This is a genomic window from Micromonospora sp. DT233, assembly GCF_049841815.1.
GTDB lineage: Bacteria > Actinomycetota > Actinomycetes > Mycobacteriales > Micromonosporaceae > Micromonospora.
Genome location: NZ_JBNCLB010000005.1, coordinates 1 through 56624, shown reverse-complemented (window position 1 = coordinate 56624; position 56624 = coordinate 1). Strand labels below are relative to the sequence as shown.

The window sequence follows — 56624 nt, the reverse complement described above, 5'->3', positions numbered from 1 at the left end:
GACTTCCTCTTCTTCGACGGCTGGATCGAGGGCGGCAACGTCGTCATCCGCCCCTACGGCAAGGGCGCCCTCTTCACCGAGCTCGGCCAGCAGCTCGGCCTGACCCCGGCCTGGACCGACAAGATCAACACCGCCTACGGCAGCGGCGGCGTCGACCCCTCGTACGGTCTCGCGCAGACCGACATCGAGGGGCTCACCGCCGTCGGGAGCGCGAGCCTGTTCTACTCCGACGACGCGACCCCGGACAGCTACGTCAAGGAGCTGCGCAAGAGCCCGATCTGGACCGCGCTGCCGGCCGTCAAGGAGGGCCGCGCGTACGCCTTCCCCGCAGGCGTCTGGGGCGCCGGCGGCCCGAAGTCGAACGAGGCAGCGATCGACGCGTACGTGAAGATCCTGACCGGGAAGTGAGCCACAGCCCTGCGCCGCGACCGCTGCCCGGCATCGGGTTCGGTCGCGGCGCGAGCGGGGCGGCCGTCCTGGCCGTCCTGTTCGCCGCCGTCGTCGTGACCGGGCTGTGGCACGTCACGCAGGGCACCTCCGGGGTGGGCTTCGCCGACCTGCTGCGCCACCTCTTCGGGGCGCGGGAGGCGGTCGGCGGCGTCCCGGTCAGCGACGTGCTCACCGGGTCCCGCCTGCCCCGTCTGCTCGCCGGGATCGCCGTCGGCGTGGCGCTCGGCGCGGCCGGGGCGCTGCTGCAGTCGGTCACCCGCAACGCGTTGGCCGCCCCGGACACGCTCGCCGTCACCGCCGGGTCCTACTTCGCGCTCTGCGCGGTCGCTGCGTTCGGGCTGGCGGTGCCGTTGTGGGCCTCCGGCGCCGTGGCCTTCGGCGGCGGTCTGCTCGCCGCGGGCCTCGTGCTCGGCCTCGTCGGCACCGCCTCGGGCACCGCCTCGACGCGGCTGATCCTGGCCGGCTCGGCGGTCGCGATGGCGCTCGACGCGGCCACCGCCACGCTGCTGATCCTGTTCAAGGAGAGCACCACCGGGCTCTACGCCTGGGGCAGCGGCTCGCTCGCCCAGCTCAACATCGACGCTGCCACGCGCGCCGCCCCGGTCATCGTCGTCGTCCTCGCCGTCGCCGTGCTGCTGGCCCGGCGGCTCGACGTGCTCGGCCTCGGCGACGACGCGGCCGCCTCGCTCGGGGTGCCGGTCCGCTCGACCCGGGTCGTCGCGGTGCTCTGCGCCGTGCTGCTGACGAGCATCTCGGTGACGCTCGCCGGCCCCATCGCCTTCGTCGGCCTCGCCGCGCCGGTCGTGGTACGCCTCGCGGCGCACCGCATCGGCGTGCTCAGCCGGCACGTCTTCCTGATCCCGGCCTGCGGGCTGGTCGGGGCGCTGCTGGTGCTGCTGGCCGATGACGTGCTCCGGGCGGTCCTCGGCGCCCGGGCGGCCGCCTCGATTCCCACCGGGATCCCGACCTCGCTCCTCGGTGCCGTCGTCATCGTGCTCCTCGCGCTGCGGCTGCGCGACGCGGGAGCGGCTCGGGGAGCGCCCCACGCGCGCGTCGCCCTCCGCTCGCGCCGCCGCTTCCACACCGTCGTGGCCGTCGCGGCCGGTCTGCTCGTCGCGGCGGTGCTGGTCGGCCTGCTGGCCGGCAGCCTGTGGCTGCGCCTCGGCGACATCGCGCTCTGGCTGCAGGGCTCCGCGCCGGACCTGATCGGCCGGGCACTCGACGACCGCGCCCCCCGGGTCGCGGCGGCCGTCACCGCCGGTGCGGCGCTCGCGCTGGCCGGAACCGTCGTGCAGGGCACCGTACGCAATCCGCTGGCCGAGCCGGGCGTGCTCGGCATCACCGCCGGCGCCGGCCTCGGCGCGGTGATCGTGGTGACCTCGGGCGGCTCCGGCGGACGTCCCGCGCTCATCGTCACCGCGGTGGCGATGGGGCTGGCCACCTTCGCGCTCATCGCCTCGCTGGCCTGGCGCGGCGGGCTGCTGCCCGACCGTTTCCTGCTCATCGGCATCGGCTGCGGCTACGCGCTCAGCGACGTCAGTACCTTCCTGCTCCTGCGCGCCGACCCGTGGGACACCCCGCGCATCCTCACCTGGCTCTCGGGCACCACCTACGGCCGGACCTTCGCCGACGTGCTGCCGGTCGCGTTGGTGCTGCTCCTCGCGACCCCCGTGGTGCTGGGGATGCGCCGCCAACTCGACCTGCTGGCGATCGACGAGGACACCCCGCGCATCTTCGGCGTCCGCCGCGACGGCGCGCGACTGGCCCTGCTGACGATCGCGGCGGTCGTGGCGGCGGTGAGCGTGGTCGCCGTCGGCGTGGTCGGCTTCGTCGGGCTCGTCGCCCCGCACATCGCCCGCAGCCTCGTCGGCGTCCGGCACGGGCGGCTCATCCCGGTCGCCATGCTCCTCGGCGGCCTACTCGTCTGCGTCGCCGACGCCCTCGGCCGTACGCTCATCGCCCCCGCGCAGATCCCCGCCGGGCTGATGATGGCCCTGGTCGGAGCGCCCTACTTCGTCTGGCTGCTGCGTCGCTCACGGCTCTGAGCGCCCGGCCTGCCGCACGAAGGCACGGATGAGCGCACCGACCAGTTCGGGACGCTCGGCGACGAGGTGGTGCGTGGTGCCCGGCACGATGCACAACTGCGCGCCGGGAATCGATGCGGCGATGAGCAGGCTGTGGCCGGGCGGGATCGTGTCGCGGTCGCCCGACATCACCAGCACCGGCACCGCGATCCGGGCCAGGTCTGCCGGGTCGATGTGCGGTTCGCTGCGCCAGAGGCGCACCAGCTTGGCGAGGACGACGTCCGCGTGCGCCGCCCCGTCCGGCGACAGTCGTTCGTACTGCCTCCGCTCGACGTCCGGCCTCGGCTGACGTACGAGCGTGTCGAGCACCGGGGCGGCCGAGCCCGTGAAAACCGACGGGTCGAGGTTCGCGCTGATGGCGGTCAGCGAACGCACCCGCGCCGGGTGGTCCAGGGCGAGCAGCAGCCCGATGATCGCGCCGTCGCTGTAGCCGACGACGTGCGCCGATTCGAGGCCGACGGCGTCGAGGTAGGCCAGGGTGTCGGCGACCCCACGCGCGTACCCGTACTCCCCGTCGATGTCGGCCGACCGGCCGTGCCCGGGACGCTCGAAGGCGTACACCCGGTGATCGGGCACGAGCGCGTCGGAGGGTGCCCGCATCGCTTCGAGGGAGCAGAAACCGCCGTGCAGCAGCAGGACGGGGTCGCCGGTGCCGGCGACCTCCGAATACAGGTCGACATCGCCGATCCGCAGGTAGCCCATCCGCTCCCGTCACCATTTTCCGAGTTCGTGAGTCCGGCACGTCCCGATGCCCGCGCGGTGCCGCGCGCAGCGCCGTGGCCAGCGGGGGTGGCCGACCAGCCGCGACGAACAACCTGGTCAGGGTACGCCTCGGCGCAGCGCACCACCGTTGGGTCGGGCCCGGCGACGATGCCGCCGCGTTAGGGTTTCCGGCATGACACAGCGACTCGTCAGCGTATGGCAGCCATTCTTCCTCGGTGCGGGGAGTCGGGGCGCGGCCATCGATGCCGCGACCGAGCTGGAGGAGCTCGGCTATTCACGAATCTGGTGCTCGGGCGGATTCACGGAGAACGTCGCCCCCCGCTTCCGGGAGATCCTGGACGGCACCGAGCGCATCGGGGTCGCGTCGGGGATCGTGAGCATCTGGCACTCCTCGCCCCCGGAGGCGGCGGCGTTCGCGCAGGACGCGGAGCGGGCCCATCCCGGCCGGTTCCTGCTCGGTATCGGCGCCAGCCACGCCGTGGTGGTGGAGGGCGGCGGCACGGCCTACCGCAGGCCGTACTCGAAGATGGTGGAGTACCTCGACGGCCTCGACGCGGCCGGGCTGGCGCCCGAGCGGCGGGTCCTGGCCGCGCTCGGCCCACGGATGCTGGAGCTCTCCCGCGACCGGTCGGCCGGGGCGCACCCGTACTTCGTGCCGGCCGAGCACACCGCGCAGGCGCGGGCGGCCATCGGGCCCGACCGGCTGCTCGCCCCCGAGGTCGCGGTGGTCCTCGACGAGGACGCCAGCACCGCGCGCGCCACGGCCCGGCAGTACGCCAGCGGCTACCTCGCGCTGCCGAACTACGCCAACAACCTGCGGCGCTTCGGCTGGACCGACGAGGACTTCGCCGGCGGCGGCAGCGACCGCCTCATCGACGCGCTGATCCCCTGGGGCCCGGTCGAGAAGGTCGCGGCCGGGTTGGAGCAGCACTACCAGGCCGGCGCGGACGAGATCGCGATCCAGGTGCTCAACGGCGGCGACGCCACGGCCTTCCCGGCCGATGCGTTCCGCGCCCTCGCCGCAGTCCTGATCTGATCGCCCTCGATGGCCCGTGCCCGCCGTGGCGCGGGCCATCGGCGTTCCCGGCCCGCCCCCGGCTCCGGTCCGCCGCATCCAACGAACTGATATCGGTCAATGCATTGACAGGCGGGCGGCCTCGATGGCACCGTTTGAAACGTTACAATCAGGGCGCACCCCCCGGAGTAGCCATGCGCAGATCGTCCGGTCGCCGGACCGCCTCCCTCGTGATCACCTGCGCGCTGGCGGCGGCGTTGCTCCCCGCCGTCGCGGCACCGGGCCAGCCCTCCCAGGCTGCTGCGGGCCGGCCCGCCCGGGTGGTGGCGGCACCGCCGCCCGGGGCGATCGAGGCGCTGAACCTCTCCCCCACCTCGCGCACGGTCCGCCCGACGGCGATCTACCGCAGCACCGGCACCGTCGCCAACCCGCAGAACGTCCTCTCCGGGCTCGCGACCCGGCTCTCCGGCACGAACTCGTCGCTCACCCTCGACTTCGGCAAGGAGGTCGGCGGCCTGGCCACGCTGACCTTCGGCGCCGCCAGCGACACCGGCCAGCAGCTCGGGCTGGCGTTCACCGAGTCCTCGCTCTTCGTCGGCAACGACAGCGACACCAGCGCCACCCACCAGGGTCGCGGGGACGGCGCCCTCACCGCCGCGGCGCCCGCCAACGGCACCTACACGATGCCGGCGCAGTACCTGCGCGGCGGCTTCCGCTATCTGACGGTCTTCCTGCGCACCGGCGGCTGGGTCGACCTCACCCGGGTCTCGCTGAACTTCACCCCCGCGCCCGGCAAGGCCAACCCGGCCGCCTACGCGAACTACTTCTACTCCAACGACAACCTGCTCAACCGGATCTGGTACGGCGGCGCGTACACCGTGCAGATGAGCACGATCGCGTCCAATCAGGGCCGGGCGTGGCCCGCCCCGGCGACACTGTGGAACAACGCCGCCGTGGCCGGCGTCGGCACCGCGATCCTCTCCGACGCCGCGAAGCGCGACCGCAACGTCTGGCCGGGCGACCTCGGCATCGCCACCCCCACCGCGTACGCGTCGACCAACGAGATGGAGTCCAGCCGCAACGCCCTGACCACCGTCTACGACATGCAGCAGCCCTCCGGCGAGCTGCCCTACTCGGGCCCGCCGTTCAACCTCTGGGGCTCGGACACGTACCACCTGTGGACCCTCAACGTGACGGCGACGTACTACAACTACACCGCCGACGAGGCCTGGCTCGACAGCGTGTGGCCGCGCTTCACCCGCGGGATGACCTACATCGTCAACAAGACCGACGGCACGGGACTGCTGAACGTCACCAACACCAACGACTGGGCCCGGGGCGGCCAGGGCGGGCTCAACCTCCAGGCCAACGCGTTGATGTACGCCACCCTCGTCGGCGCGACCCGGCTCGCCACCGCCCAGGGCGACGGCGCGCTGGCGACCGCGTACGCGAACCGGGCGCTGGCGCTGCGCGCGGCCGCGAACTCGCGGCTGTGGGATTCCGCCGTCGGGATGTACCGGGACAACCCCACCAGCAGCCTGCACCCGCAGGACGGCAACTCCATGGCGGTCTGGTACGGCCTCACCGACAGCGCGGCCAAGAACACCAGCATCGTGCAGCGCCTCGCGCGGCGCTGGAACGCCTACGGCGCGATGACGCCGGAGTGGGGCGACAACGTCCACCCGTTCCCCGGCTCGATGGAGGTGCACGCCCACTTCACCGCCAACGACGACGACACCGCGCTGGCGCAGATCCGGCGCACCTGGGGCCACATGCTCGACAGCCCGATCGGCACGAAGAGCACGATGTGGGAGGGGATCAGCGCCACCGGCGGGCTCGCCTACAGCCCGTCGTTCATGAGCCTGGCGCACGGCTGGTCGACCGGGCCGACGTCGGCGCTGACGTTCCACGTCCTCGGCACCGCGCCGGAGCCGACCCTCGGGCACTACCGGTTCGTCCCCCACCCCGGCGACCTCACCAGCGTCCAGGGGCGCATCACCATGCCACAGGGCGCGGTCGACGCCGCTTGGTCGCGCAACCCGTCCGCCGGCACCTTCAGCTCCCAGCTCACCAGCCCGGCGGGTACGACCGGCCGGGTCGGCATCCCGAAGCTGAGCGGCGACGTCACGGTCTGGGTCAACGGGGCCGTCGTCTGGAGCAACGGGACGTTCCAGCCGCGCCCCGGCATCGGCGGCGCCAGCCAGGACGCCCGGTACGTGTACCTGACCGGCGTCGCCCCGGGCAGCTACACGTTCACCGCCACCGGCCTGGGCAACCCGCCGCCGCCCGCCCCGGCCGGGGACGACCTCCCCGCCGGGTTCACCCGCTGCGCCGCCGAGACCGGGCAGTGCGCGTTCGGCGGCACCCGGGTGGTGGCCTACGGGGCCGGCACCTACGCCTACCGCACGGCCACCGACAGCACCGCCTGCACGAGCGCCGCGTTCGGCACCGACCCCGCCCCCAACCTGGTGAAGTCCTGCTACGTGGCACCCCTCGGCGGCCCCAGCGGCTACACCCGATGCGCCGCCGAGGACGACACCTGCGCCTTCACCGGCACCCGCAACGTGGCGTACGGGGCCAACGGCGCCTTCCGCCACCGGCTCGCCGTGGACGGCACCGCCTGCACCAACGAGGTCTTCGGCGACGCGCTCGACCAAACCCCGAAGGCGTGCTACCTGCCGCCGGGCGGCGGCCCCGTCGGCGGCTGGACGCAGTGCGCCGTGGAGGCCGGCACCTGCGCCGCGGCCAACGGCCAGCCCATCGCGTACGGCGCCAACGGCGCGTTCTTCCACCGCACGGCCACCGGGAACATCTCCTGCACGAACGCCACGTTCGGCGACCCGATCGACCGGACGGCGAAGGCCTGCTACTGGCGCACCACCGGCGGCCCGAGCGGCTACGGCACCGTCTGCGCCGCCGAGAACGGCACCTGTGCCTTTGCCGGCCAGCAGACCGTCGCGTACGGCGCCCGTGGGAAGTACGTCTACCGCAGCTTCACCGGCGGCACCCCGTGTTCCACGGCCGCCTTCGGCGGCGACCCGCTGCCCAACGTGCCGAAGTCCTGTTACCTCACCCCGTAGCGGTGCGCTGACCTTCCCACCGACGCCCCTCTCGCCAGCCCGGCCCGGGCCGACTCAGTCCTGAGCCAGGCCAGGACCGGGCCGCTCATCGCCCGCCTCGGCGGTGCCCGGGCCCAGCCGCCCAGCAAGCCCCGGAGGTGGTTCTCGGTGCTCGAACTGGCGTCCTCGATGGTGAGGTCGTCGATTCGGGATGTCGAAGTGGCGGTGCTCAGTCGGCGATGCCGACGTAGCCGAGAGCCTTCTCGACCCGCAGGCGCACCAGCAGCTCGCCGGGGACGGCGTTACGGGCGCCGAACTCCTCGCCCCGGCCGGCACCCATGTAGCGCTCACCGATCCGGGCCGCCCACCGCCTCATCTCCGCCAGGTCCTCGCTGATCGTGACGCGGCCGCGCAGGGTGACGAACGCGTACGGCGGGTTCTCGTCGTCCACGCACAGCACGGCGCGGTCGTCGCGGGCCAGGTTGCGCGCCTTCGCGGAGGTCTTGCCGGTGTTGAACAGCAGGTCGTCGCCGTCGAGCACGAACCAGATCGGGACCACGTGCGGTGACCCGTCGGGGCGGGTCGTCGCGAGTTTGCCGGTGCGGGTGCCCTCTGAGACGAACCGTTGCCACTGTCCATCGATCATCGCCTGCGCCATCGGGCAAGTATGGGGCGGCGGCGCGCGGCGATCACCGACATTTCCCGTGACCCGCCTGACAGAATCCGCGCCCGCACGGTGCCGCACGGCCTCCGGCCAGGTGGGTCACCACGGTTGGACCGGGCCCTGGTGCGGCAGCTCGGCCGCCAGGACCGGGCACTGCCCGACCCGCTCCGCATCCGCGACCAGTCCACGACATCGACGCCGGGCGGTGGGAACGCCACGGGTCGACGATAGGAGATCGCCGAAGCCGCCGGGGCCCTCTGCGGCCGGGGTCGTCGCCGGGCCGGAAGCCGACAGGCTAGTTTGCTCGGATGAGTCTCCTGGATGACGTCGCGCGGCGGGACAGTTGGCGATGCTGGGTGTGCGACGAGCCGGTCGACGCCGCCATGTCGGTGAACGACCCGCGTGGCCCCAGCGTCGACAGCCGCACCACCGACAAGAAGGCCAAGGTCACCGAGCGACTCGCGCACCGCGCCTGCAACACCCGCAAGGGTGCCGTCAAGGTCGTCATCGCCTGGCCGGACCGGCTGCACGTGGTGGAGCCCGCACCGCTGATCACCGTCGCCGAGCGCCTCGAACGCAAGGGCGGCCGCGAGCTGGTCGCCCGCTCTGCGAGCCGGAAGGACGCCCAGGAGGCCGCGGAGTGGCTGGTCGACCGCTTCTCCCGGCTGACACCCGGACTGCCGGTCACCGCCAGCGTCGACGCCGGCGGCGGACAGTACCTCGTCACCCTGGCCGCCGGCCGCCGCTGATCGGCGCCCCTGGCCGGCGGGCCTGCACCGACCAGGGCGGCTCGGGTCGTCTAAATCAGTAGGGGGTCGCCTGCTCAGAAGGGGGGAGCGTCCTCGCCCATCAGCGCCAGCACGACGCCTCCCTTCCCGCTCTTGAGACTCTGGACCACGACCTTGCCGGTGCTGCCGTCGGGCAGCTCCAACGTGAAGGTCTTCCCGACCGCGTTCTTGGGGCCGTTGCCGGCGCTGTTGGCGGGTCGGAAGTCACCGGCCCACGGCGGGGTCCCACCCTTGCGGGCGGGCTCGGCGAAGAGGGCGGCGGTGCCGGGGGTCCTGGTGCCGTCCGAGGAAAGGAGCACTGAGGCGCTGCGATAGGTAGCCATATGAGCCAAGGCTATCCCGAACCGCGCCCGTTCGCGCCACCACAACGGCCCCGTGTCGACGCCGGGGGTTTCGCCACCGGGCCGGCGGGGGTAGAGATCGCACCGCCCGTCAGCCAACCCCTGAGGAGACTGCCATGTCGGTGCAAGCGTTTCTCTATGTCATCGCGATCATCCTGCTCGTGCTCGCCGCGCTGCCCATCCGCACCCGTGGTGTCTCACTCGCGCTGCTCGGGGCAGCGTGCGCTCTGCTGGCCTATGCCTGGCCGGTGATCACCGACTAAGTCCCCGACCGTCCGTCGACCTCTTGCGGACTAGGTACGGGCCGCTCACCTCGGGTTCGTGGTGCGCGTGCCGCAGGGCGGGGGGGCGAATGGTCCCGACCCGCCGTGCGATCTCCGCGTTGGGCAGCCGTTGCAGCCCCTGCGTCACCCGGTCGTAGGCCACCTGGTGTGGGCTGGCGATGATGACCAGCAGACCTTCTTCGGCGAAGGGCAGGTCGCAGTGCCGCTTGACCTATGAACGGGTGTCGCCGACGTCGCCGGCTGCCCGGTGCAGCAGGTTGTACAACCCATTCAGGCCGGCCGGATCCACGTAGAAGCCGCCCATCTTCCCCCGTCGGACGTGGTTCGGCTTCGGTCAGGCCAGGGCCGCCGCCGCACGCCGTAACTGCTGGGCGCTGGCGTCGTGGCTGCGCCGCCGGGCCAGGTCGCCGTGATCGTCGACGGCCCGACGCTCGTGGTAGCACGCAAGCTGCTCCAGCAACGTCGTCACGGCCAGCCGGGTCTCGGCAGTGTCGCGAACCGGTGCCGCAGCGCCCACGACCACGTCGTCGTATTCCGAGTAGAGCCGCGCCCTGATGTCGAGCAACTCCAGGCCGAAACGGTCCCAGGCAAAATCGGTTCCCGCCAGGCACTGCCACGCCTCGATCGCCAACTGGACGGCTGCCGCCGCAGCGGTGTCGTCCGCAGCCTCCGTGAGACCGGCGCCGACCCTCCTCGTTGCCTCGATGTACTCCATGCCGTCAGCTTGATCGGTCGTCAGCAAGGCCGGTCACCCCGTTCGGTCGGTCGTGCAGCAGGTCGTTTCGCGGTCTCGGTCCGCCACGTCCACCGGATCGGATCTGTGCGGCCTACCCGGGGTCGCTGGCGGCGGCGAGCAGATCCGGCAGGGCGCACGTGGCCGGTGCCAGGGCCTCGGGCACCTCGGCCGCGCGGATCCGCATCAGCTCCCCCAGGAGGTGCGGTGCCGAGGTGGCGGGGCGATGACCCGGTCGGCGATGTCGGCGTCGCGGTCATCGGCCATCCGTCGGCTCCGAGGTGTGCGGCACGCAGCGCGCCGACGTGCAACAGGCGCGCTGCGTGCCGGCACGAACGCGCATCCACGAACCGGGACCGGGACGGCTCCCGACCGAAGACGCCTTCTACTCGCCCGCAGTCCCTCGGGCTGCTCCCGTCACGGGAACCCCGCGGGACATGACGCCCCCGTCCTCGCCATGTCCTGCGGGTCACCCAACAGACCACCTTGGCAGCGCCCCGTTCCACCTATGATCCGTAGCGTCCATGCCCGCTGCCAGGCGTGGTCGCAATGTTACGCACAGGACGAGGAGCGCTGTCAATGCTTGATTCCGAAGTCGGCGGTCGTGTAAATCTTGTATTCCATCGCGCAAGGAGTCCCCATGCCTGAGGCCGACGATCCACCTGGCGAAACCTTCGCCGAACGCCTCGACTGGCTCTTCCGCAACTCCGCTGACCCGGCGGGCAAGCCCTACAGCGTGCGGCATGTGGCGAACGAACTGACGCGACGCGGCTGCAAGATCTCCCACACCCACCTGAGCAACCTGCGGCAGGGCCGGGCGCCGGATCCGCGGCGTTCGGTCGTCGACGCCATCGCCGCCTTCTTCCAGCGGTCGCCGGCCTTCTTCACCGAGGTGACCGGGCAGCGAGATCAGGACGACCTCGTTCACGCGCTCGCCGATCCGCACATCAAGCAGGTCGCCATGCGACTGGTGGACGCCCGGTTGTCGCCCGAGGGCCACGCGGCCGTCGTAGCGATGATCGAGCAGGTGCAACGACTGGAAGCCGCCGCCCGGGGCCGACGGGGCAACGTCGAACGGCCCGCTCCCCGTGACTGACGTCCCGTCGCGAACCAGACCGGGGCCCCCGGTCACTGCGGGCTGCGTACGGCTGCACCGCTGGTGGGACGACGGTCAGGCGGCGGCGTGGGACGATCAGCAGCTCCACCGCTGCGATGAGATCCTCAGCAACCTGGTCATGCCCGCGCCCTTCGCGCTGCACGACTTCTGCGCGGAGCTGCAACGGCTTCGAGGGCGAACGCTGGTGGTGACGGCCGTCCGCACCCGATCCGCTGGCGCCCAGGCACTGTGGTGTAAGGGCGCCACGACCGATCACATCCTGGTCGGATCGGCCCTCCCCCGTCCGCACCGCGACCACCTCGCCCTGCACGGCATCGGCCACATGGTCTTCGAGCATGTCGGCGGTCCCGCGGTCGGTCACGCCCTCGGCGACGCCCTCTCCAAGTCTGTCGTGGCCCGCCTCCGGCTGGCTCGCAAGCGGGTCGTCTACACGCGCCGTGAGGAGCGCCAGGCCGAGGTCTTCGCCACCCGGGTGCAACAGCTGGCAGGCGTGTGGACGACCCGGAACACCCCCTCGGCACCGCACGCCCTGCTGCTGGAACGACTCTCATCGGTGCTGGAGCAGCGACCGCGTAGGGCAGAGCGGTGACCTCCGCGAGCGGGTCGCGAGTCTGCCGTTCGGGCATCACCCGGCTCCATCGCGAAGAAGAGACCATGCCGGAGCTGTGGAACGGGGAACTCGATGCGACGCCAAGCCGGTAGCACGCTGAACCACCTGCGACTACAGGCGGAGCAGCTCCTGGCCGCCCTCAAACTGCCCTCGACCTTCACCTTCACTCAGCTCCACGATCGCATCGAGCAACGTCGGGGGCGGCCGGTGCACCTGATCGCCCGGCACCTGCCGGCCCTTGCCCCGCACGGCCTCTGGGTGGCCGGGGAGTTCGCCGACTACGTGTTCTACGACGCCAACGCCAGCCAGGTGCGACAGAGCCTGATCATCGGGCACGAGTACGGGCACATGATGTTCGACGACGTCTCCACGCCAAGCGGTCTTGAGTCGCTCGCCGCCGTACTCATGCCGTCGACGGATCCGTCCGCCCCGCAGGTCGCGCTGGCCCGGGGCGCGTACGACGCGCCGATCGAACGCCGGGCGGAGATCTTCGGGACCGTCGCCGTGGAGCGCGCCGGATCCTGGTCCAGGATCCCCACGCCCACCCCGGCCGACCCCGAGGTGTCCGCGCGGCTGGTGGCGACGCTGGAAGGACGGGCCGCCGCGTGGTGAGCCTCGTTCGCGGCGCGATGGTCGTCGTGACGCTCATCTGCTGGGGCATGAGCCTCTACAAGCTGCGTGACCTGGCCCGGGACCGAGGGAACCGCCCCCTGCGCGCGCTCTGCCTGGCGCTGATCGCGATCACCCTCTCGCTGACCCTCCAGCCGGTCATGCCGCGGATCGACCAGTTCGTCGGTGTCCCGGATGTCGCCCGCCTGGCGTCCAACTGTCTTTCGCTGGTCTGCGTCACCGCAGCCCAGGCGTTCCTGCTCTACATGACCAACGGTGACGCCAGCACCCGACGGCGGGTCCGCCGCCAGCTGACCGCACTCGGCGTCACCGTCGCGGCCATGATCGTGCTCTTCCTCCGCACGCCCCCGGCGGTCAGCCTCTCCGATCCACGCGTCCGCACCGGCGAGTACTACGGCGAGCCCTTCCACGCGCCGTTCCTCTACGTCTACCTGGCGTACCTGGCCTGGTCACTGACGCAGGTGGTGGTCCTGGCGCACCGGTACGCCGGCATCGCCCACCGACCCCTGCTGCGCTTCGGGCTCCGGTTGATCACTGCCGGCTCGCTGGCCGGGCTGGCCTACGTGGGCGCCAAGCTGGTGGCCGTCGGGGTGGGACAGCTGGCGCCGGGCTCGGCCCTGATCACGGACGCGGTGGTGGTGGTCGCCTTCACCACCTCGATCCTGCTGGTCCTGATCGGGTCCACGATCCCGTCCTGGGGGCCTCACGTCGGCCTCGACCGCCTCTGGACGTGGGCAAGGGCGTGCGGCGACTACTACCGGCTTTATCCCCTGTGGGCACGGATCCACGACGTCCTACCGGAGATCGCACTGCTGCCGCGGCGCTCCGGAGTCCGGGGCGCCATGTCGATCGCCCGCAACGCCTCCCTGCGACGGGTCAGGATCACGGTGGAGATCCTGGACGGATATGCCAGCCTGCGACCCTGGATGTCGGCGGCGGTGGCTGCCCATGCACAACGCGCCGCCCGGCACCGTGGCCTGCGTGCGGAGCAGCAGGCAGCCGTGGTCGAAGCCGCCGTGGTCGGTGCGGCACTGCAGGCTCGACTCGACGGCACGGTCGCCGACGACGCATCCGTGGAGGCACCTGGGATACCGCTGGGGCCGCCCCGGGAGCCGGGCACCGGTGAACCCGGTGCCGCCGACCAAGTAACGTGGCTGGCCCAGGTCGCCCGGGCGATGACAACGCCACTGGTCGCCACGATCATAGCCGAGACCACAACCCGCGCCGGCTCCACCCGGCCGCAGCCCTCCGAAAGGTAGAAGCCCTCACCGTGCCAGCTGTCGTCGACGCGCCCGCCCGCAGCACCTCCCACCGGGTAGCGCGGATCACCACCGAGGTCTTCGCGCCGGCGGTCTTCGCGGCCGCCATGCCGCTGATCATCGCGCTGCGCAGCACGGCACCGGCCATCGCGGCCGGCATCGGCTGGGCCCTGCTGGCCATCTTCTTCTGCTCCGTCGTCCCGTACGGCATCATCTGGCTGGGCGTACGACGGGGACGGCTGACCGACCACCACATCGGCGTGCGGGAGCAACGTCGCATGCCCCTGGTGTACGGGCTGCTCTCCGTACTGGTCGGTCTGGCGCTGCTCATCCTCGTCGGCGCGCCCCGGGCCCTCGTGGCCATGGTCGTGGTGATGTTCGCCGTCCTGCTCATCGTCACCGCGATCAACCAGGCGTGGAAGCTCAGTGCCCACGCCGCGGTCGCCGCCGGCTCGGTCTCCGTGCTGGTCATCGTGTTCGGGCCCGCCCTGGTCCCGGCGGCGGCACTCGTCGCCCTGGTCGGCTGGTCACGGGTGCGGCTCGGTGACCACACCGTCAGCCAGGTGGTGGCGGGCGCGTGCGCCGGCCTGCTCATCGCCGCGCCCACGTACCTCCTGCTCTCCTGACCCGGGCGGAACCCGCGCCTCGCCCTCCCGCACGACCGCAGCCCGGTCGCCGGACGCGACCCGACGACGGCTGGGCACCGGCCTTGACCGCGCTGTGGCAGGAGCGCTGGCCCGAGTGCCCGCCGTTCGCCCACCGGCTGCGCGGCCGATACCCGGATCGGTGGGTACGGTTCCACAGCCTGCCAGGATCGAAGCGTCACCCCGAGAACGAGGGCGAGTACGGCGTTGTGCTCGACCGGCACCACACGGTGCTGTCAGCACTCGACCCCGGTGCTGTCCTTCTCGTTGTCACCAGCGAGTGGACCGAGGGCCCGGCGGTAACCCCTGCACAGTGGCCGAGGCGTTCAGAAGTCGCGCCGTCGGCACGACACTGGCAGACCCTGCTCGAAGACCCCGAGGATCCCACCTACATCCAGCTCTACGCCGAGGTGGTTCCCTGGCGACCGGGTGTGATCGACGTTCTGTTGCGGGCCGTTGCCGACGACGAGTTGGCGAACGTGATCCTCGCACCGGCTGATCTTCGATGGCTGTACCACCCGTACGACGGCGGGGCCGATGTCATCCTGCCGACGCGAGAGCAACGCGACGCGCTGAAGACACGACACCGGGGTTGGCTTTCGCAGCAGCCCTCCCGGCTCTAGCAGCCGCCAGACCGCTGTCCTTGACCGCCGGCCGTATAGCGGCCAAGGCCAGCCCGACAGTGCCTGGTCGAGGCACCACGAGGGTCTGACCGCGATGATCGAGCAGGTCCACCACATCAGAGCGACTTGGGGACCACACAGAGTCTCGATGCAATCTAGGGTCATTGCCGTGTGGACGTTATGTGCGGCCTACGGGAGCGGTGCGCGTGGCCGCGCTGCCCGGGTCGGGGCATCCGTGGTCATGGCCCTGCTCTGCGTCGCGGGGTGCGGGCAGCCGCCACCGCCGGGCGGCTACCCGTCCGCTTCCTCGACAGAGACGAAGGCGTTGGTCGACGACTGGGCCCTGATCCGGGACCGGTTGACCGCACAAGGCACCGCCCTGCTTTCAGGTGACGAATCCGGTTGGCTTGCGGCGGTGGATCCTGACAACGCGGACCTCGTGGGCCGCTATCGGCAGATGTTCCACACCTTGCGTGGCCTGCACGTCACCCGCTGGGAACCGATCTTCCGGGACCGTCCGGGCTTCGACCTCGCGGCAGCGAAGGACGTGGCCGTCGGTGTCCGCTACGCCTTTACCGGTGACGAACGCGGCGCTGCGACGGCGCCACCTGCAGGGGCGACGGAGGATCTGACGCTGTTGATGGACTTCGCCCGTCGCGGCCCCCAAGCCCAGTACCTGATCAGCGACCTGCGGATACCCGCAGAGGACATCGTGCCTCGCCCGCTGCCATGGGAAACAACTGCTTTCACCTTCGCCGACGGGCGGCGGGTCACCGTGGCGGCGCCACCCGGTCAGCAGGCCCGCCTGTCCGCCGCCGTTGCGGCAGGCGACCGGGCGGCCACGGCCACTGACCGGTACGCCACACTGGTGGGTCAGCAGCCGCCCGCCCGCTACATCGTCTACCTCGCGGGCCCCACGGAGTGGAAGGCTTGGCGCAGCGGAGCGGGAGGCAAGAACTACGCCGGATATGCCTACCCGGGAGGATCACTGCAGTACGAAGTGGTGGTCCGCACCGAGGCCGCAGGGAACCTCACGAAATTGCTGCGTCACGAGTTCGGCCACGTCGTTACCCTCAGTGGCAGTCAGCTCGCTCCGAGCGTGAAGAGCGATGACGCTTGGCTTATTGAAGGCGTCGCGGAGTACATCGCCGCAGGGGGCGGCCCGAAAGCCTCCGATCCGAAGGTGCTATGGGCGCGTCGATGGCACAAGGGTAAGCCCCGTATGCGGGTTCTCGACCGGGATCAGGCCAAGCCAAAGGCCAGCGCCAGTGCAGGGGAAGTGGCCTCCTTCTACGGCACCGGGCACCTGAGTGTCGATTGCATGGTCCGCCGCTACGGCCAGCGCCGCATGTTCGACTTTTTTACCGCCGTGGTACGGAAGGGAGAAGGGCTCTACGACGCGGCACCGAAGGTCTACCAAACCTCATGGGACACCGTGCAGCGTGACTGCGTCGATGACATCTACCGCGTCTTCGGCCGCTAACGCCATAGAACACCCCCGTGCTCGTCAACTTACCTGTCGCCGACCCGGTGGGGTTGACCCGGTTCATCCCGGAGGGCGTGCTACGCCACGTGCTACGCGACGGCGACGGTTGGGTCGATGGGACGGTCATGTCAATCCTGGCCTCCGAGTGGGCCACCCATCGGGGACGGCCTACGCTGCGATGACGGCGTAGCCGCACGCGGCCGCATCGGCGGATCTCTGAGAGATCGGTTCAAGGATCTTTGAGCGGGGTGGCGGCGATCACCGGCGCCGACAGCGGCGTCGATACCGTCGCGATCAGGGAGCTGTCGCCCTGGAACCAGACGTCGTAGCCGCCAACCTCGGGCTCATCGGTGCAGCGCGGCTCAGTAGCCGGCACCCGCCAACTCCCGAGTGCCCCGCAACACGCGTGAGGTTTCCTCATCGGCCGGATAGAACGACTCGATTGACAATTCCGACACGGTGACGTCGAGCGGTGTACCGAAGGTAGCGACGGTGGTGAAGAGGTTGAGCACGCCCTCGGGCCGGCGGACCCGCAGCGGCACCACGATGTTGCTGGCCGGCGGCAGGTCGTGCTCCGGGCGCGGATCGCGGCAGGGGTAGCCACGCAGCTCGTCCTCCAGCTCGGCCAGGGTCGGGTCGCCACTGAACTCCGCCTGCCTGCGCAGGCGGTGCAGCAGATGCGCCCGCCACTCACCGAGGTTGACGATGTGCGGAGCCAGCCCGTTCGGGTGCAAGCTGGCGCGCAGCACGTTGGCCGGCGGCGCAAGCAACGACGGGTCGACCAGGTCGGTCAGTATGGCCAGGCTCTGATTGGCGTCCACCAGCTGCCACGACCGGTCGACGACCACGGCCGGGTACGGCTCGTGCCCGCGCAGCACCTGGCGCACCGCCGACCGCACCGCGCCCAGTTCCGGCGCCTCGAATGCGCTCTCAGGGTAGACCGGTGCGAATCCCGCAGCCAGCAGCAGACGATTCCGGTCTCGCAGCATGAGATCGAGATGATCGGCGAGTTGGAGGACCATCTCCCGACTGGGAACGGATCGGCCAGTCTCGAGAAAACTCAGGTGCCGGGTGGAGATCTCGGCACGGTTGGACAGCTCGAGCTGACTCAGGCGGCGACGCCGACGCCAGTCCCGCAACAGCTCACCTACGCCTGACTTACTCACGGTAACGGCCATGAACCGATGCTGCGACATGGATTGCGCAGTGTCCATTACCGCAGAGGTATAGCTTTCACCGCACCGGCTGCTTCCGTCACCCGGTACAGATAGCTGACCGCGACCCTCGGCACCGGATCGGCGACCCCCTCGACCTGCACGGAAGCTGCAAAGACGGCCTCCACGTAGCCGCGTGGCCGGACCCGCGCGGCGGGCAGCTCGAACCGGGCGCGGACCCGGGCGCCCACCGGCACCGGCCGGGTGATCCGGATCCGGTCGACACCCTTGTTCAGCACGTGATCCGCCCCGCCCACCCGGAGGATCTCGTGGAGCATCCCGGGCACGAGCGAGATCACCAGGAATCCGTGGGCCACCGGCCGGCCGAACCGCCCGGACGCGGCCCGCTCCGGGTCGACGTGGATCCACTGCCGGTCCCGGTGAGGGCCCCGAGCCGGTCGACCGGGTCCTGGTCGATCGTGCGCCAGGAGCTGACGCCGAACTCGCTGCCGACCAGTGCGGGCAGCTCAGCGCGGTGGTCGAGCCGTCGCGTCAGCGCCCCGCCCCGCCGCGGCCGGGGCCGACACCCGGGCCTGCCGGATCCCACCGGCCCCCATCGCGCGCATCCCGCCGTCGACGTGGAGCACCTCGCCGGTCACCGCCGGTAGCCAGTCCGACCAGAGCGCGCAGATCGCCCGGCCGACCGGGTCGGCATCGGTGGTGTCCCCACTCCGGCCAGACCTGCCGGGCGTCGAAGTCGACGCCGACGACTGACCTGCCACCGACGGCGGTGAGCAGCGGGGCGCAGGACCGGGTCAGTGCCGCGAAGGCCGGCCCCGCGGGCTTTGGCCAGATCTGGACGTAACGATCCCGGCCGGTTCTTCCCCCGCGCGGTGGGCACTTCTCGACAATGGAGAACTCCGTGTCCCAGAACAGCACGACCGTGCCCCGAGCGGTGGTCTCCACAGATTCCATCGGCGCCCGACTGGACCGGTCGCCGATCGTCAGAACCCGACGGCGATCAACGCGTGGACGTTGACGGTGCGACCTGCTTCGCGGACCTTCATCGTCAGGGCGTCCATCCACATGAACGTGCAATGCGCCGCGCGAGGGGCCGGCTGCGGAACGCCTCGACCTGGACGTCCAGGTGCGCGGTCATTGCTCAGCCCGCCGGTGGTGAGTCAGCTTCCAGTCCGGGAAGTAGGAGCCCTGGCGCAGTTCGGAATCTGTAGGCCGATCGACCCGGACCGGGCGTCCCACTCCCTTTGCTGATAACCATTACGGGAGTTGGCCCGCTCGTCGCTGCGCTGCCGGTAACCCATGCCGCTGCTTCGGCGGACCTCGCTGCCGGCGCGAACGTTCTGATCATCGCTGCAACAGACCCGGCGACGTGCCCGCGATCTGCTCGCACAGCAGGTCAGCAGGGCTCACCCTCTCAGGTACGGCCATCGCGCATCACACTCCTTCGCCCGGACTGTGCCGTCTCGAAGGATCGCGCAGTGACCGTCTCTTATCTAGGCAATTAGCCCATCAGGGACAAGTCGTACACCACCCCTGTGGACGTAGCCTGTGACCCAGTGCTCAACAGTCACATGAACGATATAGGCGGTCACTCAACCGTTCCGGTGGACTGGTTTTGCCCCCTTGACGAGGAACTTCTGTCGCAGTCTAATTGGTGACCACGTAGGGAGGCCCGCTCGTGGGAGCGTTCCAGTTCGCCGTTCTGACGTGGCAGGGGTTCCTTCTGATCGCGGCTGCCGCCACAAAGGTGCGCGCACCGCGTCGGCTCGCAATGGCCGTTGCCCGCTATCGGGCTTGCGCCGTCTGCACTGCCACTGGCATGGAGCGTTCTCGGCGTCGAAGTCACCCTCCGTGCCGGCCCCAACAACAGTCAACACCCGACGTTCGTGCTTCGGCTCGTGTGGCAGTCGGGATCCCGAATAAAACCGTCGACATCAGCCTGGTAGAAGCGACAAAACTATGTTGTCCCGACCAGCGCGTGTAGGCCATGGCGCTGGGACGCGACGGGTCGCCCTGGTCCGTTAGAGATCCATCGGAAGGAGTCGGAGATGAGCATGAGGTTCGTGGATCGGCGGCAGTTTCTGCGTCGGCTGGGAGGGGCCCTTGCCGCCGGAGGCGGCATCGCGTTGTTCCCGGCCGCGTTCAGCATGGCATCGCCTAAGGCCGGCCCGACATCGACACCTGGCCATACAGGCGGCGTGCCGACGTACCCCGGAGACCCCGGCTTTGTCGCCACGAGGCCAGGGGAACTAGATGCCGCTAAAGCCAGTTGGGAAACGCCGGAATATGGTTACTACACCGGCCACAATCCTTCCAACCCTGGCGCAGCGGTCGATTCCCCCTGGCAACTTGTCGCGGTAAACGCGTCCACCGCCTATGCCCTGGGGTACTTCGGGCAGGGCGTCGCGCTGGGCATGATGGATTCGGGCTACAGGGCTACCCATGAAGCATTTCAGACCGGGCTGATCGTTCCGGTGAGAGCGGAGGGTGTCTACGGCACGTCCGGCTTCGGGTATCGAAACGCAGCAACCCCGGCGAATCCGTTTGCTGCAGGCCAGCCGTTCACTGTGGCCGGTGATCAGGCGAGAACGAGTGACTACGGGCACGGGACCGGCATGCTTGGGGTCACCTCCGGCATCCGCGATGTCAAAGACCAGCACGGCATCGCCTTTGGATCGAAGATGTATGTTGCGATGACCGGCGGTTCCGACACCCAGTCCCACGGCCCCTTCCATGATTACGTGTACTGGCGTACCGCCAACGAGGCCCTGGTCGACGCAGGTGCCCAGGTCATCAACAGCAGCTGGGGATCGTATGTCCAGACTATTGACAGGACTCGGTTTGACGGCCTAGGAAACGACCTTGGAGTCAATGGCAACCTCGCCAACGGTTACCAGCTTCGTGGCAAGGACAGCATCAGCGCCACGGCAATGGCCACAATTATCCCCAATGAGCACCTGAAGGATCTGGAGTACCAGTATTTCCTCTTCAAGAAGAGCTATTCTAAAGACGGCATCCAATACAATCCGAGCTACGCCGGACGGTCCTTCATGGATGCCATCTGGGACGCTATCAAGGACAGCGGTACCGTCAACGTAAGGTCGGCCGGCAACAACGACTGGAGCAACCCGTATTTTCGCCCGGCGTATCCCATCTTCAATCCCCTGGCGGAGAAGCAGTGGGTATCCGTCGGCGGGGTGCAGCCGCCCACTGAGGCCAATCCTGAGTACACAAAGCAGTCCGGGTACAACGAGGCAGGGCTCGCCAAGTGGTGGACCGTGTCTACCCCTTCAAACAGTGTTCGGACCACGAACAGCGGTGGTGACACCAACTATTCGAACTCGAACGGCACATCTCCGGCAACGCCCGTTGCGACAGCGGTGATGGGGGTTCTGCTCTCTCGCTACCCGAACATGGACGCCAAGCAGGTCCGTGAACTGATGTTCACTACGGCGAACAACAAGATGTCCGACGGTGTGAGATTCCTCGGCACCGGACAAGTCTCTGCGTCCGGGGCATCCATCGCTTGGACCGCTCCCGACGGTCTTCCGGACGAACGCTGGGGCTGGGGCATTCCCGATCTGGCCAAAGGCATGTATGGTCCCGGCCAATTCCTGGGCCCCATGACCTACAACATGGACAAGGCGCCCCTGGACGTCTGGTCGAACGATATCAGCCAGATCGCGATCAAGGAAAGGGAAAGGAAAGATCTGGAGTGGTTGGCGGGCTACAAGGAGCAAGGCATCGCCTACGCCGGCGAATTTAGCCCCAACGTACTGAACCCGGACGGCGGGCTTAACCAACAGGCCTTCCTGCTTCAGGGCATCTTGGCTGATCCTTACATCCAAGCTATCACCAACGGCCGCCCCGAGTTGTACGACAAGATCACCTATGGGGATGCCGTCAAGTGGCGCAAGGAATGGATGGACCAGCGCGCGGCCCACATTCAGAAGAACATCGACAAGCGACTCTACACGGCTTCTCTGACCAAGCAGGGCCCCGGGACGCTGATCATGACAGGCGACGACACCTACGAGGGCGGCACGACGGTTGAGGGCGGTAAGCTTTCGATCACCGGCTCGCACGCGAGCTCGATCCACGTCAAGGGCGGCACGCTCGGCGGCAGCGGTTTCGTGGCAGGCAGCATCGACGTCGACAGCGGCGTGCTGCAGCCCGGTCTGTCGTCCGGGGAAGCGGCGTCAGCGGTGTCCATCACTCTCACCGACGTCGCGCCGGGCAACGTCCTGAACGTCGGCGGCAACGTGACCGTCAGCCGAGCGGGTCGCGTCGCCATCACCATCTCCGGCGACCACGCCTACACGAGCGTGCGGGCCGCGGGTGGCCTGGTGCTGGACGGCGAACTCACCCTGGACATTCGCGCGCCCCTCACACCCGGCACGGTACTGACGATCATGAGCGGCGACTCGATCAAGGGCAACTTCCGTTCCCTGCCGGAACGGCGGGTCCTGAACGTGGGCCACCACATGTTCAGGGTGTCCTACCAGGGCGGCAAGGTGACGCTGACCGCCGTGCGGACGCTGCCCGGGGCACGGTCCGGCGGCGTCTAGCCGCACGTGGCCTGGCCAGCCAGGCTCAGGTTCGCCTGAGGCTGGCCGGCCAGGCCTTCGCCCAACCTGGCCGCGTTGACGACGCTGCCGCCCCTGCGCATGCGCAGGGGCGGCTCGTGGGCGAGTGAACAGGCGCGGATGTTCCTCGAGTCCTCCCGCGACACCATCGACATCGACCCCGAGGTCGCTCAACGCCTTCATCATGACCCGGTGCACGATCCGGACGGTGGTCGACGACAATGGGCCGCCGCCTGGCAGGCACCTTCCCTGGCTGTCCACGCCAACCCGCCTGAATCAACAACCGGCCCGACCTCGCCATGACCGGACACATCTGCCTCCTACCCGCCAGATAGCCGGTCTCACAAACGGCGGCGACCCGTCGCCCTGGTGGGCTGGTCCCGGGTCCGGCTCGGTGACCACACGGTCGGTCAGGTGGTCGCGGGCGCGTTCACCGGCGCACTGGTCGCCGTGCCGACGTTCCTCCTCCTCACCTGACCAGGATCCGGCTCACCGGAGTCGACCGGGCGGCTCACACGTGGTTGGGCTGGCCGCGCCTGAGCGGACGGCAAAGCCCGGTCCGCGCACCGCACGTCGACCCCTACCGCGAACGCCCTACGTGATGCGGTATGCGGTGTAGCGCACCCGATCGGCCTCGCGCACCGCCGACGCCACGAAAACGCACTGCTCCAGGACGGCCAGCGTGGGCACCGACGTCTCCAGTCGTACGCACAACCGGAAGTAGTACTCGGAGGGTTCGACCGCGTCGCCGCGGAGCAACGCTTCGAGGATCTCCGGGCGGCCGCTGCGGACACCGAAAGTCCGGATGTAGACGTGACCGCCGTCGGCGGTGCGCGCCGAATAGCGCGCGTCGACCTCGATCGCGCCGTCGGGGCGGACCAGCTGCCAGTCGGCGCCGCCAGGAAGGATGTCGGCCTCGAAGAGGCCGGTGACCCGGCCGCCGACGACAGGCACGACGCGGCGGTGGCCTGCCCGGGTCGTCCCGTGGTCCTCCAGCGGGCCGAGCCGGGCCTCCACCTCGAACGCGGCCTCCAGGCCGGGAACCGCCAGGGCGCTCACGGGTTCCCGGCCGGCAGTCGGCGTCGCAGGGGCGGAACTCGACGTGGCGGATGCCCCGGTCGACGCGTACTCATGGCGCGTCCTTGGCATGCGCGAGGGCGTCGCGGAGGCGTTCCAACGCGGGCACCGCGGCGGCGAGCGCCGCCCGGTCCGCCGCCGGCAGGGTGGCCGCGGCGCGGGCGACCAGGTCTCCGCTGGCGAGGTCGAAGCGGTCGAACAGGTCGAGGGCCTTCGGGGTGGCGAGGACCTCGATGTGGCGGTGGTTGCCGGGACGGGGGCGGCGCTCGACGAGGCCGTTGCCCTCCATCGTGGTGAGGAGGTTGCTGACCGTCGAGCGGCTCAGGCGGAGTCGTTCGGCGAGCTCGCCGGGACCGGACACCGCGCCCCGGGGCAGGGCCCGCACGATCTCGATCTGCGCGTCCGGGATCTCCGGCAGGTGCTCGGTGGCCCGGGCGGCGCCGAGCAGCGTGCGGCGCAGCGGTGAGATCACCGACGCCAGTCGCGCCGCGTCCAGCTCGGTCGCTTCCGGGCCGGTCACGCCCAGGACGCCCGGGAAGACCGTCGGCGTCAGGGAGGCCCGTTCGTTGAGCTCGGCGGGGAGAAAGCCGGCCGCCTTCTTGTACCCGGTCGCGATCTCGGTGAGCTCTCTCGGCGGGATGACGTCGTGGATGTGCGCGAACCCATCCGGCGCACGCTCGTGGGCGAGGACCATCACCTGTTCCGGGCCCTGCCGCCGGTTGCTCAGCACGAGCGCGGTGGTCGCCGGCCGCCGGTCCGCCTCGTAGGCGTCGAGCGCCTGCCGCACCGTCGGCGCGGTGGCAAGGTGGAAGGCGAGGGTACGCGCGTCCAGGATCGCCTGCGACGCCCCGTTGGAACCGTTCGGATACATCGGGTGCGCGGCGTCCCCGAGCAGCGTCGTGTTCCCATGGGTCCACCTGTCGATCGGGTCGCGGTCCACCATGGGGTATTCGAGGATCTCGTCGGCGGCGGCGAGCAGCTCCGGCACGTCGAGCCACGGGAAGCGCCAGTCCGCGAAGAGCGAGACGACCGGCGCGGGGTCGACCGCCCGGTTCCAGTCCGCGTGCGGCCCGGCGAAACCGGGCCCGCGCCGCTCGGCGACGACATTGATCAGGCCGGCGCCGATCGGGTACGCGACGAGCTTCTGTTCCGCGTCCCCCGCCATGATCATGGTGCGCCCGTCCAGGAATCCGGGCGCCCGCGCCGTCCCCCGCCACAGCGTCAGCCCGTTCCACAGCGGCGCTCCCTCGCCGGGCTGATGTTGCCGGCGCAGCGCGGAATGGATGCCGTCCGCTCCGACGATCAGGTCGCCCGCGATGCTCACCTCCCCCGCTGCCGTCTCGAAGCGTGCGACGCCGTTGCGGACGCCGACGAGCCGGTGCCCGGTGCGTACCGCGTCGACGCCCAGCCGTTCCCGCACCGCGGTGAGGAGTTCCATCTGGAACCGGCCGCGGTGCACGGAGAGCTGCGGCCAGCGATATCCCGCGTCGAGTCCGCGCGGCTCGCTCCAGATCTGCTGACCCTTCCGGTTGTAGTAGGTCAGCGTGCCGGGCGCGGCGCCCAGCCTTTCCACGCGTTCACCGAGACCCAGTTCGTTCAGCTCACGAACGGCGTGCGGGAGCAGATTGATCCCGACGCCGAGCGGACGCAGCGCGGCGGCGCGCTCGTAGACGGCGATGTCACGGAAGCCGGCCCGATGCAGGCTGAGGGCGGTGGTGAGGCCACCGATCCCAGCGCCCACGATCACGATCGCCACGTCGTCGCTCCCTCCGCCGCCGCACAGTTTGGTCACAAAAACGTCGCGGGTCAATACTTTTACCGGTGTATTCCAAGTCGGGGCACGGCGCTCGACCGGCAATGCCGATCGTCATACCGGAATTCTTGACAATCAATCGCCGCTGCATGACGCTGATCGACGCGGGCGGATGGTTCACCTCACCTCGCCGGCCCCCAACTCCTCCGGGTGCACCAGCGCTCCGCACGGAAGGGCTCGTCCATGAAGAAGGTCACCGCCCTCGCCGTTCTCATCGGCGTCGCGATCGCCCTGACCGGCTGCACGGATTCCGATGCCACCGGTCCGTCCCCCGCAGGGAGCGGCGACCTACGCAAGGTCCGCGTGGCGGCGCTGCCGATCAGCGAGACCGCCGCGCTGTGGGGTGGCATCGAGGCGGGCATCTTCCGAGAGCAGGGGCTCGATGTGGAGGTCGTGCCCGCACAGGGCGGCGCACAGGCCATCCCGGCGCTGATCAACGGCGACATCGACTTCGCCATCGGTCAGCCGTTCGGCCCGTTCCGTGCCGACCTGCAGAACCTCGGTGTGGTGATCATCGGGAACTACGCGTCGTCCTACGCCGACGGCGACGACATCAACGCCGTCGTGGCGTCGGCGAAGTCGGGGATCACCCGGCCGGCCCAGCTCGCGGGGCGCAAGGTGTCGGTCAACAGCCTGGGCGCCGCCGGCGATGTCACGATCATGGCCGCGGTCGAGAAGGACGGCGGTGACCCCACCAAGGTCAAGTTCGTCGAGGTGGCCTTCCCGGACGCGCCGGCCCAGCTCGCCGCCGGCAACATCGACGCCGCCTGGGTGACCGAGCCGTTCATCACCCAGCTGCGCGAACGCGGTGACGCCCTCGTGGTCGCCCCGTACCAGGCCACCATTCCCGGACTCACCACCCTGACGACGATCACGTCGAGCAAGCTGAAGGACTCCGACGCCGCGCTGATCGCGGGCTTCTCTTCGGCGATGAGCAAGACGCTCACCTGGGCCAAGGATCCGGCCAACGAGGCCGACCTGCGTCAAGCCATCAAGGACAACCTCGAGATGCCGGACGCGGTAGCGGATTCCGTACGGCTCCCGGCATTCGGGTGGGAGCTCGACCGGGCCGGCCTGGAGCAACTCGCGACGCTCGCCCAGAAGTACCGCGTACTCGACCGGCGACCCGACTTCGACCGCCTCATCCAGCAGCAGTAGCCGGCCGATGCGCAAGATCCTGCTGGGCGCCGTGGGCCTGCTGGGGTTCCTCGTCGTCTGGCAACTGATACCGACCCTGGGACTGGTCGACCCGCACTACCTGCCGTACGTCACGGACGTCTTCGGGTGGCTGTCCCAGGAGGTCCGCGACCTGGCGTTCTGGCGGCGACTCCGGCTCACCATGACGTCGTGGGCGATCGGACTGACGGTGGCGACGCTCGCGGCGGTCGCACTGGGGACGATGGTCGGGATGGTGCCGTTCCTGCGCCGCGCGACGCACACGACGGTCGAGTTCCTGCGGCCGGTGCCGTCAGTCGCGCTGATCCCCCTCGCCGTGCTGATGTTCGGCCTGCAGATGCGCGCCGCGCTCGTCATCATCGTCTACGCGGCGTTCTGGCAGGTGTTCGTGCAGGTGCTCTACGGCGTCGCCGACGTCGACGCCGTCGCCCGGGACACCGCGCGCAGTTTCGGCCTCACCCGCCGCGAACGTCTGCGCTATCTCGTCCTTCCGACCGCTCTGCCGTACCTGATGACCGGCCTGCGCCTCGGCGCGGCGATCGCACTCATCCTGGCCGTCACCGCCGAGATGGTGATCGGCAACCCCGGCCTCGGGCGCATGATCGAGCTCTCCCGCTCCGCCGGGGACGCCGTCGGCCTGTACGGCCTCGTCGTGGTAACCGGGCTCCTCGGCCTGCTGGTGAACATCGTGTTCCGCGTCGTCGAACGCCGCTCGCTGGCCTGGCACCAGTCGGTGCGCTCGGACGAGGCGGCCCGATGACCGCCCTGGGCGGGGGCAGGGCCCGGCCCCGTGACCTGGGCGTCAGGGTCGCCGAGAACCTCCTGTTCGCGGTCGGGCTTCCCGTCCTGACCGTCGGGCTCTGGGCCGTCTGGTCCACCCGGTCGACGAACCGGTTCCTCGTCGGTCCGCGCCCGCTCCTCGACGCGTTCCGGCAGGTCTGGATCGGCCCGGCGTTCGTCGACGACGTCCTGCCGAGCGTGTACCGGCTCCTGGCCGGCCTCTTCGCGTCGATCCTCCTCGGCGTCGCCGCCGGCGTCGTCATCGGCAGGCTCCGCCCGGTACGCGAGCTCCTCGAGCCATTGCTGGAGTTCTTCCGCGCGATTCCGCCCCCCGTGCTGATTCCGGTCGCGATGCTCCTGCTCGGCATCACCGACACCATGAAGGTCGTCGTCATCGTGTCCGGCGCGATCTGGCCGATCCTGATGAACACGATCGAAGGCGTCCGAGCGACCGACAGCGTGATGATGGAGACCGCCCAGTCGTTCCGGATCTCCCGGTGGGACCGGCTGTGGCTGCTGATCGTCCCGGCGGCGAGTCCGCGCATCATGACCGGCGTACGGCAGGCGCTCTCGGTGGCCCTGATCCTCATGGTCATCTCGGAGATGTTCGCGTCGTCCGCCGGTCTCGGCTACCGGATCGCCTACTTCCAACGGAACTACCTCATCGCCGAGATGTGGAGCGGCATCCTCCTGCTCGGCCTCATCGGCGTCCTCCTCGCCGTGGCCTTCGGTGTCGTCGAACGCCGCGCCCTGCGCTGGTACCACGGAATGAAGGAGATCACCCGTGGCTGACGGGAGCCCCCTGCTGAGGGTCGAGCACCTGCGGAAGGTCTACGCCTCCGGCCGGGGCGAGGTCGAGGCCATCGGGGACCTCAGCTTCACCATGAGCCCCGGCGAACTGGTGTGCATCGTCGGCCCCTCGGGCTGCGGAAAGACCACTCTCCTGAAGTGCCTGGCCGGGCTGCTCCGGCCCACCAGCGGCCTCGTCGAGATGGAGGGGACGCCGGTGACGGGCCCGAGCCCGGCCATGGCCGTGGTCTTCCAGGAGTACGGCCGCAGCCTCTACCCGTGGCTGACGGTAAGGGGCAACGTGGAGCTCCCGCTTCGCCACAAGAAGCTCTCCCGGGTTGAACGCGAGCGGTTGGTCGCCGACGCCCTCGATGCGGTCGGGCTTCGGCAGTCGGCGCGGAGCCATCCGTGGCAGCTCTCCGGCGGGATGCAGCAGCGGGTGGCGATCGCCCGCGCCATCGCGTACCAGCCGGAAGTGCTGATCATGGACGAGCCGTTCGCCGCGGTGGACGCGCAGACCCGCGCAGACCTGGAAGACCTCGTACGCGAGCTGCACCTGACCCGCAGGATGTCCACGGTCTTCGTGACGCACGACATCGACGAGTCGGTGTATCTGGGCCAACGCGTGCTCGTCCTGTCGAACTCACCGACCCGGGTGCAGGAGGACCTCCTGATCGACCTCCCGCAGGAACGCGACCAGCTCACCACCCGGGCCCTGCCCCGATTCACCGAACTGCGGACCCACGTCTACGAGCAGATCCAGCGGGCCAAGCGCGGGCCGGCCACGGCGCCACAGCCGGCACCGTGACCGCGCCGTACGCGCAGGCCCGTCGTCAGAACACGCACGTACGGCGCACCCCGGACGCAAGGCCCGCGATCGGGCCGACAGCGCCGTCGGGTCCGGGCCGCCGGGGCGCACCCGTGAGGTCGACGTCCATGACGGCGGGGCTGCCGTCCGCCTCCTCGAACTCCGCGTCGGCGCACCGGACCCGCTCCAGGTCCCGGCCGCCGACCAGACCGACACGGGCCCCGTCGAACGCCTCGGGGAGATCGGTGACGAGCCAGACCGCGTCGCCCTCGTCGACGATCGTCGCCGTCGCGGCGCCCAGCACCCGTGGCTCGCGCTCACCCGCGAACGGCCGGGCGCCCGCGGCGTAGACGTTCGCGCGGGCGTACAACGGTTGTCTCACCTCGACGTACTTCTGCTGGTCACTGGGGGGCTGGTCGTCGAGGCGGGCCAGGTACTCCTCGAACGACGCGGGATGGCCGTCGTACCCGGCGGTGCCGACCAGCGGCGGCCCCTCGCCCTCCGCGTCCGCGCCGTAGGCCGCGCCCGGGTCGCCGCCCAGGAAGAGGTTCCCCACGTACCTGTCGTCGCCGCCGTAGATCACCGCGTATCCGGCGACCTGGGTGCTGTGCGGCAGGTGGTACGGCGTGGCGCGGTCGAGCACCGGTTCCAGCCGCAGCGTGCCGCAGATCAGGTTGCAGACGAAGGCGCCTCCCTGGCTGAACAGCTCCAGCGCGGCGGGCGAACCGAAGATGTTGTGTTCGACCAGGTAGGGGCCGTGGCTGACCTCGACGAAGAGGTCCCGGCAGTTGTCGTGGTAGACGTTGCGCGAGAGCCGCGTGCCCTGCGCCTGCCAGTCCAGCCAGGTGCCGAGCGAGCAATCGTGGATCCGGTTGTGCCGGATCACCACGTCGATGGCGGCGTGCAGCTTGATGCCGGCGATCTCGTACCCGTAGAACTCGCGCTTCACGCCGATGCGGTGGATGTGGTTGTCCTCGATCGTGGAGAACGCGCATCCGAGGTGACCCACGATCGCGTTCTGGCCGCAGTCGTAGATCGTGTTTCTGCGGATCACATGCGAGCCGATGTGCTCCCGGTCCCACCCGATCCGGCGGGCCGCGAAGACCGACTCCACCTGGTACTGGTAGCCCGGCTTGTCACCGCGCAGAGCCGAGAAGTTCCGCCCGGTCGACCCCTCCTTCCCGATCGAGATCGCCGCGCACTTGGCGTCGTGGATCACGTTGTCCTCGATGACCCACCCCTTCGCCCAGCCGGGCCCGATCAGGCCCGGCTGGTCGGCTGTCGGCGGTGCCCACGGGCTGGCCGCGTGCGCCAACTCGAAGCCACGGACGGTGATGTAGTCCAGGTGCGGCTGCTCCGGGTAGAAGACGCTGCGGCGTACGTTGATCTCGACCAGCTCCGTGTTCGGGTCGGCGCCCTGGAAGTTGGCCCAGATCGTCGTCTGCTCACCGACCTCGGCGTACCAGACGAGCCGGGTCTGGTCGGGATCGGCGACCGGGCGGGTCACCCGGGTCCAGTCGTCGACGACTTCGATGCGGCGGGGCGGATCGTCGACCTCCGCCTGACTCGCCACCTCGAAGAAGCTCAGGCCGTTCAGGTAGACGTCGCCGAGGTGCCGGCGTGGGGCGCCCTTGCGGTAGACGATCCAGTCGCCGGCCACCTCCTCGGCGAACGGGTTGAACGAACCGAACAGCGCATTGTCGACGACGACCCGCCATACCGTCCCGCCGAGCGGCTCCCAGCCGGTGACGCGTTCCGATCCCTTGATCACCACGTGCTCGCCGGGCGCCGCCTCGTAGGTGATGCGGCGGGTGTCGCTGAGACCGCCGTGGCGCGGCGTAACCCATTCGCGGTACTCCCCCGCGTGCACCACCACCGTGTCACCGGGCTGCGCGACGCCCGCGGCCCGGTTGATCGTCCGCAACGGCCGCTCGGCGCAACCGTCGGCGTGATCCGAGCCGGTGATCGCCACATGGAATACGAATGCCATCCGGGGAGCCCTCCTTGACCAGTCGTTGTCACACCGCCGCAGCGGCCGACGCGTTCGCGTCGGGCCCGCGCCGCACCGTGGCGGCGTACGGGAGCTCCCTGGCCGGGTGGCGACGGGCGCGCCGGAGCCGGCCGGACGACGGACCAGCACCGGAGCTCACCCCTTGAACGCGCCTTCCATGATTCCCTGCACCAGACGACGCCCGACGAAGACGAACAGCACCAACAGCGGAATGGTGGCCAGGAAGGAGCCGGACATGGCCAGGCCCAGATCGATGTCCCGGTTCTGCTGCAGTGCCTTGAGGGCGATCTGGACGGTGTAGTTCTCCGGCGACTTCAAGACGATGAACGGCCACAGGAAGTCGTTCCACGCGTAGACGAACGTGAACAGCCCCAGGACGTACGCCGCCGGGCGGACCAGCGGGAAGGCTATCCGCCAGAAGATCTGCCAGGTGGTCGCGCCGTCCACCCGCGCCGCCTGCATCAGCTCGTCGTCGATGGCGTTGCCGATGTGCTGGCGCATCCAGAAGATGCCGAACGCGCTGACCAGCCCGGGAACGATCACCGCTTGCAGGCTGTCCACCCAGTTCAACTGGGAGATGATCAGATACTGCGGTACCACGGCCAACTGCGCCGGCACCGTCATGGTCAGCACGACGATGAGGAACAGCGTGTTGCGGCCGGGGAAGGAGAGCTTGGCGAAGGCGAAGCCGGCCAACGCGCAGAGCACCGCCTGGCCCACGGCGATCGTGGTGGCGACGACAAGGCTGTTGAGCAGGGACTGCACGAACGGCACGATGGTGAAGACCAGCTCCGCCAGGTGCAGGAAGTTGCCGCCGGGTGTGATCGTCGGGGGGAGAGAGGTCGCGGTGGCGGAGTCCGTCGTCGCCACCACGAACATCCAGTAGAGCGGGAAGACGCTGACGAGCGCCATGAGGGTGAGCAGCGCGTACACCGCGATCGGGACGCGGTTGGCCTGGCGCCGCCTGGCCCGCCTGGGCGCGGCGGTCGAGGGTGCGGGCTTCATGGGCGCTCCGAACGGATACGGGTGGTCAGCAGGTAGTTGAGCCCGGAGAACACCACCACGATGACGAAGAGCGCGACGCCGATCGCCGCGCCGTAGCCGAAGTGGAACTGCCCGAAGGACTGCTCGTAGAGGTAGAGGGTGACGGTCTGGCACTGCCGCGCCGCCCCGCACGTGAGGCCGGTCACCGGGTTGGCCAGCAGCGGCTCGGTGAAGACCTGCAGCCCGCCGATGGTCGACGTCACGACGGTGAACGCGATGATCGGCCGTAACGAGGGGATGCTGATGTGCAGGAACTGTCTCCAGCCGTTCGCGCCGTCGACGGCGGCGGCCTCGTACAGTTCCCGGGGAACCGCCTGCAGCGCGGCGAGGTAGAGCAGTGTGTTGTATCCGGTCCAGCGCCAGGCGATCATCGTGGCGATCATGATGTGGCTGCCCCACAGCGACGCCGTGAAGTCGATGTGGTCGAAGCCCAGCAACCCGAGGAACCAGTTGATCATGCCGTAGTCCCGGTCGAACATCTGGGCGAAGACGATCGTCGTGGCCGCCACCGAGGTGACATAGGGAACGAGCACCGACATCCGGAACAACGCGGCCAGGCGCAGCCGCGCGTGGTTGAGCAGGTGTGCCAGGCCGAGCGCCAGGAGCAACTGCGGCACCGTCGACAGCACCCAGATGCTGAACGTGTTCCGCAGCGCCCCCCAGAAGCGCGGATCGTGCAGGAGTTCGTAGAAGTTGTCCAGCCCCACGAAACGGTGCTCGCCGATGGGATCCCAGTCGAACAGGGAGATGTAGAAGGTGAACAGCAACGGGAAGAGGCCGAAGATCAGGAAGAGCACGAAGAACGGCGAGATGTAGGCGTACGGCGCCAGGGACTCCCGTACGCCCTGCCGGATCCGCCGCTTGCGATCGGGCCCGCGGGCGTGCGGTAAGGCCGTGGCCGGGCCGAGCATGGTGGTCAAAGCGTCACCTTCCCGATGCGCGGCGGCCGGGCCGGACCCGGCCGCCGCTCATCAGCCCTCCGTCATTCGCGTACGGCGTTCTTGACATTCGTCAGCGCGGTCTCCCAGGCGTTCGCCGGGGCCACCTTGCCCTGCTCGACGCTGGTGAGCGTGTTGAGGAACTCGGTGCCGATGGGGCCGTCCTGCGGACCGAAGTAGAAAGGCTTGATCCCCAGCACCGACTGGGTGTAGATCTTGCCGATCGGTGCGTTGCTGAAGAACGGGTCGGTCTTCCCGACCAACTGCGGGTCCGTGTAGACCGACGGAGCGGTGGGCAGCGACCCCGCCGTCAGGAAGTGCTCCAGCTGGCCCTTCGGCGACTGCGTCTCGGAGATGTAGTTCCACGCCGCCTTCGCATTCTTGGCGCGCTTGGGGATGGCGAGGAAGCTGCCACCCCAGTTCCCCGAGCCACCGGGAATGGTGGCGATGTCCCACTTACCGTTTGTCTCGGGAGCGTTCGTCTTCATCTGGCTGAGCATCCAGGACGGCGAGCACACCACCGCGTAGTCGCCCTTCTTCATGGCCGCGGTCCAGCCGGACGAGAACGTCCCCTGCTTGGCGGAGATGCCCGCGCCGAAGGCCCTCAGCGTCACGTCGAACGCCGCCTTGACCTGCTCGTTGTCGTAGTCCAGCTGGCGGTCGGCGGTGTAGTAGCGCTGGCTGCCCTGGTTGACCGCCTGGAAGAAGACGCTGGTCGGCGTGTTGTCCACGAACGGCTTGCCGGTCTTCTGCGCGTACGTCCTGCCGACGTTGATGAACTCGTCCCACGTCGGCCAGAGCTTGGCGACCTCGTCCCGGTCGGTGGGCAGGCCGGCCGCCTTGAACAGATCGGTACGGTACGCCACCGCCAAGCCGCCGACGTCGGTCGGCACACCGATGATCTTGCCGTCCTTGGTCGTCGACTGCGCCATCACCCAGTCGAGGTAGTTCCCCTTGATGTCGCCGGCGCCGCGCGTGGTGAGGTCGACGAAGTTGTCCGGGGACTGCATGAACTTCGGCAGGTCGTCGGCCTGGATCAGCACCAGGTCGGGCACCTTGCCACCGGCCAGCGCGGCGGTGAGCGCCTGCGCGGTCTCGGTCGTGGTGCCCACCTCGGTGAGCTTGATGCGCATCTCCGGGTGCGCCTTGGTGTAGACGTCGACGTCGGCCTTCTGGTTGATGTTGGCAAACGACCAGAACTCGAAGGTGTTCGGGTCGGACTTGTCATCCGATCCGCCACAGCCGGCAAGGAGGAGCGCGGCGGTGGCGAAGACGGCGGCGGTGGTCCGGACGCGTTTCAACGGCCCTCCATCGGTGATCGTGAGCGGCGGCGGTCAGATGACCGCGGCCAATCAGGGCGACGGGTTCCACCAGCGCAGACGCGCAGGCGGAAGCCGACGTGTGGCCGCACCGATGGGCCAGTCGTTGTCCCGCCGGTGAGCTGACCGACTTCGAAACTTATCGAGATATTTACATGCCACGATGCTGTGGGCTGACGCTACTCAGTGCCCCGTCATTCGTCAACAGCCTCGCTGCCAGCACAAGCGTCGGAGAGCAGGAGGGCTTTCCGATCGGGCGAGCGCCGAAAGTTTCGGAGCCGGCAGCGCGAGCCGGCGCGAAGGAGGCGACTGGCGGCCCACTCGTCCGCTCCGGCACAGCAGCCTGACGCCGACGATTCGGGCCGGCACGCTCGGTCCCCTGACCATGGTCTGATGGCCGTGGGGGGAAGTTGTCGTGGCAGCACCGAGGAAGTAACCCGACGAGCTACGTCAGCGCGCTGTGCGTTCGTACCGCGAGTCGGACCCGAAGCCGGTGATCCGGCGTTTGGCTGAGCAGCTCGGCGTGCATCACGAGGCGTTGAGGAACTGGATTCGCCAAGCCGAGGCTGACGCCGACGAGCGTCACGACCGGCCGAGCAGCGAGATGGCGCAGGAGAACCGCCGGCTGCGGAGGGCGCGAGTCGCGCCAACGCGTACACACCGGCGAGACGGTGGTCAGGAGAAGTACTTGAGGAATGCTGTCGTGTCGGCGTAGTAGGCGGACAGCCTGGCGATTTTGCCGTCGGCGAAGTCATACCGTTCGATAATCGATGTGCGCCAGCCGTCCGGATAGCCTTCGCGGGCGGAGAAGACGATCTCATAGTAGTGCAGCACGGTGTCACCGTTCTCGAAGAACTGTGATCCGCCGGTCACGAAACGGACACCGGTTCGCATCGCCATGTCGGCCGCGGCCATGCGCCACTGGTTCCAGCCGTTGATTCCAACGAGGCGGCCGAAAATACTGTCGGGTTCAGCCAGGACGGATTCATCAGTGATGTAATGCGGCAGCTTGGCGAGGAACGCCTGCTCGTCGAGCATCGTGGACTCGATGAAGGTGCTGTATTCCTGAACGAACTCGATGTTGCTCATCGGACTCACTTCGGGTCGGAGGAGTGGGGAAAGCGCCCCGGCCCACGCATCCGGCGAGCAGGGCTTCCGTACGGATACGGATCCAGAGGGCCTTTAGGCCCGGGTGCAGAGACGGTGCAGTTTTCAACAGGACGTTGTGGAGCTTGGTCGTGGAGTGGTCAGCTCCGTTGTGAAGTCCCGTACGTGTTCGAGGTCGTCGAGCACCCGCTCGCCCGAGATGCGCGCGCCGCTGCTCGCGGTCTGGATCACGATTGCCGGCTCGCGAAGAGCACCTGCCGAGACGATCACCGGAAAGCCTCACCGTGGATTCGTGCCCGACCCCTAACTCGAAAGGTGCCCAGCGAATTAGCAACCGCTGCTTATGCGGTCTCCAGTCCGGGTAGGTATCCGCCGGCCTTGCCGCGTACGGCGGTGTTGGTGAGTTTTCTGATCTGGTCGGCGGGGACCGGGACGCCGTGGTTGGTGAGGTGCCAGCGGAATTCCTCCTCCGGATCGAGGCCCTTGGGTGCCTCTCCGGCGAAGTAGGGCTGGACGTAGACCGGGGTGTTGGGTTCGCTGCGCCAACTGTCGGCGAGGGTGCCGATGTCGACGGCGTCGTAGCCCAGGGTGTCGAGCAGCGCAGCAACTTGTGCCTTGGCGGCGGTGTCGTCGCCGGCGATGGGAAGGGCGCTGCGGTCGGGCTCGCCTGCGGGCCGCGCTCGGTTGCCGAGGCTGATGTAGGTGATGCTGTTGAACGCCTTGACCACGCGAGAGTCGGCCAGGTGCTGCTGCACCAGTTGGCTTGAGGTCAGCCCGTTCGCGTCCAGTTCCGGTATGCGGCCGTCGCGTTGCGGGTAGTAGTTCATCGCGTCGATCACGGTCTTACCGGCCAGTGCCGCCGCCGGGAGTAAGCGGTAGCCGTTGAGCGGGATGGCAACCACGACGAGGTCACCATCGCGCGCGGCATCGGCGGGGGTGCCGGCATGAGCGTGCTCGCCGAGGTTGGTGACGAGGTCGGCGAGGGTGTCGGGGCCGCGGGTGTTGCTCAGGACGACGTCCAGGCCGGCGGCAACGGCCAGGTGGGCCACTGTGGTGCCGATCATGCCGGCGCCGATCAGTCCGAGGGTTGTGGTCATCGCGCCTTCCTCCGGTCGAAGCGTTCTTGCGGTGCTGATGCATCCGCCGGGATCACCATCGCCAAGCTGGCCGGCATCGCCTGGGCCGGTGGTGCGGAGTTCGTGGCTGCCGCTGGCATGGCCTTCGCCGGCGCGGAACGCGGGAAGATCGCGCAGAGCGAGGTCCTGCTCGGGATCATCCCCGGCGGCGGGGAACACAACTCCTGCTCGAGAAGGTGGGTCGTAACCGTGCGCTCGAGGTGGTGCTGGGAGCCGACCTGCTCGATTTCGGATGGCGATCCGGACGGTCCTGGCCCACGGGGCTGCCGCCGCCCGGGGCCAGGACCGTTGCGCTGCTGGTTAATGGCTGCCCGCCATGGCGGGTGCGGTTGGTCTGACGCCGGCGAGCATGTTCGTCGTGCCGTCCGGGTTCGTCCGGGCCGTGAACGGGCCGACCTTCTGGTCGCTGACCGGCGCGGACGCCCGGGCGGTGCCGCCCCCAGCGGGTGACATGCCAGCTGGACGTGGTGGGCGCACGCAGTTGGATTTGGGGGATTCGAGGGAGCCGTTGATCGCGGTCACGCAGAACTCGAAATTCCACGCGCCGGGGTACAGCCATTCCTCCCGGTGACTGGGCTCGTACATGATCCAGTCCGAGGAGTAGAAGATGCTGCCCGTTTCACTGGCGTTGCGCTTCCACAGGCGGTAGCCAGCCGCTCCGGGGGAGGCGTTCCAGTTCAGTTGTACGGTGGTGGGGTCGACGGTGGACACGCGCAGGTTCGTCGGCACCGGTGGGGTCTGGACGCCCGCGACGACGCTGCGGGCGCCGCCGGGCAGGCCGCCGCTGACGGCGTTCCAGGTGGCCACGGCGATCCGGTAGCGGTGGCCTTGCCGCAGGCCGCCGAGGTGTACCCGGGTGCCGCGGAACCCGTAGGACTGCAACAGGTCACCGGGCTGGTCCTCGTCGAAGATGATCAGCTCGTACCGGTCGATGGTGTCGGTGTACGGGCCGGTCGGTGGCCTGATCTCGACGTCGATGCCGGCACCGCTCGCGGCGGGGGTGCTGATGACCTCCAGTGGCGGCGGGGCTGTCTTCGGCCGGGCGATGGCGCCGACGATGCCGGACCATGGTCCCTTGACGGTGTCGCCGCCGCGGGTACGCACCTGGTATTCCCACTCGATGCCGTCCTTGGTCCAGGTGGTGTCGAGCCGGTTGTTCCAGACGCTGCCTTCCGTCCACGAGGACTGGCCCTTGATCCGCCACCGCACGTCGTAGCCGATGGCGCCGTAGACGGGATTCCAGGTGACGGTGACGCCGTAGTCGCTGGACGCGGCTCGCACGTTGGCGGGCGTCGGGGTGGGTCGTGCCGGGAACGGCGGCGGCGTCGTCGACGGGTTGATGCCGAAGCCGTACTTCTCGCGCAGGGTGCGGGAGATCGCCGAGGCGAGTTGGTATTCGCCCCAGTTGTTGGGGTGCAGGCCGTCGTAGGCGGCGGGGCAGTCGTCCGGCCGGCAGGTGTATCCGTTCTCCCAGTCGGCGATCTCGACCCGGGAGATGGCCTTGTTCAGCTGGGGACGTACGGTCGCGAGCAGCCGGTTGTAGTTGGTGGTCTTGGTGATCAGGTCGTCGCGCCAGCTGATCCGGCTGCGCTGTGGCACGTTGGCCACCACGAAGTCGACGCCGGGCTGGGCGGCGCGTGCCTCGTCGATGATGGTCGCGATGCTGTCCATCGTGCCGATCTCGTCGCTGACGAACCAGCCGAGATCGTTGAAGCCCAGAGCCAGCACGATCATGTCGGGCCGGTACGTGGCGACCTGCTGCCGGATCTCGTTCTTGACCTGCGCCGCCTGTCTGCCCCAGTGCGCGAAGTGGTCGGTGTCGAACGTGATCCCGGCCGCGTAGCCGCCGTTGACCCGGTGCTTCGCCGGAGCCTTCTCACCGATGAACAGCGGCGGCTGCGGTGGGCCGGGCGGGTCCTGGGTGAACGTGCCGTGGTATGGCCCCACGAAGTCCACCGGCATGTTGTTCTCCTGTAGCCACTGAGACAACCGGTACCGCCACGTGTAGTCGCCCTCCTGGCCCTGGCTGAGCGAGTCACCCACAACCATGATCTTGGCCGGCCGCACCGTGGTGCTCCCAACCCGTCGGAGACGATCGAGGAGGTTCGCCAACACGGTCGCCAAGTCCGAGTTGAACAGGTCCACGATCAGCGGCAGCGGGTTCGACCAGGCGCCCCACCGGGCGATGAAGTTGCGCATGGTCTGCTGGATGCTCGCCAGCACCGCAGGCGCCCTCGTCTGCACCCAGGCGGCCAGTTCCGGCAGAAACGCGCTGCCGATGGCACTCACAGCGGCGACCACCAGCGCCTCCATCCAGACCTCCCCGTCGCCCAGCGAGCGACCGTCGAACCAGGAGTTCATGAGGTCGGCGATGAGCCCGGCGAAGCCGCCGGCGACCCCAGTGCAGATCCGCGTGGCCAACAGAGCACCGGCATTGAACGCGGCCAGGCACAACCCCCACGCCACGCCAGCGACTGCAAGGCTGACCGTGGTGGCAATGAGCTTCTGCCACCAGTTGGCCGCGGCGCGTACCTCGCCGGCCGGCGCGACGATCACCATCGAGTTGTCGACGACCTGGATGGTGCCGTCGAACGTGACGTCCGGATCCAACCGGTAGATGTCGGTGTCGACCCGGTTCAATTCCTCGTCGAGCGACGCGCTGAGCGTGAGCCCTCGAGCCTGACCGGCGCGAACCCGGTCGATGGTCTCGGTCAGGAAGCGCTGAGTGTCGGCCGGTCGTTCCGAGGGGTTCAGGTCGATCGCGACAATCACGTCGGTGTCGCTGCGCGCCAACGTCCGCAACGTCCCCGCGTCGCGGGCGCAGCCCGAACGAATGCCGGCCGTACCCGCGGCGACCTGCTGTCTCGTGAAGTTGGAGCCGGCTGTCGCGCACGCGTCCGCCGCCAACGCCGGCGAGGCCTTCACCAGGGTCCCCGTCACGACCAGTACGGCCGCCACAGCGACCGTCAGCCATCGACGAGGTCTTCTCGTTGTCATGCCCCGATCATCGTCGGGATGGGAAGTTATTTCAAGCTTGAATCCAACACTGAAGAAATCGATTATTGGACTTGCCGGGCGCCCCGGTACGCGCCGGGCGTCATGCCGTACTCGTGGCGGAACGCACCGGCCAGCGCCGACTCGGCCGCGTAACCGGTCCGCCGAGCGATCGCCACCAGCGGGGCGTCGGACTCGTGGAGCAGCCGGGCGGCACGGCGGAGGCGGTTCGTCATCAGGTAGGCCGCAGGCGGCTGGCCGACGGCGGCGGTGAAGCGCCGGGTGAACGTGGCCCGGGACATGCCACCGCCCGGCTGAGTTCGGGCACCGTCCACCGGGCGCGAGGGCTGACGTCGATGGCCTGGAGCACGGCCGTGATCTGCGGATCGGGAGGCGTCAGCCAGTCCACCGCCTCGATCCACCGTCGAAGGGCTCCCGCGATCATGAGATCCAGCAGCGCGTATCGGCTCGCGTCGGTGACCTGCCGGGACGCCTGCTGATCGTCGAGGAACGCCGCCACCGAGTCGAACTCCCGGCCGTCGGTACCACGATCGGGTCGGGCAGGTTGGCCAGTTAGGGATGCACGTGCTGGCCGGCCGGCAGCCGGTACGCGCCGCAGATGAACTCGAAGTCGGCCGGAGGTGACGGGGGTTCCGCCGTGCCGAACTCGACCGGCACGAGACTCCGCAACGGCCGTGGCGCGACCGGCAGCAGGGGTTGAGGTAGCCGAGAATGGAGTGCCTGCGGCGGGTGTCGTACCACCCCTGGGGTCCAGTCGAGGATCGCCGCGTGGCGGCGGCGTGGGTGGGCCAGGCTCGGTGGCCGAGTAGCTCGGTCTTGATAGTGGCGATGAGAGGATTCGGTGACGGCGTTGTCCCAGCCTGACCCCGCCGTCGACCGACAGGCGGGCCTGGTGCCGATCGGATGCTCCTATGGATGTCAAGGGGTGTTGAGGGCGGTGTAGTCGGCGAGGAGGGCGGCGTGGACTTCGCGGACGACGTCCCTCGGTCGACGTGCACGACGTGCGGGACGCCATGGACGCCGAACACCTCGCGCATCATCGACTCGGCAAGAGGGCCGGACTCACGGGCGTGCACACGGGCACCAACGATGCACCGGAAGTAGATATCGATGATCACTTAGGCGTCGTAGTAGACGCCCTTCGCCGGGCCGGCCAGTTTGGTTATGTCCCAGGTGTAGACCTGCCACGGCGCGTCAGCGACCAGCTCGGGGCGCCAGCGGGCCGGGTGCCGGGCCAGCCGGCGACGCTCGCGCACCTGCGCGTGCTCGCGCAGGACCCGATACATGGTGGCGATCGACCCGACGTACACGCCCTGGTCCAGCAGCGCCGCGTAGATCTGCGCCGGGGCCGCGTCGACGAACTCCAGACTGTTCAACAGGCACAGAACCTGCTCGCGTTCGGCCGGGGTCAGCGCGTTCGCCGGCGCTCGCCGCACCGGCGCCGCCGGTGTCGGCCGCCGCCGGTCGCGCTCAGCGCTGGACCGGGCGATCCCGGTCAGCCGCTTCGCGTCCCGCGTCGTGCTCGCAGCCCCTGTCAGCACCTGGTAGGCGACCATCAGCGCCTGCCGAGCCCGACACGTCCGGACCGTCCGACTCGCTCCTGGAGATGTCCTCCAAGATCTCGCGCGCTTTTCCCATGATCGTCAACGCCGTCCCGGTCCGCGCCAGCCTCGCCTGCGCCAACTCCGGATCACGGCGCAACCGCGCGATCTCGACCTGCTCCGCCGACGGCCTCCCGACCGTCTCCCCAGCCGGCTTGCCCTGCAACAGACCCGCGTCCCGAGCCCGACGCCACTCCTCTGAGCTGGGATGTCCGTCTAACCAGGGCCTGCCAGTGGGTAAGATCGGCCACGTGAAGCGCCCGGAAGAACCCCGTTGGCTGTTACCTGAGGAGCTTGACGCCTGGGTCTCTCTGTCATGGCTGATGATCAGGTTGCCGGGCGAGATCGACGGCCAGCTTCAAAGAGACAGCGGCATGTCGTTCTTCGAGTATCTGGTCCTGTCAGCCCTGTCCATGTCACCCGGCCGGTGCCTGCGGATGAGCGAGCTGGCCCAGCACGTGAACGGCTCCGTCACGCGTCTGTCCAACGTGGCCAAGCGCTTGGAGGAGCGCGGCTGGATACGCCGGGCGCCGTCCGCCGACAACGGCCGCTACATCGAGGCCACCCTGACCGACGCAGGCATGACCGTGGTGGAGCAGGCTGCACCTGGCCACGTCGAAGCCGTCCGGCGGTACGTCTTCGATGCGCTGCGTCCTGACCAGGTCACCGCGCTGCGCGACATCGGCCGCCAGATCGCTGGCCAGGTCGGCGGCAGTCGTAGCGGAATGCCGCGTTCCGGACCCGCCCGTGACAAGACCGACCGGTCGAGGATGTCCCCGGTCACCGACGCGCTGTAAGCGGCGCTCCGGAAGCTGCAATCGTACTCCGCCCGGAGGCCAGGTCACGCAACTCGACCAGGGCCGCCTCCGCGTCGGTGGGCGTTGACCACCAGATCGCGCGTGTGCGGATCGGCGGCGGTCTCCGCGAGCCACTCCTTGGCCGCGCCCACTCTTATCGCCAAGGCCACGAGCTGGGCCTGCGTACCGTCGTGGAGAGTTCGATGCGGCGTAGCGCCTCGGTGGAGTCCCGCACCGCGAAGGCGCGGCTTTGCTCCAGCTCACGGACCCGCTCGCGCAGCAGCCCAGGGCCCAGCAGCAGGGCGATGATCCAGCGCTCCGGCACGAGCATCAGGCGCAGCACCCCGGCGGCGGCGATCAGCAGGACGGACTGCACAAATAATGGCTGATCGACCGATCAAGGGAGAGACGCCAGATGACGACCGAGACCACCGTGGGACAGCCGGCCGCCGGGCCGGCGGGTGCGGTCACGGATGAGCAGTTGATCGCGATGCTGGTCGATCGGGCTCGTGGCGACGGGCTGCAGGACTGTTGCAGCAGCTGACCAAGCGGGTCCTGGAGTCGGCGCTGGATGGTGAGATCACCGATCACGTCGGCTATGACAAGCACGACCGGGCCGGTCGGGGCAGCGGGAACAGGCGTAACGGCAGCCGGACCAAGACCGTGTTGCCCGATGTCGGCCCGGTCGAGGTCCGGGTCCCTCGGGACGCGGCGGGGACGTTCGAGCAGCAGATCGTACGCAAGCGGCAGCGCCGCCTGTCCGGGGTCGACGACATGGTGCTGTCGTTGTCGGCCAAGGGTTTGACGCACGGGGAGATCGCCGCGCATCTGGCCGAGGTGTATGGGGCTGAGGTGTCGAAGCGGACCATTTCCACCAGCACCGACAAGGTCATGGACGGCATGGCCAAGTGGTAGAACCGGCCCTCGACAGGGTGTATCCGGTGGTGTTCGTCGACGCCATCAACGTCAAGATCCGGGCTCTGTCGCCGATCTTGTGATGTGGACAGGTCCGTCGCCAGCTCGGTGCCTTCGTTGATCATGTTCGGCGTGTTCGCTTGTGGAGCAGTTACTGCCGCACCTCTCGCTTCTGTCCATCGGGACGGTTGAGCAGCGTGACGGCGTCGTGGTGCTGTCCGTGCGGGTCCGGGCAGAGACCGCGCGGTGTGGTCGGTGCCAGCAGCGGTCAGCCCGGGTTCACGGCCGGTATCAGCGCCGGTTGCGAGATGTCGCGATCGCCGGGACGGCATTGCTGCTTGAAGTGCGGATCCGCGGACGACACCATGCCCGCCGAGGTGCAGCCGCTACCCGAGAAGAAGATCGTGACCCGCCTGCGTGAACACCACGCCGCCGTTCACCAACTGGCCGCACAGGGACTGAACAAGTCCGCCATCGGCCGCAAGCTCGGCCTGCACCAGGCCACAGTCCGCAAATACCTCAACGCGGCCGGCTTCACCGAGTTGACCGCCGTCACCGAGCAACGCACGCACCTGATCGACGACCACGTCGCCTACCTGCACCAGCGCTGGAACGAAGGGCAACGCAACGCCACGCAGCTGTTCCGAGAGAGCAAACAGCAGGGTTATCCCGGCGGAGAACTGGCCGTCCAGCGTTACCTACGCCGCTTCCGCACAGGCCTCGGCCACGCCCCCCACCCCGGCCCGAAACCGCCAACGGTGCGTCAAGTCACCTCGTGGATCATGACTCACCCCGACCATCTCGACTTCCGCGACGCGACCAAGCTGCGCGAGCTGCGCAGCCAGGATCGGGACATCAACCGACTGGTCAAACACGTGCGAGACTTCGCGGTCATGATGACCGGCCGCCACGGCGACCGCCTCGACGCGTGGATCACCACGGTCGAAGTCGACACCCTCACGCCGCTGGCCGGGTTCGCCCGCAACCTGCGCCGCGACTTCGACGCCGTCCGCAACGGCCTGACCCTGCCGCACAGCTCCGGCGCGGTCGAAGGCAATATCAACCGCCTCAAGAATGATGAGGTTCCCCCGGTTTGCCGGAGGGTTGTTTACCTGGCGCCGGTTGGCTCAGGTTGAACGATAGCTGTCTCGGTCTGTTGGGCCTGGTGGGTGTGCCAGGCGGTTTCGTACTCGTCTGGGGATCGCCAGCCGAGGTCCTTTTGGATGCGGCGGGTATTGTACCAGCCGTCGATGTAGCCGAAGATCGCGTTCTCGGCCTCGTCGCGGGTGCGCCACGAGTTGCGGTAGACCAGTTCAATCTTTAACGTCGACCAGAAGTTTTCCATCAGGGCGTTGTCGTAGCTGTCGCCGACCGAGCCCATCGAGGGCAGGATGCCGTTGTCGGCCAGGCGTTGGGCGAAGCGGAACGAGGTGTAGTTCGAGCCGCGGTCTGAGTGGTGGGTCAGTTGGCCGTCGCGGACGTCGCGGGACCAGATGCCGTATTCCAGGGCGCCGAGGATCAGGTCGGTGTCGCAGCGGTCGGAGCAACGCCAGCCCACAATGCGGTTGGAGAACACGTCTCGCACGGCGGCGAGCCAGAACACGCCCTCACCGCAGGGGATGCGGGTGGCGTCGGCGACCCACAACCGGTTCGGCGCGGCAGCGGTGAACTGCCGGTTGACCAGATCCGGTGCCGGTGTCGCCTTCGGGTTCGACCGGGTGGAGGGGATGCGCCACTTCTTGCGCAGGAACGCGCCCTGCAGGCCGGCGTCGCGCATCAGCCGCTCCACCCGCTTGCGGCCCACCTGCCGGCCTTGGCGGCGCAACATGGCGTGCACCCGCGGACTGCCGTAGGTGCCGCCGGAGACGTCGTGGACTTCCGCGATCTCCACGGCCAGTTCCTCATCCTGCCGGCGTCGGGCAGACGGGTTGGCTGCCTGGGCACGCCACCCGTAGTAGGTGGAGACGGCCACGCCGATGACCCGGAGGATGGGCTCGACCCCGAAGCGGTCTTTCAGCTCGTCGACGAGCGTCACGACCGTCGCCGGGTCGGGTCGAGTTCCGAGGCGAAAAAAGCCGACTTAGATTCAAACAGTCAAGGCAACACACTGGGCCGGAGTTCGGTAGCCGAGACACTTGCGGGGCCGGTTGTTCAGCCGGGCGGCCAGGGCATCGAGATCGATTTGGGTGTGTAGGCCCAGATCGGTGCCCTTCGGGAGGTACTGCCGGATCAGCTTGTTGGTGTTCTCGTTGGTTCCCCGCTGCCAGGGGCTGCGCGGTGCGGCGAAGAAGACATCGACTCCGGTGGCGTCGGTGAGTAGCCGATGGCCGGCGAGTTCCATGCCGCGGTCCCAGGTCAGAGTGCTGAGATGGCGGGGATCCATCAGCGAGAACGCCTGCTGCAGGGCGGGGATGACCGTTGCGGTGTGACGGCTGGGCAGCGCGACCATGGTCAGATAGCGCGACGTGCGGTCGACCAGGGTCGCGACCTGGCTGTTCTTGGCTCCGATGATGAGATCGCCTTCGAGGTGGCCGAGTTCGGTCCGCGCGTCGGCTGCGGCAGGTCGCTCTTCGATGGGCCGTGCTCCGGTGATCTGGGAGCGCCACTGGCCCTTGACCGTGTTCTTCTGGTTCTTGCGGATGGGACGGCCCGTGCGCAGCTTGGCGCACAACTCACGCGGGATCATCTTCCACCGGGTCGTGTAGATCGCCCGGTAGATGCTCTCGTGGCTGATCCGCATGAGCGGGTTGTCGGCGTGCACCAACCGCAGATGCCCCACGATCTGCTCCGGGGACCACTCCGTCTCCAGCAGCTCGATCACCAGCTGACGCAGCACCACGTTGTCCTGCAGGGCGGACGGTTTCGGGCGACCCGCCTGCTCACGGGCGCGTTGCTCAGCAGCGAACGCACGGTACTTCAACCGACCGCCGTTGCGAGAGACCTCCCTGCTCACCGTCGACGGCGGACGGCCGATGGACAGGGCGATCGAACGCATGGAGGCGCCAGCCTCGAGACCACGAGAGATCGATTCCCGGTCCTCAGGGGTCAGCCGATCCGCCCGACGCATCCGCTCGGCGGGAGCGATGCCGCCGTGGTGCTTCAACACCGTGAAGACCGAACCGGGCGGCTTGCCGAGCGCCCGCGAGATCACACTGATGGACTCACCGGCACGCCAGCGCCGCCACAAGTCTTCTTTCATCGCGTCCGGCATTCCCGGCCGACCCATCCGAGCCATGATCCACCCATCCACCAGCAGTGTTGCGTTGATCGTCTGAATCTAAGGAGGCGGCTTTCAATATCTCGTTGGCCCGCTTCAGTTCGGCGTTCTCCCGCCGCAACCGGCGCAGCTCCTCCACCTCCGAGGTGGTGGGCCGGTATCCGCGCTGGCCGCGGTCGGCTTCGTCCTGGCGGATCCAGTTGCGCAACGCTTCGTGATGCACCCCAAGCTGGCGGGCCAGTTGGCGGATCACGGGCTTCGGGTCCGACTCCCGGTACAAGCGCACCGCACGTTCACGCAGCTCATCGGGATACTTCTTCGGTGGTGCCACGGATGACTCCCTTCAGCTCCATCAGAGCATGATCGAAAGCCTCCGAGCTACCGGGGGAACCTCACCCGCAGCCGCAAGGATCTGCCCCGGTCGAAGAGTTCGAACGGTGCAACGCTACTTCTGGCGACTTCTTCTACCAGTCGATCGGCTTGCGGTCGGCGAACAGGCCACCGGTCGGTCCCTTTGGCGGCAGGGTGGCGAGCCACACCGGCGTGTCCGCGCCTTCCTCCGGGGTACGGTCGGTTTCGCCGTACGCCATCCGCGTGTTCATGCGTCCCGGTGAGCATGCGTTGACCAGGATGTCGGTGCCGGCCAGCTCGGCCGCGAGAACCCGGGTCAGCGCGTTGAGGGCTGCCTTGGACACCCGGTAGGAGACGTTCGTGTCACCCATGGTGGCCAGCGAGGCGAGGTGGCTGCTGATGTTGACGATGCGGCCGTAGCCGTTCTTCTTCATCTCCGGTATGGCGGCGGCGCAGCAGCGCCATGCGCCCACCAGGTTGGTGTCCAGGGCGCTGCGGATCCGCTCGAAGTCGGGACTGGCCGCCAACTGGCCTCGGTCGATCGCGATGCCGGCATTGTTTACCAGCACATCCAACCGGCCGTGTCGCTTGGCGGTGTCGGCGATGGCGCGCGCCACGCTGGCCGGGTCGTTGACGTCGAGTTGTTGGCTGCTGGCGGCTAGTCCGTCCTTCAGCAGTTCGGACACTACGCGGTCGACGGAATACTCGTTCCGGCCCGCCAGCACCACGTGCAAGCCTTGCTCGGCCAGCTTGCGGGCGATGGCTGCGCCGAGCCCACGGTTGGCGCCGGTCACCACGGCGACCTTGATGTCGTCAGCCATGATCAGGCCCCCAGGGTGGCGAGCTGGTCGTCGAGTGCGCGAGCGCGCGGGTCGGTCTTGGCGAACGGTAGCCGCTGCCGTGCTCGAACGACGCGACGCATATTACGTTCCGATGGTGCTTCACGGATCAGCGGTATCGCCTCTGCGACGAGCGACGCGGCGTGGTCGGCGTTCCCGAGTTGCGCCTGCGCCGACGCGCGACGGATCACATACGTGGCACGATCTCGCACCTTGGTGGCTGGGACCAGCCGTAGCGTGTGACTGAGATACGTGTCGGCTTCTCTCGATCGGCCCAGATCCAGGTAGCAGGTCCCGACCTGGGCGTTGAACTCGGATTCGTCGAAGTACCCGAGGAACGCGGGCTCCGTGTCGGTCGACGTTACGCGATCGAACTCGACGGCGGCCTGCTTGAGGAGGCGTTCGCAGGCTGCGGCGTCGCCGATCGCTGCGTGAGCCCTGGCCTCCCGTAGCGCCAGCATCGCAGCAGCGCGTGGGGTGGCCCCTTCGGCACCCTCGTGGGCGCTGCGGGCGAGCTCCAATGCCTCTCGGGGGCGGCCGAAGTCGTAGCACCGCAGGCTCATCGATTTGAGAATGTTGGCTCCCAACAGGCGGTCGTCGGCGGCGTGTGCGGCGTGTAGCGCGGCAAGCCAGTAGCGCTGCGCCGCCGCGTGTAGGCCAGCATCGAACGACGCCCAGCCGGCCATCCGGCCGAGTTCTGCCGCCAGGGCGTATAGCCGCTGACCCACTGCGGCCGTGTAGGCGGATCGGTCGAGGACATCCACCACCATGCCGAGTTCGGCATGGATGAGGGTCCGGGCTCGGTCACCGCCTCGGGTCGCTTCCAGGAACCGCAGCCGCGGGAGGCCCTCCTCCATCCGTTCGACAAGGTCGGCGGTGATCCGGCCACCCCGCAGGACGGCAACGAGCTCTTGGGGTTCGATGGTCAGCCACGCTTCGGCGATGCCGGCTAGCGGCATGCCTGTGATCTTCATGAAGGCACGTCGGTCCACGTGCGCGTACTCCAATGCGTTGGCGAGTGCTTGTAGTCCGCCCGGCTGAGTCCATCCGAACGAGGTCGGGATCGGGTCACCGTCGGGGAGCCACTGGGGCCATGGCGCCTTCCGTACGCGATCTTGCGGAACGTCGAGTTCAGCGGCGAGAGCGAGCTGGCTTTCGATGTCGGGGACCACACCCCAGTGCTCCCACCGCCATGCCTTCTCCCTTCGGGCGGCCATGTTCCGGCTGTGCTTCGCGATCACGCCGACCACGTCTTGGTACGTCCAACCTCTCGCGGCGCGCACAACGCTAAGCGGGTGGATGAGCCGGTCCCGATCGGATGCCGGTAGCTGCGATGCCATCGCTGACCTCCTCGATGCATAAGCACTGTAATGCGCGCCCGCTTATCCGCTGCAGGTCAAGAACGGTGATCCGGCGAGAGACAACAGCGAGACTACGGCCCGGACCTGTTCAACCGCGTCACGGCGCGGTTGGCTGTGGTTGCCGGATCGCGTGACGGAGAAATCACCAAACGTGCGAAGGGTTACGGCGCTTCACAGCGGCGTCTCTGAGACTCCTGCTCGTCGTCGCTGCCAGGGAGGGCGTGGCGGCGGGCAGGACAAGCGTAAGGAGTTGCATCTTCTTCATGCGTACCACCGTGCACGTCAGCGTGCGGCACGCCACCTTTCACGACGCGCCGCCCGCCACCAGCACGCTCCTCAGCGCGCTGGTCAAACGCCCGATGTAGTGCGGGTAGCTGCGGGGGCTACCTGCCCACCCAACATCCCGGTCCCATTGGAGGTTGCCATGAACAGCCTGCTCGCCGTCAGCAACGACCCGTTCGATCTCGACGTGCAGATCGTCACGGAGGGTCCGGTCGCCGCCGCTCTGCTGGGCGACACGGACGACGGCTGCGACACCGCGAAGGGCAGCGACTGCTGACCGAACACCCCAGCTGGTTCCGGCAGGTGATCCCCATTCCTGCCGGAACCAGCACCCCAGCTCCAGCCACTTCGGCAGAGGAACAGGTCGTGACGAAAGGAGGGTGATCCATGTTCCGGTGGGTCGATGCGGCCACGATCCGCATTGCCGCTCACTCTTGGCCCGACGGCCCAGCGCCTTGGCCGGACCGGAGCGACGCCTCCGGTATCGCGGACTGGTTGCAAGCAGCCTGGCGCAAGGTCGGCCTGGCCGAGGCTATCTGGGCCGCCAGCCCCGAGTTCGCTGCTCGCGTAGAAGCGGTCCTCGCCACAGGAGATGCTGCTTCGGATCGAGGGTGGCGGATGGCGCTGGCACTGGCGCGGTACCTGGTCCGTGCGCAGCGACGTGCGACGCCCTTCGGGTTGTTCTCGGGGGTGGGGACCCTGCGGTTCGACACGGTGGCTGCGGTGGTGGCGACAGGGCGGCCGGCGATCCGGGTACGGCCGGACGCGAGTTGGCTCGCGTCCCTGATCGCGCGCCTTGAAGCTGAGCCCGACGTACGCCGCCGTGTGCCTGTGCAGGCGAACAACCTGGCGCTGGTGAACGGGCCTCGGATCGTCGTGGAGCGCCGGCCGCACGCCTCTGCAAGTGCGGAGTCGACCTCGGTGAAGAACACCGCAGCGGTACGGCTGGCGGTATCACTCGCCCGTGTCCCATTGCCGTTGGCTGATCTGGTCGACACGGTCGCTGCTGCGTTTCCAGGCTTCCCACGCGCGTCCGCTGAGGCGATGGTCGCTGGCCTGGTGGACCACGGCGTGTTGATCTCCGCTCTCCGACCACCGTCGACGTGCACAGACCCGATCAGGCATGTCCTGGACACCCTCGATGCGGCGTTCGACGGTGATCCAGAGGGACAGCAAGCCCTACGGGTCGAGCTGCGCTCGCTGCACGGCCGTCTCGGTGGTACAAGCGCAGGGAACGCGACGTACCTTCGTGGGCTCGCCGACCACATGCGCAGCGTGGCAACGGCCGCCCAGCCGCTCGCGGTGGATCTTCGGCTCGCGGATCAGGTCGCCCTGCCGGCGCAGGTCGCCGCCGAGATCGCCGCATCGGTGGAGGTGCTACGACGGCTGACGCCAGATCCGGCGGGGCGGCCAGAGTGGCGTGCGTACCGTGCCCGGTTCGTCGACCGCTACGGGCTGACGGCAGTGGTGCCGCTCGCTCAGCTGGTAGATCCGCTCGTCGGGTTGGGCTTCCCAGAACACTTCAGCACCGTGGCCGACGCGCCTGCGGCTCTGCTGTCCGGCCGCGATGAGCGCCTGTTCACAATGGCTCAGCAGGCGTTGATCGACGGTGCTCGTGAGGTGGTTCTCGATGACACGGCCGTCGAATGGCTTGCCGGTACTGGGCGAGTCACCGGGCCTGTCAGCCCTCACGTCGACGTCTCGGCCGAGGTCCGCGCGGTCTCGCTGGAGGCGCTGACACAGGGACGGTTCACTGTCGCGCTGACCGGCATGGGCCGCTCGGCGATGGCGACGAGCGGGCGCTTCCTCGACGGGCTGCCCTACGCCGATCGGGAGTTGATGTGCCGGGAGTTCGCCCGCCTTCCTGTCGCGGTGGCCGGGGCCATGCCGGCGCAGCTGAGCTTCCCGCCGCGCAAGCTGCACACCCAGAACGTGCTCAACTCTCGGCAGGTAGTTCCGTGGTTGGTCAGCCTGGCCGAGCACCGGGCCGTGGCCGAGAACGTGATTGGCCTCGACGACCTCGGTGTGACCGCCGGCCGCGACCGGCTGATGCTGGTGTCGATGTCGCGGCGGCGGGTGGTGGAGCCGACCGTGGCGCATGCCGCCGCTGTACACACGATGCCGCTGCTCGGCCGGTTTCTCCTGGAACTGCCGCGAGCCACGGACGCCCGGCTGAAGCCGTTCGACTGGGGTGCGGCTTCCTGCTTGCCGTTTCGACCCGCGCTGAAGTACGGCCGCGTCCTCCTGGTGGCGGCCCGGTGGCGTGTCGATCCGGCGTCCCTGCCCGGTGCGGACGCAGACGATGGCGCATGGTTGACCGCCTGGGAGGCGCTGCGGACGAGGCTGCGGCTGCCGGCATGGGTGCAGGTCGGCAACGGTGACCAGCGGCTTCGGCTCGACCTCGATCAGTCCATGGATCGTGCCCTACTGCGTGCCCACCTGAACACCAGCGCTGGACCGGTGACCGTGGTGGAGGCGGCGGGCCCGGAGGACTTCGGTTGGCTCTCCGGGCGCGTCCACGAGATCGTCGTGCCCGTCGCCTCGACGGTCTCGCCCGCTGCGGCGCCGGCCGCGGTTGCCGCGCGAGGAGCCTGGCCGCCGCCCGCTCCTCCGGAGCCGGTCATACCGGGTGCCGGTGGCCTGCTGTCCGCTTCGGTGGCCATCGAGCCTTCGACGATGGAGCTGGTCTTGACGCGAGGGCTGCCCGCACTGTTCGCCGACTGGCCCGAGCCGCCGCGGTGGTGGGTCGTCCGCATGCAACGCCCCAGCTCGCATCTTCGACTACGACTGCACACCGATGACTACGGCGACGCGGCGGTACGGGTCGGGCGGTGGGTCGCCGGGCTCCGACAGCAGCGCCTTGCCGGCGATTGGGCCCTGGACACCTACCATCCCGAGTCCGGCCGGTACGGCTGCGGCACCGCGCTGGCAGCGGCCGAAGAGTTGTTTGCCGCCGACTCCACCGCAGCCCTGGCGCAGCTGTTAGTGCAGCCCGAGTCTGGGATCGATCGGCGGGCACTGACCGCCCTGAGCATGGTCGACCTGGCCGCCTCGATGCTCGGCAGCCGCGCCGACGGATGCGAGTGGCTGGTGGCGCGCCCCGAGCAGACTGGGCAGGCACCGGTCCAGCGGGACGTGCTGCGCCAAGCGGTCACGCTCGACCCGAGCGAGCTTCCCGAGCCCATCCAGCAGGCGTGGCAGGAGCGCTCCAGGGTCGCAGCCCGGTACGCAGCCGAACTGTCCGCCGTTGCCGGCCCGCTCACTCCATCCTCGGTGCTCGCGTCGCTGATGCACCTGCACTTTGTTCGCGCTCTCGGCCCCGACGAAGACGCCGAACAGCTCACGTATCGGTTGGCCCGCCACGTGGCGCTGGCGGCGGTGCGCCGCCGGGTGCGCGCCGTAGGAGCGTCCCGATGACCGGAACACCGCTGACGACACCGTTGCTACGGGCGGCCGAAGCGATGGCCGCGAGTATCACCAACGCCCTGACCGAGCTGCCACCCCCGGATTTCGCAGCGGACGACTACGGGCCACGCAGCACCCGCTGGTACGCCCAGTCGCTGTCCCGGGGCGCCGCCGGGGTGGCACTCCTGCACGGGGTACGAGCGCAGACAGGACACGGCGGGTGGGAACCCGTCCACGCGTGGCTGCGACGCGCGACCGCTGACACGCTGAACAACGGCAGCGGAGCCGGACTCTGGTTCGGCGCACCTGCTGTCACCCACGCGCTGACCATGGCCATGCCACACGCCCGCCCGGCAGCCCTGGACACGCTTGATCACGCCCTCGACGAACTCGTGGAACGCCGCCTGGCCGATGCCACGGCACGCCTCGCGGCGCGTGCCCGGCCCTCGCTGTCGGAGTTCGATCTCGTACGCGGGCTGACCGGCCTGGGAGCCCACCTGCTGCGCCGCGCCCCGGACGGACCTCTGCTTCGGCGGGTGCTGGCGTACCTGGTGCGGCTCACCGAGCCAATTCACGCCCACGATGCCGCGGGCCGACTGGCCCCGGGTTGGTGGAGCGCAGACCCCGCCGGCCGCGAAGGTTCGGAGCCGGGCGGGCATGCCAACGTCGGCATGGCGCACGGCATCACCGGCCCGCTGGCTCTCCTGGCCCTGGCCATGCGGCAGAACATCCGGGTGCCGGGGCATGTGGAGGCGCTCCGCCGGATCTGCGCATGGCTCGACTGCTGGCAGCAGCCGGGCCCTGCGGGACCGTGGTGGCCGGAGAAGATCACCGTCGCGGAGTTACGCACCGGGAAGCCGTCCATTAGCGGACCGGCGCGGCCGTCCTGGTGCTACGGCACCCCCGGCATCGCCCGCGCCCAGCAGCTAGCCGGGATCGCCCTCGACGACCCTGCCCGGCAACAGGCGGCAGAAGAGGCCCTGACCCGCTGCCTGGCCGACCCCCTCCAGCTCAGCCGGATCGTCGATCCCTCGCTGTGCCACGGCTGGGCAGGACTTGCCGCCACGGCCTGGTACGCCGCCGCCGACGCCCGCACCACCAGCCTGCACAGCGATCTGCCCCACCTCATGCGCCTGCTGATTAAGCACGCCACGGACGCCACCCCGGCACGATCCGGCTTGATCGCAGGCCCCGCCGGAGTCGCCGTCACTCTGCACACCGTGGCGAGCGGCACCGACGTCCGCTGGGCCACCAGCCTGCTGATCAACTAGACGAGGAGAGCGTCGTGGATCTCGATTCCGAACCCGACACCGAGTTACCAGGCGTCGTGCCGGTGAGCCGATGGCGCCAGATCAACCTGACCTTCTCGGACTGGCAGGCCGCTGAGGAATTCGCCGCAGCGCGGCTCGCCCCTGAGCTCACCGCTGCGGAAGACCACCGCGCGATCACCGCCTTCTGGTTCATCCGTAAGAGCGAGACGTGGCGGCTGCGGCTCCTGCCCGGCGACCGGCTCGCCCAGGTCTACGCCCTCCTCGCCTCCATCACCGACGACGACCGCGTCTGCGGTGTCACCGAGCCCCTCTACCGGCCCGAGGCGTACGCCTTCGGCGGGGACCAGGCAATGACGATCGCCCACAGCCTCTTCCACGCCGACAGCCGCCACATCCTCGGCCATCTCGCCACCACCGGCGGCACCCATCGGCGTGAACTGGGCGTCCTGCTCGCCGTTCGCCTCATGCGCGCCGCCGGGCTGGAGTTCTCCGAGCAGGGCGACGTCTGGCGGCTTCTCGCCTCGCGCCGACACCAGCCGAACTCCCCAACGCCGACCCCACGGCTCATTGCGGCGGTGCAGCGCCTGCTCACCGCAGCCGACGACACGGCCGGAAGCCCTCTGACTATCACCCCGCAATGGCCAAGAGCCCACGAGCAGGCGGGCGCGGAACTGGGCTTCCTCGATTGGCGCGGGGCACTGACCCGCGACCTACGCGAGGTGCTGACCCACCACCTGCTGTTCCTGTTCAACCGGCTCGGCATCTCCGCCGCTGACACCTGGCTGCTCGCGACGGCGGCCGTGCACGTCACCTTCCACCGCCCGTTCGACACCCCATCCGGCTATCAACCCGCCGCCAAGATCGACAGTAGGGTCAACGCAGTGAACAATTCCCCCACCGAACCCGGAACGTCGAGTGCCGCAGCGCTCCACGAACACCTCGTCAGCACTCTCGAACAGCGCGGCCACATCCGCTCCGCCGCCATCGCTCACGCATTCCGTACGGTCCCCCGCGAGCAGTTCCTCCCCGGCGTCGACCTGGAAACCGTGTACACCCGCCGCCAGATCGTCACCAAACGGGACCCCAGCGGCGCCGCGTTGTCATCAGCGTCGAGCCCCAGCCTCGTCGCGGACATGCTCGAACAACTCGCCCCGCAACCCGGCCACCGCGTCCTGGAGATCGGCGCGGCCACCGGCATCAACGCCGCACTGCTCGCCGAGCTGACCAGCCCTGGCGGCACGGTCGTCACCATCGAACTCGACCAGGACCTCGCCGACGGCGCCCGCGCCGGCCTCGACCGCGCCGGCTACGACACCGTCGAGGTGATCTGCGGCGACGGCGCCCTCGGCGACCCCGATCACGCGCCCTACGACCGGATCATCGTCACCGCCGGAGCCTGGGACATCTCCGCCGCCTGGTGGGAACAACTCGCTGACCACGGCCGCATCGTCGTGCCCCTGCGCGTACACGAGAGCGGCCTGACCCGATGCTTCGCCTTCGACCGCACCGACCCCCACCAGTTGGTCAGCACCACGACGCCGCTGGTCTGCGGATTCGTCCCCATGCGCGGCACCGCCGAGCACACCGACCACCACGTACGCCTCGACACCGACGTGGTCCTCAAACTCGACTCCACCGACCAGCCCGACCGCGCCGCCCTCGCCAGCGCCCTGAGCCACCCCCGGCTCGAACGCTGGACCGGCATCCAGGTCAGCGACGCAGACCCCATCGGTCACCTCGACCTGTGGCTCCTCGCGCATGCCAACCAGCCGTTCGGCCGCCTCGGCGTCGGCGACACCGCCCGCACCAGCGGACTGGTCACCCCCGCCTACCGATGGGCCGGTGCCGCTATCTACCACGGCGGCACCATCGCCTACCTCGCCTTCCAGGACATGGGCAACGGCTACCACGAACTCGGCGCGATCGCCCACGGCCCGGACGCCAACACGCTCGCCAAAGACCTGACCAACCTGCTCGACCAATGGGACGAGGCAGGCCGCCCCAACCAGCCCACCGTCACCGCCCACCGCGCCGGAACCCGGCCCGCCCGGCGCGGCGACATCAGTCGATCCGACACCATCCTCGCGATCTCCTTCTAACCGCGTCCACGCCGGGGCGGTGCCCTGTCCCGCCCCGGCGCCCCAGGCACGAGCGCGGCTGAGACGTCACGCACGCCCTGGACGCGCCTCGTTGCCACCATGCGGCCTTCCGCAGCAGATGAGGACACTATGACTCCGTCTCTCGCCACCACCATCGCCGTCCGCTTCCCACTCGTCCCCCGCAAACAACCGCCCGCCAAACCACTGGACGCTCGGGTAGACCGGCTCGTCAGGCTCGCCGAGGCCGCACACCGCGAATGCGATCCGGACAAAGCGTCCATGGTGTTCAACGGAGCCGCCCTCGTCGCCTCCGACTGCGGAGACGCCAACCTTGCCCGCGCCTGGTGCCACCGCCACGCCAGCCTTTACCTGAGCCAAGCCCCGCTGGACGGCCACACGGCCCGCTTCGCTCTCGAACCAGTCGTCAATCTCGCCCGCCTGCGCATTCGTGAAGGCGACGGCGACGGCGCGTACCGCCTACTCGCCCACCTGTACGCGGCCGTCTTCGGCGGCACTCCCGCTGTTCTGGACGACCTGGAGATACAGCCTCGACAACTTCCCGCCGATCCCGGAGAACTAGATCAGATCGTCAGTTGGCTGCACAGCACACTGCTCTCCGACGGAACCCGCGCTCTCATACATGCCGGACGGTGGGACGACGCTGTGACCCATGTGCACCGATACGACGGAATCGGACCTACCCTCCTCGACGGAAGACAGGTCGCGGTCGTAGCCCACCTGCTGCGGGACGAAGGGCCATCAGCAGCGGCTGTCCTCGCGGCCACCGAGATCGAAACGCCGTGGGAGCAAGCTGTGCACAGGCTCCTCATGACCTGGCTGGAACTGGCTGCGGGTAGCACCCGCGTCGACCACGCTGGCCTCATCGATCGGGTGTCAGCCATACCACGAACCCCCGGGCTCACCGTGTTCCGCGTTCGCCTCGGACTGACGGCCTTGGACCTCGCCGTGGGCCTGCCAAAACATGTCGTAGACAGCCTGACCGAACGGCTGGTGGCAGACGCTATCCACGACGAGGACGCCAACGCGGCGCGCGACCTCATCAATCATCCGGCTGTCACATCCGAAAACCAAGGGACGCTGCGCCCTTTGATAGAGGCGAGCGGTTTAGTACTCCAGCAGGAGATCCGTTTCACGGTTCTGTGAGGGCTTGTCGGGCGTAGTGGCTGATCTTGGCTGCAGCT

53 protein-coding genes and 4 pseudogenes (1 of these 57 running past the window's edge) are annotated in these 56624 nt (G+C 69.0%); 31 read left to right on the top strand and 26 right to left on the bottom strand.

Going from position 1 to position 56624, the window contains the following annotated elements; all coding sequences use genetic code 11:
• Positions 1-408: the 3' end of an iron-siderophore ABC transporter substrate-binding protein gene (locus tag ACLQ2V_RS14050; RefSeq protein WP_425718898.1), read on the top strand. The gene continues 654 nt to the left of window position 1, outside the view; only the last 408 of its 1062 coding nucleotides appear in the window; its start codon lies off the left edge, out of view; it ends in the stop codon at positions 406-408.
• The gene (locus ACLQ2V_RS14045; protein WP_425718897.1) at positions 405-2495 is read left to right on the top strand and encodes an iron ABC transporter permease; all 2091 of its coding nucleotides are present in this window, start codon (positions 405-407) and stop codon (positions 2493-2495) included. The genes ACLQ2V_RS14050 and ACLQ2V_RS14045 overlap by 4 nt, the downstream gene beginning before the upstream one ends.
• Here the strand turns inward: ACLQ2V_RS14045 and ACLQ2V_RS14040 are convergent.
• Positions 2484-3236 carry an alpha/beta fold hydrolase gene (locus ACLQ2V_RS14040; protein WP_425718896.1) on the bottom strand — a complete coding sequence of 251 codons (753 nt, stop codon included), beginning with the start codon at positions 3234-3236 and terminating at the stop codon, positions 2484-2486. The genes ACLQ2V_RS14045 and ACLQ2V_RS14040 overlap by 12 nt on opposite strands.
• 193 nt (positions 3237-3429) lie before the next feature.
• On the opposite strand from ACLQ2V_RS14040, the gene ACLQ2V_RS14035 reads away from it, so the two are divergent.
• Both ACLQ2V_RS14035 and ACLQ2V_RS14030 read left to right on the top strand, forming a co-directional pair.
• Positions 3430-4293, top strand: a complete 864-nt coding sequence (locus ACLQ2V_RS14035) for a TIGR03620 family F420-dependent LLM class oxidoreductase (RefSeq protein ID WP_425718895.1) — start codon at positions 3430-3432, stop codon at positions 4291-4293.
• A 173-nt stretch (positions 4294-4466) separates the two neighbouring features.
• On the top strand, positions 4467-7352 hold the full coding sequence (locus tag ACLQ2V_RS14030; protein ID WP_425718894.1) for an alpha-L-rhamnosidase C-terminal domain-containing protein: 2886 nt from the start codon (positions 4467-4469) through the stop codon (positions 7350-7352).
• 208 nt (positions 7353-7560) lie between these two features.
• On the opposite strand, the gene ACLQ2V_RS14025 is transcribed toward ACLQ2V_RS14030, so the two are convergent.
• On the bottom strand, positions 7561-7989 hold the full coding sequence (locus ACLQ2V_RS14025) for a PPOX class F420-dependent oxidoreductase (RefSeq protein ID WP_425718893.1): 429 nt from the start codon (positions 7987-7989) through the stop codon (positions 7561-7563).
• Positions 7990-8303: 314 nt separating this feature from the next.
• On the opposite strand from ACLQ2V_RS14025, the gene ACLQ2V_RS14020 reads away from it, so the two are divergent.
• Positions 8304-8744 (top strand): hypothetical protein, encoded by a 441-nt coding sequence (locus ACLQ2V_RS14020; protein ID WP_425718892.1) that lies wholly within the window; start codon positions 8304-8306, stop codon positions 8742-8744.
• Positions 8745-8818: 74 nt separating this feature from the next.
• Here the strand turns inward: ACLQ2V_RS14020 and ACLQ2V_RS14015 are convergent, their stop codons facing one another.
• A complete protein-coding gene (locus ACLQ2V_RS14015) occupies positions 8819-9106 on the bottom strand; it encodes a hypothetical protein (RefSeq protein WP_074310625.1) in 288 nt (95 codons plus the stop codon).
• A 134-nt stretch (positions 9107-9240) separates the two neighbouring features.
• Here ACLQ2V_RS14015 and ACLQ2V_RS14010 point away from each other — a divergent pair, with 134 nt between their 5' ends.
• Positions 9241-9387, top strand: a complete 147-nt coding sequence (locus ACLQ2V_RS14010; protein WP_425718891.1) for a hypothetical protein — start codon at positions 9241-9243, stop codon at positions 9385-9387.
• Positions 9388-9742: 355 nt separating this feature from the next.
• Here the strand turns inward: ACLQ2V_RS14010 and ACLQ2V_RS14005 are convergent, their stop codons facing one another.
• Positions 9743-10123 carry a hypothetical protein gene (locus tag ACLQ2V_RS14005; RefSeq protein WP_425718890.1) on the bottom strand — a complete coding sequence of 127 codons (381 nt, stop codon included), beginning with the start codon at positions 10121-10123 and terminating at the stop codon, positions 9743-9745.
• Positions 10124-10781: 658 nt separating this feature from the next.
• Between ACLQ2V_RS14005 and ACLQ2V_RS14000 the strand changes: the two genes are divergently transcribed.
• The 7 genes from ACLQ2V_RS14000 to ACLQ2V_RS13970 all read left to right on the top strand — a co-directional run bounded on the left by ACLQ2V_RS14000 (position 10782) and on the right by ACLQ2V_RS13970 (position 16507).
• Positions 10782-11237, top strand: a complete 456-nt coding sequence (locus tag ACLQ2V_RS14000) for a hypothetical protein (protein ID WP_425718889.1) — start codon at positions 10782-10784, stop codon at positions 11235-11237.
• Positions 11238-11376: 139 nt separating this feature from the next.
• Positions 11377-11847 carry a hypothetical protein gene (locus ACLQ2V_RS13995; RefSeq protein ID WP_425718888.1) on the top strand — a complete coding sequence of 157 codons (471 nt, stop codon included), beginning with the start codon at positions 11377-11379 and terminating at the stop codon, positions 11845-11847.
• A 93-nt stretch (positions 11848-11940) separates the two neighbouring features.
• Positions 11941-12480 (top strand): hypothetical protein, encoded by a 540-nt coding sequence (locus ACLQ2V_RS13990; protein WP_425718887.1) that lies wholly within the window; start codon positions 11941-11943, stop codon positions 12478-12480.
• Positions 12474-13757, top strand: coding sequence for an MAB_1171c family putative transporter (locus ACLQ2V_RS13985; RefSeq protein WP_425718886.1), 1284 nt, complete (start codon positions 12474-12476; stop codon positions 13755-13757). Before ACLQ2V_RS13990 ends, ACLQ2V_RS13985 begins: the two co-directional genes overlap by 7 nt.
• Before the next feature lie 11 nt (positions 13758-13768).
• Positions 13769-14383: a phosphatase PAP2 family protein gene (locus ACLQ2V_RS13980; protein ID WP_425718885.1), complete on the top strand. Its 615-nt coding sequence runs from the start codon at positions 13769-13771 to the stop codon at positions 14381-14383.
• 83 nt (positions 14384-14466) lie between these two features.
• The gene (locus tag ACLQ2V_RS13975; RefSeq protein ID WP_425718884.1) at positions 14467-15024 is read left to right on the top strand and encodes a DUF3885 domain-containing protein; all 558 of its coding nucleotides are present in this window, start codon (positions 14467-14469) and stop codon (positions 15022-15024) included.
• A gap of 235 nt (positions 15025-15259) precedes the next feature.
• A complete protein-coding gene (locus ACLQ2V_RS13970) occupies positions 15260-16507 on the top strand; it encodes a hypothetical protein (protein ID WP_425718883.1) in 1248 nt (415 codons plus the stop codon).
• Between the two features lie 232 nt (positions 16508-16739).
• On the opposite strand, the gene ACLQ2V_RS13965 is transcribed toward ACLQ2V_RS13970, so the two are convergent.
• From ACLQ2V_RS13965 to ACLQ2V_RS13945, 5 genes and pseudogenes are all read right to left on the bottom strand, one after another.
• Complete coding sequence (locus tag ACLQ2V_RS13965) at positions 16740-16886, bottom strand: hypothetical protein (protein ID WP_425718882.1); 147 nt, start codon at positions 16884-16886, stop codon at positions 16740-16742.
• Positions 16873-17724 (bottom strand): helix-turn-helix domain-containing protein, encoded by an 852-nt coding sequence (locus ACLQ2V_RS13960; RefSeq protein ID WP_425718881.1) that lies wholly within the window; start codon positions 17722-17724, stop codon positions 16873-16875. The genes ACLQ2V_RS13965 and ACLQ2V_RS13960 overlap by 14 nt, the downstream gene beginning before the upstream one ends.
• The gene (locus ACLQ2V_RS13955) at positions 17724-18041 is read right to left on the bottom strand and encodes a hypothetical protein (protein WP_425718880.1); all 318 of its coding nucleotides are present in this window, start codon (positions 18039-18041) and stop codon (positions 17724-17726) included. The genes ACLQ2V_RS13960 and ACLQ2V_RS13955 overlap by 1 nt, the downstream gene beginning before the upstream one ends.
• 150 nt (positions 18042-18191) lie before the next feature.
• The gene (locus ACLQ2V_RS13950) at positions 18192-18446 is read right to left on the bottom strand and encodes an SDR family oxidoreductase (protein ID WP_425718879.1); all 255 of its coding nucleotides are present in this window, start codon (positions 18444-18446) and stop codon (positions 18192-18194) included.
• Between the two features lie 228 nt (positions 18447-18674).
• Positions 18675-19113, bottom strand: a pseudogene (locus ACLQ2V_RS13945) (transposase); the annotation flags it as partial.
• 620 nt (positions 19114-19733) lie between these two features.
• On the opposite strand from ACLQ2V_RS13945, the gene ACLQ2V_RS13940 reads away from it, so the two are divergent.
• From ACLQ2V_RS13940 to ACLQ2V_RS13930, 3 genes and pseudogenes are all read left to right on the top strand, one after another.
• Entirely contained in the window at positions 19734-22253 is a 2520-nt protein-coding gene (locus tag ACLQ2V_RS13940) for a S8 family serine peptidase (RefSeq protein ID WP_425718878.1), read from the top strand.
• A 75-nt stretch (positions 22254-22328) separates the two neighbouring features.
• Positions 22329-22574, top strand: a complete 246-nt coding sequence (locus ACLQ2V_RS13935; protein ID WP_425718877.1) for a hypothetical protein — start codon at positions 22329-22331, stop codon at positions 22572-22574.
• 57 nt (positions 22575-22631) lie between these two features.
• Positions 22632-22748 (top strand): annotated as a pseudogene (locus ACLQ2V_RS13930) (phosphatase PAP2 family protein); the annotation flags it as partial.
• A 117-nt stretch (positions 22749-22865) separates the two neighbouring features.
• Here the strand turns inward: ACLQ2V_RS13930 and ACLQ2V_RS13925 are convergent.
• Both ACLQ2V_RS13925 and ACLQ2V_RS13920 read right to left on the bottom strand, forming a co-directional pair.
• Positions 22866-23330, bottom strand: coding sequence for a DUF3237 domain-containing protein (locus ACLQ2V_RS13925; RefSeq protein ID WP_425718876.1), 465 nt, complete (start codon positions 23328-23330; stop codon positions 22866-22868).
• Positions 23331-23400: 70 nt separating this feature from the next.
• Entirely contained in the window at positions 23401-25104 is a 1704-nt protein-coding gene (locus tag ACLQ2V_RS13920) for an FAD-dependent monooxygenase (RefSeq protein WP_425718875.1), read from the bottom strand.
• Between the two features lie 240 nt (positions 25105-25344).
• Between ACLQ2V_RS13920 and ACLQ2V_RS13915 the strand changes: the two genes are divergently transcribed.
• From ACLQ2V_RS13915 to ACLQ2V_RS13900, 4 genes are read left to right on the top strand one after another with little or no spacing between them, the layout of a single operon-like run.
• Complete coding sequence (locus ACLQ2V_RS13915; protein ID WP_425718874.1) at positions 25345-26319, top strand: ABC transporter substrate-binding protein; 975 nt, start codon at positions 25345-25347, stop codon at positions 26317-26319.
• Positions 26320-26326: 7 nt separating this feature from the next.
• Positions 26327-27097: an ABC transporter permease gene (locus ACLQ2V_RS13910; protein ID WP_425718873.1), complete on the top strand. Its 771-nt coding sequence runs from the start codon at positions 26327-26329 to the stop codon at positions 27095-27097.
• Positions 27094-27909, top strand: coding sequence for an ABC transporter permease (locus tag ACLQ2V_RS13905; protein ID WP_425718872.1), 816 nt, complete (start codon positions 27094-27096; stop codon positions 27907-27909). Before ACLQ2V_RS13910 ends, ACLQ2V_RS13905 begins: the two co-directional genes overlap by 4 nt.
• A complete protein-coding gene (locus ACLQ2V_RS13900) occupies positions 27902-28714 on the top strand; it encodes an ABC transporter ATP-binding protein (protein ID WP_425718871.1) in 813 nt (270 codons plus the stop codon). Before ACLQ2V_RS13905 ends, ACLQ2V_RS13900 begins: the two co-directional genes overlap by 8 nt.
• A gap of 25 nt (positions 28715-28739) precedes the next feature.
• Here the strand turns inward: ACLQ2V_RS13900 and ACLQ2V_RS13895 are convergent, their stop codons facing one another.
• The 4 genes from ACLQ2V_RS13895 to ACLQ2V_RS13880 form a co-directional block, all read right to left on the bottom strand.
• Positions 28740-30704 carry a right-handed parallel beta-helix repeat-containing protein gene (locus ACLQ2V_RS13895; RefSeq protein WP_425718870.1) on the bottom strand — a complete coding sequence of 655 codons (1965 nt, stop codon included), beginning with the start codon at positions 30702-30704 and terminating at the stop codon, positions 28740-28742.
• 156 nt (positions 30705-30860) lie between these two features.
• Positions 30861-31730 (bottom strand): carbohydrate ABC transporter permease, encoded by an 870-nt coding sequence (locus tag ACLQ2V_RS13890; RefSeq protein WP_425718869.1) that lies wholly within the window; start codon positions 31728-31730, stop codon positions 30861-30863.
• Positions 31727-32680: a carbohydrate ABC transporter permease gene (locus tag ACLQ2V_RS13885; RefSeq protein WP_425719205.1), complete on the bottom strand. Its 954-nt coding sequence runs from the start codon at positions 32678-32680 to the stop codon at positions 31727-31729. The genes ACLQ2V_RS13890 and ACLQ2V_RS13885 overlap by 4 nt, the downstream gene beginning before the upstream one ends.
• Positions 32681-32751: 71 nt before the next feature.
• A complete protein-coding gene (locus tag ACLQ2V_RS13880) occupies positions 32752-34008 on the bottom strand; it encodes an ABC transporter substrate-binding protein (protein WP_425718868.1) in 1257 nt (418 codons plus the stop codon).
• 469 nt (positions 34009-34477) lie between these two features.
• Between ACLQ2V_RS13880 and ACLQ2V_RS13875 the strand changes: the two are divergent.
• A pseudogene (locus ACLQ2V_RS13875) lies at positions 34478-34741 on the top strand (transposase); the annotation flags it as partial.
• On the opposite strand, the gene ACLQ2V_RS13870 reads toward ACLQ2V_RS13875, so the two are convergent.
• The 5 genes from ACLQ2V_RS13870 to ACLQ2V_RS13850 all read right to left on the bottom strand — a co-directional run bounded on the left by ACLQ2V_RS13870 (position 34702) and on the right by ACLQ2V_RS13850 (position 40840).
• Entirely contained in the window at positions 34702-35115 is a 414-nt protein-coding gene (locus ACLQ2V_RS13870; protein WP_425718867.1) for a hypothetical protein, read from the bottom strand. The pseudogene ACLQ2V_RS13875 and the gene ACLQ2V_RS13870 sit on opposite strands and share 40 nt — an antisense overlap.
• Positions 35116-35474: 359 nt before the next feature.
• Entirely contained in the window at positions 35475-36428 is a 954-nt protein-coding gene (locus ACLQ2V_RS13865; protein WP_425718866.1) for an NADPH-dependent F420 reductase, read from the bottom strand.
• 141 nt (positions 36429-36569) lie between these two features.
• Complete coding sequence (locus ACLQ2V_RS13860) at positions 36570-39194, bottom strand: SGNH/GDSL hydrolase family protein (RefSeq protein ID WP_425718865.1); 2625 nt, start codon at positions 39192-39194, stop codon at positions 36570-36572.
• 134 nt (positions 39195-39328) lie between these two features.
• Positions 39329-39565, bottom strand: a complete 237-nt coding sequence (locus ACLQ2V_RS13855; RefSeq protein ID WP_425718864.1) for a helix-turn-helix domain-containing protein — start codon at positions 39563-39565, stop codon at positions 39329-39331.
• Positions 39566-40402: 837 nt separating this feature from the next.
• Positions 40403-40840, bottom strand: a complete 438-nt coding sequence (locus tag ACLQ2V_RS13850) for a hypothetical protein (protein WP_425718863.1) — start codon at positions 40838-40840, stop codon at positions 40403-40405.
• Positions 40841-41136: 296 nt separating this feature from the next.
• On the opposite strand from ACLQ2V_RS13850, the gene ACLQ2V_RS13845 reads away from it, so the two are divergent.
• Complete coding sequence (locus tag ACLQ2V_RS13845) at positions 41137-41682, top strand: MarR family winged helix-turn-helix transcriptional regulator (protein WP_425718862.1); 546 nt, start codon at positions 41137-41139, stop codon at positions 41680-41682.
• Positions 41683-41836: 154 nt separating this feature from the next.
• Here ACLQ2V_RS13845 and ACLQ2V_RS13840 read toward each other — a convergent pair whose 3' ends face one another.
• On the bottom strand, positions 41837-42058 hold the full coding sequence (locus tag ACLQ2V_RS13840) for a hypothetical protein (protein ID WP_425718861.1): 222 nt from the start codon (positions 42056-42058) through the stop codon (positions 41837-41839).
• A 39-nt stretch (positions 42059-42097) separates the two neighbouring features.
• Between ACLQ2V_RS13840 and ACLQ2V_RS13835 the strand changes: the two genes are divergently transcribed.
• From ACLQ2V_RS13835 to ACLQ2V_RS13820, 4 genes and pseudogenes are all read left to right on the top strand, one after another.
• Positions 42098-42226, top strand: coding sequence for a hypothetical protein (locus ACLQ2V_RS13835; RefSeq protein WP_425718860.1), 129 nt, complete (start codon positions 42098-42100; stop codon positions 42224-42226).
• A pseudogene (locus tag ACLQ2V_RS13830) lies at positions 42208-42659 on the top strand (transposase); the annotation flags it as partial. The gene ACLQ2V_RS13835 and the pseudogene ACLQ2V_RS13830, both read left to right, overlap by 19 nt.
• 80 nt (positions 42660-42739) lie before the next feature.
• Positions 42740-43018: a transposase family protein gene (locus ACLQ2V_RS13825; RefSeq protein WP_425718859.1), complete on the top strand. Its 279-nt coding sequence runs from the start codon at positions 42740-42742 to the stop codon at positions 43016-43018.
• Entirely contained in the window at positions 42963-43733 is a 771-nt protein-coding gene (locus tag ACLQ2V_RS13820; RefSeq protein ID WP_425718858.1) for a transposase, read from the top strand. The genes ACLQ2V_RS13825 and ACLQ2V_RS13820 overlap by 56 nt, the downstream gene beginning before the upstream one ends.
• Here the strand turns inward: ACLQ2V_RS13820 and ACLQ2V_RS13815 are convergent.
• The 5 genes from ACLQ2V_RS13815 to ACLQ2V_RS13795 all read right to left on the bottom strand — a co-directional run bounded on the left by ACLQ2V_RS13815 (position 43706) and on the right by ACLQ2V_RS13795 (position 48245).
• Positions 43706-44632 carry an IS3 family transposase gene (locus ACLQ2V_RS13815; RefSeq protein ID WP_425718857.1) on the bottom strand — a complete coding sequence of 309 codons (927 nt, stop codon included), beginning with the start codon at positions 44630-44632 and terminating at the stop codon, positions 43706-43708. The two genes, ACLQ2V_RS13820 and ACLQ2V_RS13815, sit on opposite strands and share 28 nt — an antisense overlap.
• A 51-nt stretch (positions 44633-44683) precedes the next feature.
• Complete coding sequence (locus ACLQ2V_RS13810) at positions 44684-45808, bottom strand: IS30 family transposase (protein ID WP_425718856.1); 1125 nt, start codon at positions 45806-45808, stop codon at positions 44684-44686.
• The gene (locus ACLQ2V_RS13805) at positions 45759-46145 is read right to left on the bottom strand and encodes a transposase (RefSeq protein WP_425718855.1); all 387 of its coding nucleotides are present in this window, start codon (positions 46143-46145) and stop codon (positions 45759-45761) included. The genes ACLQ2V_RS13810 and ACLQ2V_RS13805 overlap by 50 nt, the downstream gene beginning before the upstream one ends.
• Positions 46146-46278: 133 nt before the next feature.
• Complete coding sequence (locus ACLQ2V_RS13800; protein WP_425718854.1) at positions 46279-46986, bottom strand: SDR family oxidoreductase; 708 nt, start codon at positions 46984-46986, stop codon at positions 46279-46281.
• A gap of 2 nt (positions 46987-46988) precedes the next feature.
• Positions 46989-48245 carry a transcriptional regulator gene (locus tag ACLQ2V_RS13795; RefSeq protein ID WP_425718853.1) on the bottom strand — a complete coding sequence of 419 codons (1257 nt, stop codon included), beginning with the start codon at positions 48243-48245 and terminating at the stop codon, positions 46989-46991.
• 544 nt (positions 48246-48789) lie between these two features.
• Here ACLQ2V_RS13795 and ACLQ2V_RS13790 point away from each other — a divergent pair.
• The 5 genes from ACLQ2V_RS13790 (at position 48790) to ACLQ2V_RS13770 (ending at position 56586) form a co-directional block, all read left to right on the top strand.
• Positions 48790-48924, top strand: coding sequence for an FxLD family lanthipeptide (locus ACLQ2V_RS13790; RefSeq protein WP_425718852.1), 135 nt, complete (start codon positions 48790-48792; stop codon positions 48922-48924).
• A 110-nt stretch (positions 48925-49034) separates the two neighbouring features.
• Complete coding sequence (locus ACLQ2V_RS13785) at positions 49035-52064, top strand: lantibiotic dehydratase (RefSeq protein WP_425718851.1); 3030 nt, start codon at positions 49035-49037, stop codon at positions 52062-52064.
• Positions 52061-53323: a lanthionine synthetase C family protein gene (locus tag ACLQ2V_RS13780; RefSeq protein WP_425718850.1), complete on the top strand. Its 1263-nt coding sequence runs from the start codon at positions 52061-52063 to the stop codon at positions 53321-53323. Before ACLQ2V_RS13785 ends, ACLQ2V_RS13780 begins: the two co-directional genes overlap by 4 nt.
• 14 nt (positions 53324-53337) lie before the next feature.
• Entirely contained in the window at positions 53338-55422 is a 2085-nt protein-coding gene (fxlM, locus tag ACLQ2V_RS13775; RefSeq protein WP_425718849.1) for a methyltransferase, FxLD system, read from the top strand.
• A gap of 129 nt (positions 55423-55551) precedes the next feature.
• Positions 55552-56586 carry a hypothetical protein gene (locus ACLQ2V_RS13770; protein WP_425718848.1) on the top strand — a complete coding sequence of 345 codons (1035 nt, stop codon included), beginning with the start codon at positions 55552-55554 and terminating at the stop codon, positions 56584-56586.
• The last annotated feature ends 38 nt before the right edge of the window (positions 56587-56624 follow it).

Excerpts from the sequence above, each read along its gene's own strand:
- ACLQ2V_RS14040 (WP_425718896.1), bottom strand. The coding sequence starts at position 3,236 with ATGGGCTACCTGCGGATCGGCGATGTCGACCTGTATTCGGAGGTCGCC.
- ACLQ2V_RS14035 (WP_425718895.1), top strand. The coding sequence starts at position 3,430 with ATGACACAGCGACTCGTCAGCGTATGGCAGCCATTCTTCCTCGGTGCG.
- ACLQ2V_RS14030 (WP_425718894.1), top strand. The coding sequence starts at position 4,467 with ATGCGCAGATCGTCCGGTCGCCGGACCGCCTCCCTCGTGATCACCTGC.
- ACLQ2V_RS14025 (WP_425718893.1), bottom strand. The coding sequence starts at position 7,989 with ATGGCGCAGGCGATGATCGATGGACAGTGGCAACGGTTCGTCTCAGAG.
- ACLQ2V_RS14020 (WP_425718892.1), top strand. The coding sequence starts at position 8,304 with ATGAGTCTCCTGGATGACGTCGCGCGGCGGGACAGTTGGCGATGCTGG.
- ACLQ2V_RS14015 (WP_074310625.1), bottom strand. The coding sequence starts at position 9,106 with ATGGCTACCTATCGCAGCGCCTCAGTGCTCCTTTCCTCGGACGGCACC.
- ACLQ2V_RS14010 (WP_425718891.1), top strand. The coding sequence starts at position 9,241 with ATGTCGGTGCAAGCGTTTCTCTATGTCATCGCGATCATCCTGCTCGTG.
- ACLQ2V_RS14005 (WP_425718890.1), bottom strand. The coding sequence starts at position 10,123 with ATGGAGTACATCGAGGCAACGAGGAGGGTCGGCGCCGGTCTCACGGAG.
- ACLQ2V_RS14000 (WP_425718889.1), top strand. The coding sequence starts at position 10,782 with ATGCCTGAGGCCGACGATCCACCTGGCGAAACCTTCGCCGAACGCCTC.
- ACLQ2V_RS13995 (WP_425718888.1), top strand. The coding sequence starts at position 11,377 with ATGCCCGCGCCCTTCGCGCTGCACGACTTCTGCGCGGAGCTGCAACGG.
- ACLQ2V_RS13990 (WP_425718887.1), top strand. The coding sequence starts at position 11,941 with ATGCGACGCCAAGCCGGTAGCACGCTGAACCACCTGCGACTACAGGCG.
- ACLQ2V_RS13960 (WP_425718881.1), bottom strand. The coding sequence starts at position 17,724 with ATGGACACTGCGCAATCCATGTCGCAGCATCGGTTCATGGCCGTTACC.
- ACLQ2V_RS13940 (WP_425718878.1), top strand. The coding sequence starts at position 19,734 with ATGAGCATGAGGTTCGTGGATCGGCGGCAGTTTCTGCGTCGGCTGGGA.
- ACLQ2V_RS13915 (WP_425718874.1), top strand. The coding sequence starts at position 25,345 with ATGAAGAAGGTCACCGCCCTCGCCGTTCTCATCGGCGTCGCGATCGCC.
- ACLQ2V_RS13910 (WP_425718873.1), top strand. The coding sequence starts at position 26,327 with ATGCGCAAGATCCTGCTGGGCGCCGTGGGCCTGCTGGGGTTCCTCGTC.
- ACLQ2V_RS13905 (WP_425718872.1), top strand. The coding sequence starts at position 27,094 with ATGACCGCCCTGGGCGGGGGCAGGGCCCGGCCCCGTGACCTGGGCGTC.
- ACLQ2V_RS13895 (WP_425718870.1), bottom strand. The coding sequence starts at position 30,704 with ATGGCATTCGTATTCCATGTGGCGATCACCGGCTCGGATCACGCCGAC.
- ACLQ2V_RS13890 (WP_425718869.1), bottom strand. The coding sequence starts at position 31,730 with ATGAAGCCCGCACCCTCGACCGCCGCGCCCAGGCGGGCCAGGCGGCGC.
- ACLQ2V_RS13885 (WP_425719205.1), bottom strand. The coding sequence starts at position 32,680 with ATGCTCGGCCCGGCCACGGCCTTACCGCACGCCCGCGGGCCCGATCGC.
- ACLQ2V_RS13870 (WP_425718867.1), bottom strand. The coding sequence starts at position 35,115 with ATGAGCAACATCGAGTTCGTTCAGGAATACAGCACCTTCATCGAGTCC.
- ACLQ2V_RS13855 (WP_425718864.1), bottom strand. The coding sequence starts at position 39,565 with ATGTCCCGGGCCACGTTCACCCGGCGCTTCACCGCCGCCGTCGGCCAG.
- ACLQ2V_RS13850 (WP_425718863.1), bottom strand. The coding sequence starts at position 40,840 with ATGGTCGCCTACCAGGTGCTGACAGGGGCTGCGAGCACGACGCGGGAC.
- ACLQ2V_RS13835 (WP_425718860.1), top strand. The coding sequence starts at position 42,098 with ATGACGACCGAGACCACCGTGGGACAGCCGGCCGCCGGGCCGGCGGGT.
- ACLQ2V_RS13820 (WP_425718858.1), top strand. The coding sequence starts at position 42,963 with ATGCCCGCCGAGGTGCAGCCGCTACCCGAGAAGAAGATCGTGACCCGC.
- ACLQ2V_RS13810 (WP_425718856.1), bottom strand. The coding sequence starts at position 45,808 with ATGCCGGACGCGATGAAAGAAGACTTGTGGCGGCGCTGGCGTGCCGGT.
- ACLQ2V_RS13800 (WP_425718854.1), bottom strand. The coding sequence starts at position 46,986 with ATGGCTGACGACATCAAGGTCGCCGTGGTGACCGGCGCCAACCGTGGG.
- ACLQ2V_RS13790 (WP_425718852.1), top strand. The coding sequence starts at position 48,790 with ATGAACAGCCTGCTCGCCGTCAGCAACGACCCGTTCGATCTCGACGTG.
- ACLQ2V_RS13785 (WP_425718851.1), top strand. The coding sequence starts at position 49,035 with ATGTTCCGGTGGGTCGATGCGGCCACGATCCGCATTGCCGCTCACTCT.
- ACLQ2V_RS13780 (WP_425718850.1), top strand. The coding sequence starts at position 52,061 with ATGACCGGAACACCGCTGACGACACCGTTGCTACGGGCGGCCGAAGCG.
- ACLQ2V_RS13770 (WP_425718848.1), top strand. The coding sequence starts at position 55,552 with ATGACTCCGTCTCTCGCCACCACCATCGCCGTCCGCTTCCCACTCGTC.